This window comes from Grimontia marina, from assembly GCF_900060185.1.
GTDB lineage: Bacteria > Pseudomonadota > Gammaproteobacteria > Enterobacterales > Vibrionaceae > Enterovibrio > Enterovibrio marinus.
Genome location: NZ_FIZY01000003.1, coordinates 1 through 57,671, shown reverse-complemented (window position 1 = coordinate 57,671; position 57,671 = coordinate 1). Strand labels below are relative to the sequence as shown.

The 57,671-nt window shown below is 49.8% G+C and carries 49 protein-coding genes (1 of these 49 running past the window's edge); 27 read left to right on the top strand and 22 right to left on the bottom strand.

Features of this window, described 5'->3' with window-relative positions:
• From murC to lpxC, 5 genes are all read left to right on the top strand, one after another.
• A protein-coding gene (gene murC, locus GMA8713_RS02540; RefSeq protein WP_062705428.1) for a UDP-N-acetylmuramate--L-alanine ligase crosses the window boundary here: on the top strand, window positions 1-186 show its 3' end. It extends 1,278 nt beyond the left edge of the window; the window shows 186 of its 1,464 coding nt (coding positions 1,279-1,464); the start codon falls outside the window, past its left edge; it ends in the stop codon at window positions 184-186.
• A gap of 207 nt (window positions 187-393) precedes the next feature.
• Complete coding sequence (locus tag GMA8713_RS02535; protein ID WP_062705620.1) at window positions 394-1,170, top strand: cell division protein FtsQ/DivIB; 777 nt, start codon at window positions 394-396, stop codon at window positions 1,168-1,170.
• 11 nt (window positions 1,171-1,181) lie between these two features.
• Window positions 1,182-2,438, top strand: coding sequence for a cell division protein FtsA (ftsA, locus tag GMA8713_RS02530; protein ID WP_002537378.1), 1,257 nt, complete (start codon window positions 1,182-1,184; stop codon window positions 2,436-2,438).
• Window positions 2,439-2,471: 33 nt separating this feature from the next.
• Complete coding sequence (ftsZ, locus tag GMA8713_RS02525; protein WP_062705426.1) at window positions 2,472-3,653, top strand: cell division protein FtsZ; 1,182 nt, start codon at window positions 2,472-2,474, stop codon at window positions 3,651-3,653.
• 120 nt (window positions 3,654-3,773) lie between these two features.
• Window positions 3,774-4,691: a UDP-3-O-acyl-N-acetylglucosamine deacetylase gene (lpxC, locus tag GMA8713_RS02520; RefSeq protein ID WP_039849731.1), complete on the top strand. Its 918-nt coding sequence runs from the start codon at window positions 3,774-3,776 to the stop codon at window positions 4,689-4,691.
• 63 nt (window positions 4,692-4,754) lie between these two features.
• On the opposite strand, the gene GMA8713_RS02515 is transcribed toward lpxC, so the two are convergent.
• The gene (locus tag GMA8713_RS02515) at window positions 4,755-5,219 is read right to left on the bottom strand and encodes a DUF721 domain-containing protein (RefSeq protein WP_062705424.1); all 465 of its coding nucleotides are present in this window, start codon (window positions 5,217-5,219) and stop codon (window positions 4,755-4,757) included.
• 429 nt (window positions 5,220-5,648) lie between these two features.
• On the opposite strand from GMA8713_RS02515, the gene secA reads away from it, so the two are divergent.
• Together secA and mutT are read left to right on the top strand one after the other, a co-directional pair.
• Window positions 5,649-8,375 carry a preprotein translocase subunit SecA gene (gene secA / locus GMA8713_RS02510; protein ID WP_062705422.1) on the top strand — a complete coding sequence of 909 codons (2,727 nt, stop codon included), beginning with the start codon at window positions 5,649-5,651 and terminating at the stop codon, window positions 8,373-8,375.
• A 325-nt stretch (window positions 8,376-8,700) separates the two neighbouring features.
• Complete coding sequence (gene mutT / locus GMA8713_RS02505) at window positions 8,701-9,105, top strand: 8-oxo-dGTP diphosphatase MutT (RefSeq protein WP_062705421.1); 405 nt, start codon at window positions 8,701-8,703, stop codon at window positions 9,103-9,105.
• Between the two features lie 48 nt (window positions 9,106-9,153).
• On the opposite strand, the gene yacG is transcribed toward mutT, so the two are convergent.
• From yacG to nadC, 8 genes are all read right to left on the bottom strand, one after another.
• Window positions 9,154-9,351 carry a DNA gyrase inhibitor YacG gene (gene yacG / locus GMA8713_RS02500; RefSeq protein WP_002537389.1) on the bottom strand — a complete coding sequence of 66 codons (198 nt, stop codon included), beginning with the start codon at window positions 9,349-9,351 and terminating at the stop codon, window positions 9,154-9,156.
• A gap of 14 nt (window positions 9,352-9,365) precedes the next feature.
• The gene (gene zapD, locus GMA8713_RS02495; protein WP_062705419.1) at window positions 9,366-10,106 is read right to left on the bottom strand and encodes a cell division protein ZapD; all 741 of its coding nucleotides are present in this window, start codon (window positions 10,104-10,106) and stop codon (window positions 9,366-9,368) included.
• A gap of 12 nt (window positions 10,107-10,118) precedes the next feature.
• Window positions 10,119-10,718, bottom strand: a complete 600-nt coding sequence (gene coaE / locus GMA8713_RS02490) for a dephospho-CoA kinase (RefSeq protein ID WP_062705416.1) — start codon at window positions 10,716-10,718, stop codon at window positions 10,119-10,121.
• Window positions 10,719-10,721: 3 nt separating this feature from the next.
• Entirely contained in the window at window positions 10,722-11,591 is an 870-nt protein-coding gene (locus tag GMA8713_RS02485) for a prepilin peptidase (protein ID WP_062705414.1), read from the bottom strand.
• Between the two features lie 105 nt (window positions 11,592-11,696).
• Complete coding sequence (locus tag GMA8713_RS02480) at window positions 11,697-12,920, bottom strand: type II secretion system F family protein (protein WP_062705412.1); 1,224 nt, start codon at window positions 12,918-12,920, stop codon at window positions 11,697-11,699.
• An 11-nt stretch (window positions 12,921-12,931) separates the two neighbouring features.
• Entirely contained in the window at window positions 12,932-14,626 is a 1,695-nt protein-coding gene (pilB, locus tag GMA8713_RS02475) for a type IV-A pilus assembly ATPase PilB (RefSeq protein ID WP_062705409.1), read from the bottom strand.
• Between the two features lie 5 nt (window positions 14,627-14,631).
• Window positions 14,632-15,093, bottom strand: a complete 462-nt coding sequence (locus GMA8713_RS28400) for a type IV pilin protein (protein ID WP_062705611.1) — start codon at window positions 15,091-15,093, stop codon at window positions 14,632-14,634.
• 222 nt (window positions 15,094-15,315) lie between these two features.
• Window positions 15,316-16,221, bottom strand: a complete 906-nt coding sequence (gene nadC, locus GMA8713_RS02465) for a carboxylating nicotinate-nucleotide diphosphorylase (RefSeq protein WP_062705407.1) — start codon at window positions 16,219-16,221, stop codon at window positions 15,316-15,318.
• 204 nt (window positions 16,222-16,425) lie between these two features.
• Here nadC and ampD point away from each other — a divergent pair, with 204 nt between their 5' ends.
• The 5 genes from ampD to lpdA all read left to right on the top strand — a co-directional run bounded on the left by ampD (window position 16,426) and on the right by lpdA (window position 24,398).
• Window positions 16,426-16,968, top strand: coding sequence for a 1,6-anhydro-N-acetylmuramyl-L-alanine amidase AmpD (gene ampD / locus GMA8713_RS02460; RefSeq protein ID WP_062705609.1), 543 nt, complete (start codon window positions 16,426-16,428; stop codon window positions 16,966-16,968).
• A 335-nt stretch (window positions 16,969-17,303) separates the two neighbouring features.
• On the top strand, window positions 17,304-18,077 hold the full coding sequence (pdhR, locus tag GMA8713_RS02455; protein ID WP_062705405.1) for a pyruvate dehydrogenase complex transcriptional repressor PdhR: 774 nt from the start codon (window positions 17,304-17,306) through the stop codon (window positions 18,075-18,077).
• A 96-nt stretch (window positions 18,078-18,173) separates the two neighbouring features.
• On the top strand, window positions 18,174-20,846 hold the full coding sequence (gene aceE, locus GMA8713_RS02450; RefSeq protein WP_062705403.1) for a pyruvate dehydrogenase (acetyl-transferring), homodimeric type: 2,673 nt from the start codon (window positions 18,174-18,176) through the stop codon (window positions 20,844-20,846).
• Window positions 20,847-20,860: 14 nt separating this feature from the next.
• Window positions 20,861-22,756: a pyruvate dehydrogenase complex dihydrolipoyllysine-residue acetyltransferase gene (gene aceF, locus GMA8713_RS02445; protein ID WP_062705401.1), complete on the top strand. Its 1,896-nt coding sequence runs from the start codon at window positions 20,861-20,863 to the stop codon at window positions 22,754-22,756.
• 211 nt (window positions 22,757-22,967) lie between these two features.
• Window positions 22,968-24,398, top strand: a complete 1,431-nt coding sequence (gene lpdA / locus GMA8713_RS02440; RefSeq protein ID WP_062705399.1) for a dihydrolipoyl dehydrogenase — start codon at window positions 22,968-22,970, stop codon at window positions 24,396-24,398.
• 70 nt (window positions 24,399-24,468) lie between these two features.
• On the opposite strand, the gene GMA8713_RS02435 is transcribed toward lpdA, so the two are convergent.
• The gene (locus GMA8713_RS02435) at window positions 24,469-26,382 is read right to left on the bottom strand and encodes a methyl-accepting chemotaxis protein (RefSeq protein WP_062705397.1); all 1,914 of its coding nucleotides are present in this window, start codon (window positions 26,380-26,382) and stop codon (window positions 24,469-24,471) included.
• 80 nt (window positions 26,383-26,462) lie between these two features.
• Here GMA8713_RS02435 and GMA8713_RS02430 point away from each other — a divergent pair, with 80 nt between their 5' ends.
• The gene (locus tag GMA8713_RS02430) at window positions 26,463-28,739 is read left to right on the top strand and encodes a patatin-like phospholipase family protein (protein WP_062705607.1); all 2,277 of its coding nucleotides are present in this window, start codon (window positions 26,463-26,465) and stop codon (window positions 28,737-28,739) included.
• A 227-nt stretch (window positions 28,740-28,966) separates the two neighbouring features.
• Window positions 28,967-31,564 carry a bifunctional aconitate hydratase 2/2-methylisocitrate dehydratase gene (gene acnB, locus GMA8713_RS02425; RefSeq protein WP_062705395.1) on the top strand — a complete coding sequence of 866 codons (2,598 nt, stop codon included), beginning with the start codon at window positions 28,967-28,969 and terminating at the stop codon, window positions 31,562-31,564.
• A gap of 70 nt (window positions 31,565-31,634) precedes the next feature.
• Here acnB and GMA8713_RS02420 read toward each other — a convergent pair whose 3' ends face one another.
• Window positions 31,635-32,774 (bottom strand): glycerate kinase, encoded by a 1,140-nt coding sequence (locus GMA8713_RS02420; protein WP_062705393.1) that lies wholly within the window; start codon window positions 32,772-32,774, stop codon window positions 31,635-31,637.
• A 21-nt stretch (window positions 32,775-32,795) separates the two neighbouring features.
• Window positions 32,796-33,284: a GntT/GntP/DsdX family permease gene (locus GMA8713_RS02415; RefSeq protein WP_062705391.1), complete on the bottom strand. Its 489-nt coding sequence runs from the start codon at window positions 33,282-33,284 to the stop codon at window positions 32,796-32,798.
• Between the two features lie 160 nt (window positions 33,285-33,444).
• Between GMA8713_RS02415 and GMA8713_RS02410 the strand changes: the two genes are divergently transcribed.
• From GMA8713_RS02410 to GMA8713_RS02385, 6 genes are all read left to right on the top strand, one after another.
• A complete protein-coding gene (locus tag GMA8713_RS02410; protein WP_062705390.1) occupies window positions 33,445-33,822 on the top strand; it encodes a YacL family protein in 378 nt (125 codons plus the stop codon).
• A gap of 281 nt (window positions 33,823-34,103) precedes the next feature.
• The gene (gene glnK / locus GMA8713_RS02405) at window positions 34,104-34,442 is read left to right on the top strand and encodes a P-II family nitrogen regulator (protein ID WP_002537421.1); all 339 of its coding nucleotides are present in this window, start codon (window positions 34,104-34,106) and stop codon (window positions 34,440-34,442) included.
• Between the two features lie 20 nt (window positions 34,443-34,462).
• Entirely contained in the window at window positions 34,463-35,692 is a 1,230-nt protein-coding gene (locus GMA8713_RS02400; protein WP_062705384.1) for an ammonium transporter, read from the top strand.
• Between the two features lie 162 nt (window positions 35,693-35,854).
• Complete coding sequence (locus GMA8713_RS02395) at window positions 35,855-36,871, top strand: Fe(3+) ABC transporter substrate-binding protein (RefSeq protein ID WP_062705383.1); 1,017 nt, start codon at window positions 35,855-35,857, stop codon at window positions 36,869-36,871.
• Between the two features lie 75 nt (window positions 36,872-36,946).
• The gene (locus GMA8713_RS02390; protein WP_062705382.1) at window positions 36,947-38,578 is read left to right on the top strand and encodes an ABC transporter permease; all 1,632 of its coding nucleotides are present in this window, start codon (window positions 36,947-36,949) and stop codon (window positions 38,576-38,578) included.
• On the top strand, window positions 38,575-39,603 hold the full coding sequence (locus GMA8713_RS02385) for an ABC transporter ATP-binding protein (protein WP_062705381.1): 1,029 nt from the start codon (window positions 38,575-38,577) through the stop codon (window positions 39,601-39,603). The genes GMA8713_RS02390 and GMA8713_RS02385 overlap by 4 nt, the downstream gene beginning before the upstream one ends.
• A gap of 71 nt (window positions 39,604-39,674) precedes the next feature.
• Here the strand turns inward: GMA8713_RS02385 and GMA8713_RS02380 are convergent, their stop codons facing one another.
• On the bottom strand, window positions 39,675-40,280 hold the full coding sequence (locus GMA8713_RS02380; protein WP_062705379.1) for a TetR/AcrR family transcriptional regulator: 606 nt from the start codon (window positions 40,278-40,280) through the stop codon (window positions 39,675-39,677).
• A 246-nt stretch (window positions 40,281-40,526) separates the two neighbouring features.
• Between GMA8713_RS02380 and hpt the strand changes: the two genes are divergently transcribed.
• Window positions 40,527-41,060, top strand: a complete 534-nt coding sequence (hpt, locus tag GMA8713_RS02375) for a hypoxanthine phosphoribosyltransferase (RefSeq protein ID WP_062705378.1) — start codon at window positions 40,527-40,529, stop codon at window positions 41,058-41,060.
• A 71-nt stretch (window positions 41,061-41,131) separates the two neighbouring features.
• Here the strand turns inward: hpt and can are convergent, their stop codons facing one another.
• Entirely contained in the window at window positions 41,132-41,779 is a 648-nt protein-coding gene (gene can / locus GMA8713_RS02370; RefSeq protein WP_062705376.1) for a carbonate dehydratase, read from the bottom strand.
• 340 nt (window positions 41,780-42,119) lie between these two features.
• Between can and GMA8713_RS02365 the strand changes: the two genes are divergently transcribed.
• The 3 genes from GMA8713_RS02365 to GMA8713_RS02355 are packed head-to-tail and all read left to right on the top strand — an operon-like array spanning window position 42,120 to window position 45,480.
• Entirely contained in the window at window positions 42,120-43,772 is a 1,653-nt protein-coding gene (locus GMA8713_RS02365; RefSeq protein ID WP_062705375.1) for a SulP family inorganic anion transporter, read from the top strand.
• Between the two features lie 17 nt (window positions 43,773-43,789).
• Window positions 43,790-44,713: an ABC transporter ATP-binding protein gene (locus GMA8713_RS02360; RefSeq protein ID WP_062705374.1), complete on the top strand. Its 924-nt coding sequence runs from the start codon at window positions 43,790-43,792 to the stop codon at window positions 44,711-44,713.
• The gene (locus tag GMA8713_RS02355) at window positions 44,710-45,480 is read left to right on the top strand and encodes an ABC transporter permease (RefSeq protein WP_062705373.1); all 771 of its coding nucleotides are present in this window, start codon (window positions 44,710-44,712) and stop codon (window positions 45,478-45,480) included. The genes GMA8713_RS02360 and GMA8713_RS02355 overlap by 4 nt, the downstream gene beginning before the upstream one ends.
• Before the next feature lie 68 nt (window positions 45,481-45,548).
• On the opposite strand, the gene panC is transcribed toward GMA8713_RS02355, so the two are convergent.
• The 8 genes from panC to thpR all read right to left on the bottom strand — a co-directional run bounded on the left by panC (window position 45,549) and on the right by thpR (window position 52,093).
• Entirely contained in the window at window positions 45,549-46,427 is an 879-nt protein-coding gene (gene panC, locus GMA8713_RS02350; RefSeq protein ID WP_046304379.1) for a pantoate--beta-alanine ligase, read from the bottom strand.
• 13 nt (window positions 46,428-46,440) lie between these two features.
• Window positions 46,441-47,235 carry a 3-methyl-2-oxobutanoate hydroxymethyltransferase gene (panB, locus tag GMA8713_RS02345; RefSeq protein ID WP_002537440.1) on the bottom strand — a complete coding sequence of 265 codons (795 nt, stop codon included), beginning with the start codon at window positions 47,233-47,235 and terminating at the stop codon, window positions 46,441-46,443.
• Window positions 47,236-47,285: 50 nt separating this feature from the next.
• Window positions 47,286-47,768 carry a 2-amino-4-hydroxy-6-hydroxymethyldihydropteridine diphosphokinase gene (gene folK / locus GMA8713_RS02340; protein WP_002537441.1) on the bottom strand — a complete coding sequence of 161 codons (483 nt, stop codon included), beginning with the start codon at window positions 47,766-47,768 and terminating at the stop codon, window positions 47,286-47,288.
• Window positions 47,765-49,168 (bottom strand): polynucleotide adenylyltransferase PcnB, encoded by a 1,404-nt coding sequence (gene pcnB / locus GMA8713_RS02335; protein ID WP_083939849.1) that lies wholly within the window; start codon window positions 49,166-49,168, stop codon window positions 47,765-47,767. The genes folK and pcnB overlap by 4 nt, the downstream gene beginning before the upstream one ends.
• A gap of 68 nt (window positions 49,169-49,236) precedes the next feature.
• On the bottom strand, window positions 49,237-50,109 hold the full coding sequence (gene gluQRS / locus GMA8713_RS02330; RefSeq protein ID WP_062705372.1) for a tRNA glutamyl-Q(34) synthetase GluQRS: 873 nt from the start codon (window positions 50,107-50,109) through the stop codon (window positions 49,237-49,239).
• A 74-nt stretch (window positions 50,110-50,183) separates the two neighbouring features.
• Entirely contained in the window at window positions 50,184-50,633 is a 450-nt protein-coding gene (gene dksA, locus GMA8713_RS02325) for an RNA polymerase-binding protein DksA (protein WP_002537446.1), read from the bottom strand.
• A gap of 131 nt (window positions 50,634-50,764) precedes the next feature.
• Window positions 50,765-51,475: a DNA/RNA nuclease SfsA gene (gene sfsA / locus GMA8713_RS02320; RefSeq protein WP_062705371.1), complete on the bottom strand. Its 711-nt coding sequence runs from the start codon at window positions 51,473-51,475 to the stop codon at window positions 50,765-50,767.
• Window positions 51,476-51,505: 30 nt separating this feature from the next.
• On the bottom strand, window positions 51,506-52,093 hold the full coding sequence (gene thpR, locus GMA8713_RS02315) for an RNA 2',3'-cyclic phosphodiesterase (protein WP_062705369.1): 588 nt from the start codon (window positions 52,091-52,093) through the stop codon (window positions 51,506-51,508).
• A 13-nt stretch (window positions 52,094-52,106) separates the two neighbouring features.
• On the opposite strand from thpR, the gene hrpB reads away from it, so the two are divergent.
• The 3 genes from hrpB to GMA8713_RS02300 all read left to right on the top strand — a co-directional run.
• Window positions 52,107-54,563, top strand: coding sequence for an ATP-dependent helicase HrpB (gene hrpB, locus GMA8713_RS02310; RefSeq protein WP_062705367.1), 2,457 nt, complete (start codon window positions 52,107-52,109; stop codon window positions 54,561-54,563).
• Window positions 54,564-54,573: 10 nt separating this feature from the next.
• Window positions 54,574-56,919: a penicillin-binding protein 1B gene (gene mrcB, locus GMA8713_RS02305; protein WP_062705366.1), complete on the top strand. Its 2,346-nt coding sequence runs from the start codon at window positions 54,574-54,576 to the stop codon at window positions 56,917-56,919.
• 341 nt (window positions 56,920-57,260) lie between these two features.
• A partial coding sequence (locus GMA8713_RS02300) for a transposase domain-containing protein (RefSeq protein ID WP_198159441.1) occupies window positions 57,261-57,671 on the top strand: 411 nt, incomplete at its 3' end.

The window sequence follows — 57,671 nt, the reverse complement described above, 5'->3', positions numbered from 1 at the left end:
ATTCGTGGCCGTGGAAAAATTGATCCTATCTTTGTGCCGGATGTGGAAGCTTTACCTGCAGCGTTAGCTGCAGTGATTCAACCAGGCGACCTGGTGCTGACACAAGGGGCAGGTGATATTGGTAAGGTGGCTAGAAAATTGGCCGAATTGAAACTGGATAAAAAGGCGTTGAGCGAGCAGGTATAAACCTGATTACATGTAGAATGACTGAGGTTGGGCAGAGTGATGTCTAACTTTTAACCTGTTTTTGGTGGTTTTGCATGTATTTGATCTCAGCTTCATCACTTCAGCGCCAAGAAGGGTTGGTGACCTGTCAAACTGACCGTTATAATCGGTCAGCTTTGCTGAGGCAAAGCCGCAGGTTGCCTGAAGATAGAGAGGCAATTGCCTGATATGACAAATGTGACCGTAGAGGACATACCGGCTCAGCCTTCAATGTTGAAAGAACATTGGGGGGGGCTGGTGTTTTTAGTGTTTGTCATTCTGGCTATCCTCTGGTCATTGCTCCGTGTCATCACCTGGATGGGGGACGAAGAGCAATTGCCGTTGTCCCAGATTATTGTACAAGGTGAGCTGGAACACTTAACACCATTGGAAGTGCGCAATGCGGTTTTGCAACTCGGTGGTTTGAACAGCTTTATGATTCAGGATGTGGATGACATCCACAGTGCAATTTCTGCACTGCCCTGGGTCGCGAATGTCGCCGTGCGAAAGCAATGGCCGGATACGATCAAAGTCAATGTGACTGAATACCAGCCTCAGGCAGTCTGGAATGGATCGTTTCTTTTGGATGTTGGCGGGGACGTGTTTGGCGCGGATCCTGCTGAGGTAAAAAATTTGGGCTTAGTTTCACTACATGGCCCAGCTGGCAGCGAAAAAGAAGTGCTGGAATCGTGGCGCGAAATGCGTGGCATTCTGGCACCAACAAAATTAGAAATTGCTGCCTTGGCGCTCAATGAGCGCCGCTCGTGGCGAATTGTCACCCGTGATGGGGTGCGCATTGAATTAGGACGTGAGTCCCGCAACGAGCGATTAAAACGCTTTGTCGCACTGCTTGATGATTTCAAGTCGACCGACAGAGCGATTCAATATGTGGACTTGCGCTATGACACTGGTGCTGCGGTGGGCTGGAAAGCTCCGGAAGTAGAAGCCAGTGACGAGAATACCTGAGAGTAGGTGGAATGAAACAAACAACTGACAGACCGCTGATTGTTGGATTGGATATCGGAACCTCCAAGGTTTCTGTTCTGGTCAGTGAGATTTTGCCTGACGGTGCGATCAATGTGCTGGGTGTGGGCTCTACGCCTTCACAAGGCATGGATAAAGGCGGTGTCAACGATCTTGAGTCTGTTGTTAAATCAGTGGAGCGTGCGGTTAACGACGCAGAGCTGATGTCTGATTGCAAGATTCGTTCAGTCTATCTGTCGCTATCAGGAAAGCATATTCATTGCCAGACCGAACGTGGTATGGGAACGATTTCCGATGAGGAGGTCACGCAGGATGACGTCGACATGGTGATTCACACGGCGAAGTCGGTGAAGATCAGTGACGAGCAGCGCGTGCTGCACGTTATCCCGCAGGAATACAAAATCGACTATCAGGAAGGGATTAAGAATCCTGTTGGTCTTTCCGGTGTGCGTATGGAAGCCAGCGTGCACCTTATCACTTGTCACAACGATACTGCGCGAAATATCGAAAAAGCGGTGGAACGTTGTGGCCTGAAAGTGGACCAATTAATTTTCTCTGGTCTGGCGGCAAGCCATGCAGTCATCACTGCCGACGAGAGAGAGTTGGGGGTATGCGTCGTCGATATTGGCGGCGGAACCATGGACATTGCCGTTTGGACTGGCGGCGCTTTGCGTCATGCAGCCGTGATTCCTTACGCTGGAAATGTCATCACCAGCGACATTGCTTATGCCTTCGGTACACCTCTTAGCGACGCTGAGAAAATCAAAGTGAAGCATGGGTGTGCGTTAAGCGAGTTGGTGAACAAAGATGCCAAGGTCAATGTGCCAAGCGTTGGGGGGCGTCCTTCACGGAGCCTGCAGCGTCAAACACTGGCCGAAGTCATTGAACCGCGTTGCAGCGAATTGCTGGGGTTGGTGCAGCAAGAGTTGGAACGTGTTCAGGAGCGTCTGCGCGGACAAGGTGTAAAACACCAACTGGCCGCAGGTATCGTCCTTACGGGCGGTGCTGCGCAAATGCATGGGCTGGTTGAATGCGCTGAGCGCGTTTTCCAGAACCAGGTACGCGTGGGGCTTCCTGATGGTGTGACAGGGCTGACTGACTATGTCAACGCAACCTATCATGCCACTGCAGTTGGGTTACTGCATTACGGCAAAGAAAACCTATTGAACGAATCGAGCGAGCCGGAGCCTAAAAGAACTGTATCAGGCATGTTCAGTAAACTTAGTGGCTGGCTTAAGAAAGAATTTTAAACCTGATGCGAACAGGAAAGACGGAGAGAACACATGTTTGAACCGATGATGGAAATGTCCAACGATGCAGTAATTAAAGTCGTTGGTGTTGGCGGCGGCGGTGGTAATGCAGTCGAGCACATGGTGCGTGAGTCAATTGAAGGGGTGGAGTTCATCACTGTCAATACTGATGCACAGGCTCTGCGCAAGACAGCGGTGAGCACCGTTATCCAAATTGGTGGCGATATCACAAAAGGTCTGGGTGCGGGTGCAAATCCTCAGGTAGGTCGTGAATCAGCTATGGAAGATCGCGAAGCGATTAAAGCTGAGCTCGAAGGTGCCGATATGGTATTTATCGCAGCAGGCATGGGCGGTGGTACTGGTACCGGTGCGGCTCCTGTGATTGCTGAGGTAGCGAAAGAGCTGGGCATTCTGACCGTAGCGGTAGTGACCAAGCCATTCAGCTTCGAAGGTAAGAAGCGTATGGCGTTTGCAGAACAGGGTATCGAAGAGCTTTCCAAGCACGTCGATTCTCTGATCACTATCCCTAACGAGAAGTTGCTGAAAGTACTGGGTCGCGGCATCACCTTGCTGGATGCATTTGCGAAAGCAAATGATGTATTGCGTAACGCAGTACAGGGCATCGCGGAGCTGATCACCCGTCCTGGCCTTATCAACGTCGACTTTGCGGACGTCCGCACTGTGATGTCTGAAATGGGTCATGCCATGATGGGTAGCGGCGTTGCAACCGGTGAAGACCGTGCAGAAGAAGCGGCTGAAATGGCAATTTCAAGCCCACTGCTGGAAGATATTGATCTGGCAGGCGCACGTGGTGTTCTGGTGAACATTACGGCAGGTTTTGATATGCGACTGGATGAATTTGAAACTGTGGGCAACACCGTTAAAGCGTTCGCCTCAGATAACGCCACTGTGGTTATCGGTTCGTCCATGGATCCAGAAATGAGTGACGAACTTCGTGTGACTGTGGTCGCTACAGGTATTGGTAACGAGCGTAAGCCGGACATCACTTTGGTGCCAGGCACACAGCAAAAACCAGTACCGGTAGAAAATAAGGCACAACCTTTGCAAGAAACACCAAAGGCGGCAACGCCTGTGCAAGGTGGACGTCCTGCAGAACCGTCTGTTCAACCACAGACTTCTAACGTTGCACCGAAGCCGAAACAGGAACAAGACTACCTAGATATCCCTGCGTTTTTACGTAAACAAGCGGATTAACAATAGGCAGTGCTTGGTTTGTATACAGCAGCATGGTATCATGCTGCCCGTTTTGCCCTAGTGTGACACTGTAATGAGTGATTTGGGGCGCAAAAACAAGTATTCAGTTGGGAATGGCAGATGATTAGACAAAGAACATTAAAAACTATTGTTCAGACGACCGGAGTTGGTTTGCACTCTGGCCGTAAGGTCACCTTGATCCTGCGCCCGGCTGCAGCGAACACAGGCGTGATTTATCGCCGTACTGACCTGAACCCACCGGTGGATTTCCCGGCGGATCCAGCGTCTGTGCGCGACACCATGCTGTGTACTGCACTGGTTAATGATGATGGCGTACGTATCTCAACCGTTGAGCACCTTAATGCTGCTCTGGCTGGTATGGGTATCGATAACGTGATTATCGAAGTAGATGCACCAGAGATTCCAATCATGGACGGTAGCGCAAGCCCGTTCATTTATCTGCTGCAATCTGCGGGTATTGAAACACTTAATGCACCAAAACGTTTTGTACGCATTAAGAAACCTGTTCGCATCGAAGACGGCGACAAGTGGGCAGAGCTGCTGCCGTATGACGGCTTCCGCCTCGACTTCGCCATCGATTTCAATCACCCGGCAATTGAAGCAGAGCAACAAAATCTGGTGTTGGACTTCTCTTCTCAGTCTTTCATCAAAGACATCAGCCGCGCACGTACTTTTGGTTTCATGCGTGATATCGAGTACCTACAGTCGCGTAACCTGTGCCTGGGTGGTAGCTTTGATTGTGCCATTGTCCTTGATGATTACCGCATCCTGAACGAAGAAGGCCTACGTTTTGACAATGAGTTGGTGAAACACAAAGTATTGGATGCCATTGGTGACCTTTACATGTGCGGCCACAACATCATTGGTGAAATGCGTGCTTATAAGTCAGGCCATGCACTGAATAACCAGTTGCTGCGTGCAGTACTGGCTGATCAGGAAGCATGGGAGTGGGCGACATTTGAAGATGAGCAGACGCTCCCGGTGACATTCGCACAACCAGGTATGGTTCTGGCGTAAGCAAAAGAACAACGAAAAAACCGAAGCCTTGGCTTCGGTTTTTTTATGGCTGCGGGAAGGTGATTAGTCTTCTCGGTTCGACATCGCAGCGATAGCTTCAAGCCGCTTTTTGACCTTATCTGGCGCGCTTTCCGCAATAGCCTTGAGATATTCTGCGGCCATTGGACTCACTTTACGCCACTTTTTCTCCGCTTCTTTAGCCTCTTCCTTTCTAACAAGGTCAACAGCCAGCGCAGGGTTTACCTTAATCTCAATCGTCATTAGAGACGGGAGCGTATCTCTTCGAAGTGCGGACATCAGAGTATGTCTGTCATAGTTGAGCCTAGTAGCCCAAGCAGAAGAGCCGCATTCCAGAATCAAAATACCATCACGGTAATTCGCCACGCGGCATTGTTTTGCCGATTGGGCTGGAAGCAAAGCCTGAACCTGCTCATTGAGCTGGGAAAGTGCCATGGCTCGTTGACGCACCTGTCCGGTCAATGAGTTTTCCAGCAGCTCTTGGGCGGCTTGTGGTCGATGGTCTCGCATTGATGTCTGTTATCCCGAATTGGCTTAGTTAAAGAGTATCAATTCCCAGCTGTTCTCTCCATGTCATCCCTGCATAAACCTTGATATGGCGTAATAACTTTGCACCATAACTGAACATAAACTGCACTAAAAAGGTTCTAGTCAATGAACGGGTTCTAATTTTTGTCAACGAAAGTCGATGAACCCGCATTACAGGTGGGATGAGCGATAGATATGCCTTATTATAATCAGCCTTGAAGTACCTTAGCGTGATTAACTGATTCTCAGGCCTTGAAATCTGACTCCAAAGGCACCAGATCAACGCTATAACGCATCGTTAATTCTTCCGAAAGAATTTTGGCAGAGGGATATGCTGACTGTTCTCTGCCGCACTGGATCCAGGCTTTGGCCAATACGCTAAAGCGACAAAATGAGAGAAACGGCAAAGCCATGTTATCGAAACTAATTACCAAAGTAATCGGAAGCCGCAATGACCGCACACTGCGTCGCCTTCGCAAAATTGTAAATGAAATCAACAACCTTGAACCGCAATTTGAAGCGCTCAGCGATGAAGAGCTGAAAGCCAAAACTGCTGAATATCGCCAACGTATCGAGCAAGGAGAATCACTGGACGCTATTCTGCCGGAAGCCTTTGCTACCGTACGTGAAGCGTCTAAGCGTGTTTACGGCATGCGTCACTTCGACGTTCAGATGATTGGCGGCATGGTACTGAACAATGGCCAAATCGCAGAGATGCGTACCGGTGAAGGTAAAACCCTGACCGCAACCCTGCCAGCTTACCTGCATGCGCTCACAGGCAAAGGCGTTCACATCGTCACAGTGAATGACTATCTGGCGAAGCGTGATGCCGAAACCAACCGTCCGCTGTTTGAATTTCTGGATATGACGGTTGGCGTGAACGTGCCGAACATGCATCCGCAAGAGAAAAAACAAGCCTACCTTGCAGACATTCTTTACGGAACGAACAACGAGTTTGGTTTCGATTACCTTCGCGACAACATGGCATTCCGTGCCGAAGACCGCGTTCAGCGCTCCCGCTACTTTGCAGTAGTGGATGAAGTTGACTCCATCCTTATCGATGAAGCGCGTACTCCTCTTATTATTTCTGGCCCTGCAGAAGACAGCTCTGATATGTACACTCGTATCAACGCGCTGATCCCTCAACTGGTTCGCCAGGACAAAGAAGACAGCGAAGAGTACCGTGGTGACGGCCACTTTACTGTCGACGAAAAGGGCAAGCAAGCTCACCTGACAGAAACCGGTCAGGAGTTTGTTGAAGAGCTGCTGAAGAAAAATGGCCTGATGGAAGAGCACGACACGCTGTACTCTCCTGCCAATATCACTTTGCTTCACCACATCAATGCAGCATTGCGTGCACATGTACTGTTTGAGAAAGACGTTGATTACATCGTGAAAGACGATGAAGTCATCATCGTTGACGAACACACTGGCCGTACTATGCCTGGCCGTCGTTGGTCTGAAGGTCTACACCAGGCTGTTGAAGCTAAAGAAGGCGTGAAGATCCAGAACGAAAACCAGACGCTGGCATCGATCACTTTCCAGAACTTCTTCCGTCTGTATGACCGTCTGTCAGGTATGACAGGTACCGCAGATACCGAAGCGTTCGAATTCCAGTCAATTTATGGTTTGGATACCGTGGTTATTCCAACCAACAAACCAATGGTCCGTGATGATATGGCGGATCAGGTATACATGACTGAACGCGAGAAATTCAACGCGATCATCGAAGATATCAAAGAACGCAGCGAGAAAGGCCAGCCTTCTCTGGTGGGTACGGTTTCGATTGAAAAATCTGAGCTGCTTTCGAATGCACTGAAAAAAGCGGGCGTTAAGCACTCAGTACTGAACGCAAAATTCCACGCATCAGAAGCAGACATCGTTGCTGAAGCGGGTGCACCGGGTGCAGTGACCATCGCCACCAATATGGCGGGTCGTGGTACCGATATCGTGTTGGGTGGTAGCTGGCAAACTGAAGTTGCTAAGCTGGAAAACCCATCAGAGCAACAAATTGACGACATCAAAGCGAAATGGCGTGAGCGTCATGACGCAGTGAAAGCGGCGGGTGGCCTTCACATCATTGGTACCGAGCGTCATGAATCTCGCCGTATCGATAACCAGCTACGTGGTCGTTCTGGTCGTCAGGGTGACCCAGGTTCAAGCCGTTTCTACCTGTCGATGGAAGACTCACTGATGCGTATCTTTGCTTCTGAGCGTGTGTCGAACATGATGAAGAAGCTGGGTATGGAAGAAGGCGAAGCGATTGAGCACCCATGGGTGAACAAGGCGATTGAAAACGCGCAGCGCAAAGTAGAAGGCCGTAACTTCGATATTCGTAAGCAACTCCTGGAATTTGATGACGTCGCCAACGACCAGCGTAAGGTGGTTTACGAGCTACGTGATGAGCTGATGGAAAATACCGACATCAGCGAAATGATCGAGCAAAACCGTGAAGACATCGTCAATGCGGTGATTGATCAGTACATCCCGCCACAATCTCTGGAAGAGATGTGGGATATCGCAGGACTTGAAGGTCGCTTGAAAGCAGACTTCGACGTTGAACTTCCTCTGCAACAGTGGTTGGACAACGACGATAAGTTGTATGAAGAGCAACTGCGTGAGCAGATCCTGAATAATATCGTTGATGTCTACAAATCGAAAGAAGCCGCTGTGGGCGCTGAAACTCTGCGTAATTTCGAAAAAGCGGTCATGCTGCAAACGCTGGATACGCTTTGGAAAGAGCACTTGGCGGCAATGGACCACCTTCGTCAGGGCATCCATCTGCGTGGTTATGCACAGAAGAACCCGAAACAAGAGTACAAGCGCGAATCGTTTGAACTGTTCGAAGGCTTGCTTGAGTCGCTGAAATCAGACGTAATCATGACACTGAGTAAAGTGCGTGTTCAGCAGCCTGAAGAAGTGGATCGCATGGAAGAGCAGCGCCGCGCGCAGGCAGAAGCAGCAGCGCGCCGCCAGCAAATGAACCATGCCGAAGCGGAAAACCAATTGGCTGACGGCGAATCACAAAGCGCTTCGTCAGAAACTGTGGTTCGTGATGGCCGTAAAGTCGGTCGTAACGAGCCTTGCCCTTGTGGTTCCGGTAAGAAGTTCAAGCAGTGCCACGGTAAGATTGATTAAACTTAGGGGCTGTTGACCCTTGGTGATGATTTTTGCAGCAGTTTGTGGGGGTTTTATGCAAGGCAGAGGCTTCGATGTGTAGCTAGCCTACATGAGAAGCCAATAACGCAGCAGAAATTCCCCACAAACGCTGCCCGAAGGGTTCTGCTCTAAGCGTTTTATGCGCGGTGAGGTGTATTTGCTTAGAATGACTAGGCGGCACACACCTCACCGCGCCTAAAACGCTTATAGCGAGAACAAAATTTAACCACCAAAGGTCAACAGCTCCTAAGCACGCGAAAGAAAGGCCGCTTAGCGGCCTTTTTTATGGAAGTGAGATAATTAAATGGAAAAGAAACGGCTTCATATCGCTGCAGGGATCATTTTGAACCCTGAAGCCGATGCGATTTTCATCACCCAGCGTCCAGCTAAGGCTCACAAAGGCGGCTTTTGGGAATTTGCCGGTGGTAAAGTCGAAGACGGCGAATCTGCTCTGGAAGCGGTTAAGCGAGAGCTTGAAGAAGAAGTGGGGATTACCGCTAAGACTATTGAGCCATTTATTTCACTGGCGCATGACTACCCTGATAAAGCGTTGGCTTTCGATTTCTTTCTTGTCAGAGAATTCGAAGGTAAACCTTTTGGTAAAGAAGGGCAGCCAGGGGAGTGGGTGGCTATCAGCCAGCTAGCAAACTATACCTTCCCCGAAGCGAACGATCCGGTGCTAGACAAAATCCGCGAGATACTGGGTTGAATGTTTCAGTGTGGAAAATGGGGTCCTAGGACCTTAGAAACCTGATCTTTAGTTATCTTCTGACCAGCCGTCACTGTCAGACATATCCGGTGCACCGGCTATACGCTTTTCTTCATCGGCCCATTCACCAAGATCAATCAGTTGACATTTCTTGCTGCAAAACGGACGAAATGGGCTGACATCACCCCAAACCACAGGGATGCCACATTGTGGGCAATTGACGATGGTTGGCTTTTCTTGACTCACAAAAACCTCATTAATTAACAAACTGCCAGAGATAAAGCCATCATGTCTGGGACAGGCTGACTCTCATCAAATGGCATAAAACGGATGGCAAAGCGCGACTTATGGCCGGATACCAGCGGAAAAGCATTGTATTCGGTAGAGACTTGAATGCGAAGTAAATTCGCCCCTTCTACATCCTGCTGATAAAACCCATTCACCACCGTACATGGCTGAAGACCTGCACTGCCGCGGGTCAGACGCAGCCAAAAGCTTAGCGCGTCATCCAGCGGAGCCAGAGTCTGCTTCCATTGCTCCGCATTAGATTGCTTGTGTGCCACCGGCAGATTCAGCCAGTGGTGCAGAGACGGCAAATCAAAACTGCAGGTACCACCAGGAATGGAAAAGCGCTGGCGGATAGATGACAGAAACTTATCTTCACGAAGCTTCTGGCCAAGGCGTGAACCCTGCAGTAATGCTTGCTGGATCTGGCGGCTTTCAAGCAATAGCGCTTTTAACTGCTCTGTATCGACATTCGGGACGTCGAGCCAGGTTTCTAGCTTGGCGCGCTGTTTCTCTAAATCCTTGGCAAGGTCGCCCTTAACCTGTACCTGCTCAAGAATCTCAACCAAGTCGAACAGGCTGCGGAAAAATACTCGCCACTGACCGTCATCAGTCAGTGTGGAAGATTGGTTAATTTGATCGAGAAGGTACTCAAGACGCAGGTATACGCGAACCTGCTCAGTCAGGGGATGCTCGTAAAGGGTGTCACTGCTCATCTTGCTTCCCGTTTATTGCGCCGCCAGAGCGAGATACTGGTGGTGCAGTGTTTCAATCTGTTCTGACAACGGTTTGCTGTCATTTTCATTAAAGATGACATCGTCAGCAGCTTCGAGTCGCTGTTGACGAGTAGCCTGCGCGGCGAGAATATTTTTGACCTGCTCTTCTGGCACTAGGTCCCGTTGGGTGGTCCGGGTCACCTGCGTGGCTTCACTGACATCGACAACCAGTACACGCTGGCAAAGTGATTGAAGACCGTTTTCCACTAAAAGGGGAATGACCAGCAGGCAATATGGTGACTTGGCCTGAGCGGTTTGGGTAATCATCTCTTGTCTGATTTTGGGATGCAACAGACCATTGAGCCATTCCTTGTCTTCTGGATGAGAGAAAACATGCCCGCGCAGTGCACCTCGGTTCAGCGTGCCGTCGTCATTGAGCATGGAAGCGCCAAACTTCTCTGAAATGGCTTTCAAGCCTTCAGAGCCAGGTTCAACCACTTGTCTGGCAATCACATCGGCATCAATCACTTCAATGCCTTTTTCCGCGAACAGGTTGGCAACCGTGGTTTTTCCACTACCAATGCCGCCTGTAACGCCTACCACGTATGCCATGAATCAGTAACCCAGATAAGAAGTTAAGTACCAGTCGATGATCTTATTGCCCCAGAGCAAACTGATCCACCCCGCAATCGCGAGATACGGGCCAAATGAGAACGGTGTTTCTTTTCCGGTGCCTTTGACACGCATCATAATGATGCCGCCAATCGCACCGACAAACGAGGCCATCAGCACCACCATCGGCAGCGCTTGCCAGCCAAGCCAAGCGCCAAGAGCCGCTAAGAGCTTAAAGTCACCATATCCCATTCCTTCTTTGCCTGTCAGGATCTTAAACAGTTGGAATACAGTCCAAAGGGAGAGATAACCTGCCATTGCACCGATAACTGAATCTTGCAGCGACACCGGAGAAACGCCAACAAGCGCGAGCAAAAGACCTGCCCACATCAGAGGAAGTGTCATTTGATCTGGCAGCAGCATGGTGTCGAGGTCGATAAAGCAAAGGGCGACAAGTGTGAAAGTCGCGCCAATTACTGCTAATGACCAATACCCAGTCAAGGTGAACGCCACAAAACCTGAGAGGACTGCTGCCAGGATTTCGATGAGAGGATAGCGAACGCTGATTTTAGTTTTGCACGAGCGGCATTTACCGCCAAGAATCAGCCAGCTCAACACAGGAATATTGTCGATGGCACGAACCGGCGCGCGGCAAGATGGGCAATGAGATCGTGGCAAGCTCAGGTTGAAGATGTCGCTTTCCTTTGGAGCTGGCATGTCATCAGGAAAGCACTCATGGCATTCCTGACGCCACTGGCTTTCCATCATTTTGGGAAAGCGGTAAATCACAACATTAAGAAAACTGCCCACGATAAGGCCAAACAGCGAGGCGAGAAAAACATATAGACCCGGGGAGTCAAAAAGCCAGTCCATCAATCAATCCTGTGTAAACTTTGTTGGGTATGATAACGACTTGTGCCGCTTCGCTCCATGTGAAATGAAGTAGTTAGCGGCACAAAACAGAGAAGGGTCGGAAGCCTAGCCCATTACACTCATCAGGTTGAACATCGGAAGATACATCGCTACCACCAGTGAGCCGATAAGCAGGCCCAAAGTGACAATGATCATCGGCTCCAGAATCTTACCGAGATTGTCGACCGTGTTATCCACGTCGGCTTCATAGATACCAGCTACTTTATTCAGCATGTCATCCAGCGCACCAGACTCTTCTCCGATCATCACCATCTGGATCATCATGTCCGGGAACTCGCCGGTTTCCTTGATGGAGCGGTGAAGAGGGCGGCCGCCAGACGTTTGCTTATGCACTTCTTCGATAACCATTTTAAAGTGGCTGTTGTTGGCTGTTTTACCTGCAGCGGATAGCCCGTTAAGCAAGGGAATCCCCGCACTAAACGTTGTCGCCAACGTACGGGTGAAACGAGAAATGGTGGCTTTGGTCAGCACGTCCCCAATCACGGGAATATGCAGGGATAACTTGCTGACTTTAAGACGGAAGCTGTAGCTTTTATTCACGCAGCCTTTAAAGGCTGCAACAGCCAGAATGAGCGCAACCAGTATATAAAGTCCGTAGTCCCGAATCGCATCTGATACGTTTAATACCTTTTGGGTAAACCAAGGGAGTTCTGCCCCGAAAGAAGAAAACACATCTTTGAAAGTTGGGATCACGAAGATCAGCATGCCGATGGTCACTGCTATGGCGATAACGCATACTATCGAAGGATAGATCATCGCCTTAACCACTTTCGAGCGGGTTTCCTCGCTCTTCTCGCGATAGACACAAATGCGCGCAAAGATTTGTTCCAACCGGCCCGTTTGTTCACCGGTGGCAACCAAGTCACAGTAAAACTGATCAAAAAGAGGTGAGCTCGCTTTCATCGATTGCGCCAGTGAGGAGCCCGCTTCAATGTGGCTGTAAATCTGGCTGATGATCAGCTTCATTTCTGCTTTCTTTGCGCTGGCTTTTAGCAGTCTCAGCGTTTCTCCCAGCGGCACGCCCGCTTCCAGCATGGTTGCCATTTGGCGGGAAAACAGGGTGATATCTTTCGCTGTTGCCGAGTTTCTGCGCCGAACCCAGGAAGAAGGTGAGCGCTTTTTAATTTTCTCCAATCGGATGTGTTGCTCCTGGAGGGCCTGCCTGGCTTCTTGCTCTGAGAATGCCAGCGTTTGACCTTTTACTTTGGCGCCTTTGGAGGTGACGCCGCGCCACTGATAAGAGAAAAGTTTATTGGGACTGGTGGCCATGATATTTCCTTTTACAGACTGATCACGCGTTGCAGTTCTGCAAGGCTGGTGATGCCTTCATTGAGTTTTTCGATGCCGGATAACTGCAGCGTTAACATGCCATTGCTCATGGCAAGGGTTTCTATGCGGGAAGCTGATGCGCCGTTACCAATCGCTTCTGCCAAATCCCTGCTAACTGGCATGACCTCATAAATACCGACACGTCCCAGATAGCCATGGTTGCAGTGATCGCACCCTTCCGCTGAGGCCTGATAAACCAGCTCTGGTTTAAGCGACGGATAGTGTTGGGTCAGTGCCGTTAAATTGTGGTCATCGGTATCATGTGGCACCTTGCAATTTGGACAAAGACGACGGCCCAAGCGCTGGGCGATAATCAAGGTGAGTGAAGCGGCAAGGTTGTAGGCGGCAACGCCCATGTTTGCCAACCGGGTGACACTTTCCGCCGCTGAATTAGTGTGCAAAGTCGATAGCACCAGGTGACCAGTTTGTGCCGCCTTGATACCGATTTCTGCAGTTTCTAAATCACGGATCTCGCCGACCATCACCACATCTGGATCCTGACGGAGAAAAGCACGTAATGCTTTGGCAAAATCCAACCCGATATCGTTGTTGATGTTGACCTGATTAATGCCGGGAAGGTTGATTTCAACCGGGTCTTCTGCGGTGGAGATATTGCGATCAGCGGTATTGAGATACTTCAGGCCGGTATACAAAGAAACGGTTTTCCCGCTACCTGTAGGGCCTGTCATCAAGATCATCCCTTGCGGGCGATTCAGCGCATTCAGATAATCTAGTTTTTGTTGCGGGTTATAACCGAGAGAGTCAATATCCAGCGCGACACTGCCACCATCCAAAATCCGCAGTACCACTTTTTCGCCCCAGAGCGTAGGCAGGGTAGAAACGCGCATATCGATGGACTTATCTTCGGAAAGATTCAGCTTAATCCGCCCATCTTGTGGAAGACGGCGCTCAGCAATGTTCAGCTTGGCGATGATTTTTAACCGGGTCGAAAGACGGCGCGAGATACCCGCAGGTGGCGTGCTGTGGGTTTGCAAAATACCGTCTAAACGGAAGCGGATTTGGTAGCTTTGCTCGAAAGGTTCGAAGTGGATATCGGAAGCTTGTTTACGGACAGCGTCCATCAGGACTTGTTGGATGTAGCGGCTGACGGGGGCATCGTCAGAAAACAGATCTTCATTTTCGGCAATGTCATCGATGCTGTTACTTAACGCTTCCAACTCAGAGTCTGTCACACTGTTGGTGCGAATTCTCTCCGTGACATTCTTACCATAAAGCCGTCGAATCGCCCCTTCAATCTGGGCATGTTCCAACAGAACAGGATTAACGGAATAGCCTGTAGCGAACTGGAAATCATCCTGAATATCAATGCGGGTGGGGTCACTAACCCCTAACAGCAGTCGCTGGTTGCGAATTTCTAAAGGGATGCATTGTGAAGAGAGCACTAATTCTTTTTGGTTCAGTGTCGCGTTAGTGGCTTCCCAAGGATAGTGCTTGATGTCCTGTAAAGGCTCGCCAAAAATGTCGAAAACGGCTTTAGCCAGCTCTTCGCTTGATAGGATTTTTAAAGCGAGCAAAGCCGAAGGTGTGCTCACACCTTCGGCTTTGATTTTTGCTGTGACTTCTTGTTCTTGCGCCGAAGAAAGGTATTCAGCTCGGCGCAGTGCTACAGCAAGGTTGAATGTCATTGTTCTTATGGCGTAGCAGCTGTGTTACAACCGTCGATAGCACCAGCTGCAGTCGTAATTGCGGATTCAGCGGCACAGTGCCAAACTTCGTCGTTCCTTGTGAAGGTTATTTTTTTGTTGCCAAATGAAGAATGATCATTTGCGAAAGTAAATACTAACGTTCCCGCTGTTGCGTTATCACCTGAAGTGGCTGCTGTCCCTGTGATTTTTCCAAGAGCGCCAACTTTAAACTCTCCGTTGGCATTAGGGTCGAGGGCATCAGCGAAAGTAGCCAGGGTATTTCCATTCTTTTCAGCTAGGTGAAGCTCAGCTTTTGTAAGAAGATTCTTGACTGATGCAACGCCTGCCTTAGCATCTGACTCAAGTTTATATTTGCTATACGCAGGAACAGCAATCGCCGTCAGTGCACCAATAATCCCAACCACAATCAGAAGCTCAATTAAGCTAAAACCCTTTTGCTTTTTCATATCCATTACTCTCCGATTAATTTATATACGCAACTGTGCGCTTAAAGTGGATCCAAGATACGGCGGATAGAGAGGGGAAAACAGCAGATAAAATTCGGGTTTCGAGTGGTGAATTGTCTTTTCTGTAATTGACCTGTCAATCAATTACTTTAATGTGAAGCGCGAAATAAAAAAGCAGGCGTTATGCCTGCTTTTATCAATTAGTCGATTGATATTAATGAGTTACTTGAGTCTCATCGACAAGTCCATGGCGCGAATATGTTTGGTCAGTGCTCCGACTGAGATGTAATCCACGCCGGTTTCTGCAAATTCGCGGATGGTATCAAGGGTGACATTGCCGGAAACCTCCAGCGCGACTTTCCCTTTGTTGAGCTCCACAGCTTGGCGCATCATTTCGGTGGTGAAGTTATCAAGCATCACAATGTCTGCGCCTGCATCGATTGCTTGTTGCAGTTCATCCAGAGATTCCGTTTCCACTTCAACCGGTTTTCCGGGATTCAGCTTTTTGGCTGTTTCAACGGCGCCTTGAATGCCGCCGCAGGCAATGATGTGGTTTTCTTTAATCAGGTAGGCATCATAAACGCCAATGCGGTGATTAAAGCCGCCGCCGCAGGAAACAGCATATTTCAGCGCATTACGAAGCCCAGGGATGGTTTTGCGCGTATCCAGCAGGCGGGTTTGGGTGCCAGCAATTTTCTCAACATAGCGGGCAGTTTCTGTGGCGCAGCCAGAGAGTGTCTGGATAAAGTTCATCGCGTTGCGCTCGCCCGTCAGTAGGGTGCGGGCTGGGCCTTTCAGTTCACAAAGCACCTGATTCGGCTCGACCTTATCACCGTCTTCCACTTTCCAGTTTATGGCCACTGTGTTACCCAGTTGGCGGAATACCTCATCAGCAAATGCACGGCCGCAAAACACGCCAGCTTCACGGGTGATGATGGTTGCTTTACCTTGAGTGTCTGTAGCAATCAAGCTGGCTGTGATGTCACTGTCCGCATTAATCTCACCGCCCAAGTCTTCTTTTAATGTATCAGTAACGCAGCGAACCACATCTTCTTCGAGATGTGCTTTCAGGTAGGCGATACGGCTTTGGCTATCGTGGACGCGTGAAGTATTTGAAAGATCGGACATGGTGGTTCCATCACAGTGAGTTCGGTTTAATTCAGGTTGGCCCTGAGTGATGGATGCAAGTTTACCGTCGGCAGGGGAAATTTGCGAGGTAAGAGGTGAGCTCTCTGTATGTCGATTCGTTAGAAAGTTGTGCCTGTTTTGGCGGATGGCGAGTTAAAATAGTCAAAGACCTGTTTCTTGTTTGCTGTTTTTGGCGAGTTTTCAATGTTAACCATCACCAATCATTTGTTGGACAGTGCCACTTATGTTCCTTCACCTCACTTTAACGAGCGCCCGGTCGAGGAAGACATTTCGCTGCTGGTGGTACATAACATTAGCTTGCCGCCGGGTGAGTTTGGTGGGAGCTATATCGAAGACTTCTTTCAGGGAAAGCTCACCTCTACAGCGCATCCCTTCTTTGATGAAATCCGCGATGTTCAGGTCTCAGCCCATTGTCTGATAAAACGTGATGGCACGGTGGTGCAATTTGTGCCTTTCAATCAACGGGCTTGGCATGCCGGTGTGTCTTCATTCGAAGGTCGTGAGCAGTGCAATGATTTCTCGATAGGTATTGAGCTGGAAGGTACTGATGACCTGCCATACACGGAAGCGCAATACGCTGTATTAGCTGATGTGTCCCTAGCTATCATGAAGCATTATCCTGCTATTACTTCTGAGCATATTACCGGCCATGAAAATATTGCTCCGGGGAGAAAAACCGACCCCGGTCAGGCATTTCATTGGGATAAGTTTAAATCACGCCTTTAGGTCACACGCAGGGCACAGCGTCAGGCCAAGAAAATAGTGTGAATATGCGTAAAGGTGTGTTGACGGTTTGCCACACCACCTGAAACGACTTTGAGACTTACTGCACAGAATCCCAACCGCTGCCAAAATAATTGGTCTGACCATTATCTCTTCGTTGATTAATAAATGCGCGACATCTAATTGTAACGTCTATGACTTAAATCAAGTTTACGGTGGACACTAAAGCCACATTCTGGTAACTTTTTACCGGTTTAATAATTGGTCTTACCAATTTACAAGACTAGAAAATGGGATAGGACGCGCAGGACTTCCGGCGCCAGATAAACAATAAAACGATGGCTATACAACGGATTCGTCAACCCAAACTGTCTGACGTTATAGAGAAAGAGCTTGAAAGTCTGATTCTGGAAGGAACTCTTTCGCCTGGGCAAAAGTTGCCCCCGGAGCGTGAGTTAGCGAAGCAATTTGATGTTTCCCGCCCCTCCGTCCGAGAAGCGATTCAGCGATTAGAAGCTAAGAAACTCCTTAATAGGAAGCAAGGTGGCGGCACATTTGTGAGTGAGCGTTTGTGGCAGCGTTTCTCTGAGCCTTTGATCGGCCTTTTGGCTGACCACCCTGAAAGCCAGCTTGATTTGCTGGAATCCCGTCATGCGCTGGAAGGTATCTCTTCCTATTTCGCTGCATTACGCGGAACCAACGAAGATTTACAGCGAGTGTGTGATTGCCACGATAGCATTCGCGAAGCCCAGCAGCTTGGCGATTTAAAAGCCGAAGCCGCCGCCGTTATGAAATACCTGATTGCCGTTACCGAGGCATCACATAACGTGGTCCTACTGCATATCATGCGCAGCCTGGCGCCTTTGCTGGAGCAAAACATTTTACAGAACTTTGAGTTACTGAACCGACGTGAAGATGTCGTCGCGAAGGTAACCAAGCACAGGGCCAATATTGTTCAGGCGATTACCGCTGGTGAGCCGGAAAAAGCCCGCCAGGCATCGCATGCGCATTTGGCCTTCATTGAGGAAACCCTGCTGGATTTGGGTCGTGAGGAGAGCAGACGTGAACGCTCCTTGCGCCGAATACAGCAACGCAAGGACGAGTTGGAATAGTGGATCCCGACAGCTTTGAGGAGTTGTCAGGAACCGTTTTTTCAGCTGCGACAACATTAGTTTTGTACGAGTCAATCAACGAAAGGATAGATCGCCATGTCTGAAGTCATGAAAAATGACGTGGACGCACTAGAGACCCAAGAGTGGCTAGCCGCTCTTGAATCAGTCGTTCGTGAAGAAGGTGTAGAACGTGCCCAGTTCCTGCTTGAGCAAGTTATGGAAAAGGCGCGCCTTGACGGTGTTGATATGCCAACTGGCATCACCACCAACTATGTGAATACCATCCCTGCAGACAAAGAGCCTGCATACCCGGGTGATGTGAACCTGGAACGTCGTATTCGTTCTATCATTCGTTGGAACGCGATCATGATCGTGTTGCGCGCATCGAAGAAAGATCTGGAACTGGGCGGCCACATGGCGTCTTTCCAATCTTCAGCTGCATTCTACGAGACCTGTTTCAACCATTTCTTCCGCGCACCTAACGAGGTGGACGGTGGCGATCTGGTTTACTACCAAGGTCACATTTCACCGGGTATCTACTCGCGTGCATTCGTTGAAGGTCGTCTGACTGAAGAGCAACTGGACAACTTCCGTCAGGAAGTAGACGGTAAAGGTATCTCTTCTTACCCACACCCTAAACTGATGCCTGAGTTCTGGCAGTTCCCAACCGTATCTATGGGTCTGGGTCCAATCTCTGCTATCTACCAAGCACGTTTCCTGAAGTACCTGAATGGTCGTGGTCTGAAAGACACTACCAACCAGCGCGTATACGCATTCCTGGGTGATGGTGAGATGGATGAGCCAGAATCACGCGGCGCGATCTCTTTCGCAGCTCGTGAGAAGCTGGATAACCTGTGCTTCCTGATCAACTGTAACCTGCAACGTCTGGACGGCCCAGTAATGGGTAACGGCAAGATCATCCAAGAGCTGGAAGGTCTGTTCAAAGGTGCTGGTTGGAACGTTGTTAAGGTTGTTTGGGGTAGCGGTTGGGACAAACTGCTGGCGAAAGACACCACTGGTAAACTGCTTCAACTGATGAATGAAACCGTTGATGGTGACTACCAGACGTTCAAAGCAAAAGACGGTGCTTACGTTCGTGAGCACTTCTTCGGTAAATACCCTGAGACGGCTGCATTGGTTGCAGACATGACGGATGACGAGATCTGGGCACTGAAACGCGGTGGTCACGAGCCGTCGAAGCTATACGCAGCATTCAAGAACGCACAAGAAACCTCTGATCGTCCAACTGTGATCCTGGCGAAAACCGTTAAAGGTTACGGCATGGGTGAAGCGGCAGAAGGTAAGAACATTGCGCACCAGGTGAAGAAGATGGATATGAGCCATGTTCAGCACCTGCGTGACCGTCTCGGCCTGCAAGATCTGGTTTCAGACGAAGACATGGTTAATCTGCCATATCTGAAACTGGAAGACGGCTCAGCTGAGCATAAATACCTGCATGCCCGTCGTGAAGCGCTGCATGGTTACACACCACAACGTTTGCCTAAGTTCACTGAAGAACTGACGCTGCCACAACTTGACGCATTCCAGCCACTGCTGGAAGAGCAGAAGCGTGACATCTCTACCACCATGGCTTTCGTGCGTGCACTGAACGTGCTGCTGAAAGACAAAGGTGTTGGTAAGAACATCGTTCCAATCATTGCGGACGAAGCACGTACCTTTGGTATGGAAGGTCTGTTCCGTCAAATCGGTATCTACTGTCCTCATGGTCAGAACTACACGCCAGAAGACCGTGGCGTTGTTTCTTACTACAAAGAAGCAACTTCAGGTCAGGTGCTGCAAGAAGGTATCAATGAGCTGGGTGCAATGTCTTCATGGGTTGCTGCGGCAACTTCATACAGCACCAACGATCTGCCAATGATCCCGTTCTACATCTACTACTCGATGTTCGGCTTCCAACGTGTTGGTGACATGGCGTGGATGGCTGGCGACCAACAAGCACGTGGCTTCCTGCTGGGTGCAACTGCCGGTCGTACAACGCTGAACGGTGAAGGTCTTCAGCACGAAGACGGTCACTCACACATCATGGCGGGTACGGTTCCTAACTGTATCTCTTACGATCCAACCTTCGCATTCGAAGTTGCAGTGATCATGCAAGAAGGTATCCGTCGCATGTACGGCCCTGATCAAGAGAACGTGTTCTACTACCTGACACTGATGAACGAAAACTACGCACAGCCAGCAATGCCTGAAGGCGCTGAAGAAGGCATCCGTAAGGGTATCTACAAGCTGGAAACAGTTGGTTCTGCACGTCGTAAGAAGAAAGTTCAGCTGATGGGCTCTGGTACCATCCTGAATGAAGTTCGCAAAGCAGCAGAAATTCTGGATGCGGATTTCGGTATCACTTCAGACGTATACAGCGTGACCTCATTCAATGAGCTGACTCGCGATGGTCAGGATTGTGACCGTCACAACATGCTGAACCCAATGGATGAAGCGAAAGTTCCATACATTGCACAAGTGATGGGTACTGAGCCTGCTATCGTAGCGACTGACTACATGAAGAACTACGCGGACCAAGTTCGTGCGTTCATTCCTGCTGAGTCTTATCGCGTGCTGGGTACGGATGGCTTCGGTCGTTCAGACAGCCGTGAGAACCTGCGTCGTCACTTCGAAGTTAACGCTGGCTACGTAGTCGTTGCTGCGCTGACAGAACTGGCGAAGCGTGGCGATATCGAGAAATCAGTGGTTGTTGAAGCCATTGAGAAGTTCGGTATCGACACTCAGAAAGTGAACCCACTGTACGCGTAAGAGGCATATATCAAATGGCAATCGAAATTAACGTACCAGACATCGGTGCCGATGAGGTTGAAGTTACTGAGATCCTCGTTAGCGTTGGTGACAAAGTTGAAGAAGATCAGTCGCTGATCACCGTTGAAGGTGACAAGGCGTCGATGGAAGTACCTGCATCACAGGCCGGTGTGGTTAAAGAAATCAAAATCGCGGAAGGCGACAAGGTTTCTACCGGCTCTCTGATCATGATTTTCGAAGAGGCAGGCTCCCCTGCCGAGGGTGTAGCGCAAGCTGCACCTGCTCCTGCAGCAGCGGCACCTTCTTCAGCTACAGAGCTGAAAGAAGTTCACGTACCGGATATCGGTGGCGACGAAGTAGAAGTCACTGAAATCATGGTAGCGGTTGGCGACAGCATTGAAGAAGAGCAATCTCTGATCACTGTTGAAGGCGACAAAGCGTCAATGGAAGTACCTGCACCTTTCGCGGGTGTTCTGAAAGAAATCAAAGTAGCAGCGGGTGACAAAGTGTCTACCGGCTCTCTGATAATGATTTTCGAAACTGCAGGTTCAGGCGCTGCAGCACCAGTTGCAGCGGCTCCAGAAGCAGAAGCTCCTGCGGCAGCACCAATCGCTGGTGGCGTGAAAGAAGTTCACGTTCCAGATATCGGTGGTGACGAAGTTGAAGTGACTGAAATCATGGTTGCAATCGGCGACAGCATCGAAGAAGAGCAGTCACTGATCACTGTTGAAGGTGACAAGGCTTCTATGGAAGTTCCTGCACCATTCGCAGGCGTGCTGAAAGAAATCAAAGTAGCAGCAGGCGACAAAGTGTCGACTGGCTCGCTGATCATGGTATTTGAAGTGGCGGGCGCAGCACCTGCACCAGCGGCGGCAGCGCCAGCAGCATCTGCTCCTGCAGCGGCTCCAGCTCCTGCGGCGGCACCTGCAGCAGCTTCTGCGCCAGCAGCAACTGGTGATTTCCAGGAAAACAACGAGTACGCACACGCATCTCCAGTTGTTCGTCGTCTGGCTCGTGAGTTTGGCGTTAACCTGGCGAAAGTGAAAGGTACTGGCCGTAAGAGCCGTATCCTGAAAGAAGACGTTCAGAACTACGTGAAAGACGCCCTGAAGCGTCTGGAATCTGGTGTGGCGGCTTCTGCTTCTGGTAAAGGTGACGGCGCAGCATTGGGTCTTCTGCCTTGGCCGAAAGTTGATTTCAGCAAGTTCGGTGAAACTGAGGTTAAACCTCTGTCTCGCATCAAGAAGATTTCTGGCGCGAACCTGCACCGTAACTGGGTAATGATCCCTCACGTGACTCAGTGGGACAATGCTGACATCACTGAGCTAGAAGCATTCCGTAAAGAACAAAATGCTATCGAAGCGAAGAAAGACACTGGCATGAAGATCACCCCACTGGTGTTCATCATGAAAGCTGTTGCGAAAGCGCTGGAAGCATTCCCAACGTTCAACTCTTCGCTGTCTGAAGACGGTGAGAGCCTGATCCTGAAGAAATTCGTTAACGTTGGTATCGCAGTAGACACGCCAAACGGCCTGGTTGTTCCAGTCTTCAAAGATGTGAACAAGAAAGGTATCTACGAGCTGTCTTCTGAGCTGATGGAAGTATCGAAGAAAGCACGTGCTGGCAAGCTGACTGCAGCTGACATGCAAGGTGGCTGTTTCACTATTTCCAGCCTGGGTGGCATCGGTGGTACTGCGTTCACGCCTATCGTGAATGCACCAGAAGTTGCAATCCTGGGTGTGTCTAAGTCAGAAATGAAACCTGTATGGAACGGCAAAGAATTTGCGCCTCGCCTGCAACTGCCATTGTCTTTATCGTATGATCACCGCGTGATCGACGGTGCAGACGGTGCACGTTTCATTACTTACCTGAACGAGTGTCTGTCAGACATTCGCCGTCTGGTACTGTAAGGCAACACTCCCTCGATAAGCGTTCGTCTGCATATGGCGAACGCTGATTTGATGTACAGCTCACAGGCTATGGGTTTTTATTTTTCAGCTTGTTAACACGGCTGTAAAATGTCTGGCCAAATGCGAGGCTGCAGACGTACCGCGCAGTGAAACAAATGGTTCAAAATAATAAAACTCTTAGTCAGGGATATAAGACTACAACGAGGTCAGAATGAGTAAAGAAATCAAAGCCCAAGTCGTCGTACTGGGTTCGGGTCCTGCAGGTTATTCAGCGGCGTTTCGCTGTGCAGATCTGGGTCTGGACACCGTTCTGGTAGAAAAATACAACACGCTGGGTGGTGTGTGTCTGAATGTGGGTTGTATCCCATCGAAAGCACTGCTGCATGTGGCGAAAGTTATCGAAGAAGCAAAAGCGATGGCTGACCACGGTGTTGTGTTTGGCGAACCAACTACAGACATCAGCAAAATCCGCGTATGGAAAGAGAAAGTTGTTAACCAACTGACTGGCGGTCTTGGCGGCATGGCTAAGATGCGTAAAGTAAATGTGGTTAACGGCTACGGTAAATTTACCGGCCCTAACACCATCGTGGTTGAAGGTGCAGATGGCGCGACCACTGTTAACTTTGACAACGCAATCATTGCAGCAGGTTCTCGCCCAATCGAACTGCCATTTATCCCGCATGAAGATCCACGCATCTGGGACTCTACCGATGCACTGGAACTGAAAGAAGTTCCTGAGAAAATGCTGGTTATGGGTGGCGGTATCATCGGCCTGGAAATGGGTACGGTTTATCACGCACTGGGTTCTCAAATCGACGTAGTTGAAATGTTCGACCAAGTTATCCCGGCAGCTGACAAAGACATAGTTAAAGTCTTCACTAAGCGTATCAGCAAGAAGTTCAACCTGATGCTAGAAACCAAAGTGACTGCGGTTGAAGCGAAGGAAGACGGTATCTATGTAACGATGGAAGGCAAAAAAGCACCTGCAGAGCCAACCCGTTACGATGCAGTACTGGTTGCTATCGGTCGTGTACCTAACGGTAAATTGATGGACGCTGAGAAAGCGGGTGTTGAAGTAGATGAGCGTGGTTTTATCAATGTAGATAAGCAACTGCGTACAAATATTCCACACATTCACGCGGTAGGCGATATCGTTGGTCAGCCAATGCTGGCACACAAAGGTGTGCATGAAGCGCATGTGGCGGCAGAGGTTATTGCTGGCAAGAAGCACTACTTCGATCCGAAAGTCATCCCGTCCATCGCTTACACTGAGCCAGAAGTGGCTTGGGTTGGCCTGACTGAAAAAGAAGCAAAAGAACAGGGTGTTAGCTACGAAGTTGCGACTTTCCCGTGGGCAGCTTCTGGCCGTGCAATCGCGTCTGACTGTTCCGACGGTATGACGAAAATTATCTTCGACAAAGACACTCACCGTGTTATCGGTGGCGCGATTGTCGGTACCAACGGCGGTGAGTTGCTGGGCGAGATTGGTCTGGCTATCGAGATGGGCTGTGATGCTGAAGACATCGCCCTAACGATCCATGCTCATCCGACTCTGCATGAGTCTGTTGGTCTGGCTGCAGAAGTGTTTGAAGGCTCGATTACTGACCTGCCAAACGCGAAAGCGGTGAAGAAGAAAAAATAATTTCTGTCTTCATATTTAAAAAACGCCGCAATTGCGGCGTTTTTTTGTTTTCTCACTTAAGTGGATTCACTTAAAGCTTGAAGCGTTTTACCAACTCGCCCAGCCTGTGTGAAAGCTCACGTAACTCATCACTGGCACGGGCCATATTCTCGGCTGTATCAGCGGTTTGCTGGGTAGTCTCGTTAATGTCTTCGATGTTGCGGTTGATGTCAGCCACCACGGTCGCTTGCTCTTCCGTCGCTGTTGCGACTTGAGTGTTGATATCTGAAATCAGTACGATTTGTTCGTTGATTTGCATCAGTGCTGAAGAGGCATTCTGTGAAGCATCCGCGCCCTGGAAAGTCAGCTTTTGGCTGTTCTCCATCGCCTCTACTGCTGACTGCGCTTCTTTCTGCAGATCATCAATCATCGTCTGAATTTCGTTAGTGGACTCCGCCGTGCGGCTTGCAAGGCTTCTTACTTCATCCGCAACCACCGCAAAACCACGACCTTGCTCTCCAGCGCGTGCCGCTTCGATCGCCGCATTCAAGGCAAGTAGATTGGTCTGCTCCGATACACCACGGATTACATCCAAAATACCGCCGATTTGCTGGGTATTACCTGCAAGCTTGCGGATCACTTCTGCCATGTTATTCATGTCCGTCGCAAGCTGTTGGATGTTGTCTTGCGCCGACATGACAACGCTCTGACCAGTCGCCGTTTCATTGGCTGCGTTGTTGGCGGAATCGGCGGCATGAGCAGCATTCGCTGCGATTTCATTTACCGTCGCACCCATTTCATTGATGGCGGTGACTACCAGCATAGTACGGTCACGCTGGCTTTGACTCTGGTTTTGCGTCATTTGTGCTTGAGCGGCAACGATAGAAGCCGAGTTGTTAAGTGATTGACTTGTGGCCGCTACATCCCCCACCACCTGGTGAATTTTGCAGACAAAGCTATTGAACCCTTGCGCTAGTTGAGCAATTTCGTCATTGCCCTTCACCTCAAGGCGTTGACGGAGATCGCCTTCACCTTCTCCGATATCTCGAAAGACTTTAGCCAGATCTGAAATCGGGCGTGTGATGGTGGATGCAAGGAAAACCGCAGCAATTGCAATCAAGGCACACACTAATATCGACAGCATAATGATTTGCTGCGCAGTACTGGTGAGCTCGTCGTATACCTCGCCAGTTGGCACTTCGGTTACTACAAACCAATCCAAAGAAGGAATGTAGCTTGATGCCAAAAGGACATCACGTTCATTGGTTGATGTCCTGATCAGGTTAAAGTCACGCTGAATTAACAAGTCGCGAACATTTCCCTGATACATCTGAGCGATATTACTGGTGCCCATGTAGTTACTGTTGCGGTGCAACTGCACCCGACCATCGCGGGAAACCATAAACACAAAGCCGCTTTGCTCGATGGCGAATTGGTTCATGAAGTCGATCATGTTATCCATCGAACGGGACAGACCTACCAATAAGGGGCCGTTAAGCTGTTGATAGTTTACAAACAGCTTCAGGTCTCCATTTTCTTCGCGGAATACACTGTTAGTGCGTGCTTCTCCACTCTTTACCAATTTGAAGAACCAGGGACTGTCTTGAGGTCTTAGCTGACGCAGAAAACCATCTTGGTTCCAATAGTCACCGTTTGCACGGTTGGCGACAGAAGCATCGGTTAACTGGTATTGTTGTTTGAGTGATTGAAGGGTGTCGATGATATCCGATTTTTCGCGAGGGTCTCCCGCCGCCTGAACGGCGGTTGCCATCATTGGCATGCCAGCGAGTTGTTCGGCGGCTGAGGTGAGTTGGATAACGCTTTGTTCTACTTCCTCACGAATATTGGTCAGCAGTAACGGTAGCTCGTTTTTGAGCAACCGCGTCTCTACCATGTCATGGGCTTTTGTCAGGCTTAGGAAGCTGACAAGGGCAGTAGACGCGATAACCGCTGAGATCATCGCGAAAATGAGTTTCTGTTTTATAGTTAACCGCGTGAAATTCATGCTTTTCTCCGTGGTGCCGATATGCGTTCGGCGTTATGTGTCGCTTTCAAGGAACATCAAAATTGCAAGGCAGCAAAAAAATGTTGATTAGGCTTCTAAAGGGCAGGTTGGTTACTGCAGTGATTCTGTTGTCGGCCACGCTGTCTGCATCTTTAGCGTTTGCGGAAAATAAATCTCAAAGACCAACCGTTGGATTGGTGCTTGGTGGGGGAGGCGCGAAAGGCGCGGCACACGTGGGTGTGCTTAAGGCATTGGAAGAAATGCATATCCCTGTCGACTACATTGCTGGTACCAGTATGGGGGCCTATGTAGGTGGACTTTATGCCACAGGCATGAGCGCTGATGAAATCGGTGCCATGATGGAATCTCTGGATTGGAATGAAGGCTATCAAGACAGGGTTTACCGGGGTGATCGCCGTATTCGCGACAAAGAACATGAAGATCGCTACAACCTCTCCACCAATCTCGGCTTCGACTTTAAAAGTCTAAAAACCCCCCAAGGGTTTGTACAGGGTCAGAATATGATCCGTATTCTTCGAGACTCGACGGGTAATTTGCCTTCCTTTGAATCGTTTGACCAAATGGTGGTGCCATACCGAGCCGTTGCAACAGACATTGAGCGACTGATTCCCGTTGTCATCGGTGATGGGCAGCTGACCGAAGCCATGCTGGCAAGTATGGCAGTACCTGGAGCACTGCCACCTGTTGAGCTTCAAGGGCATTATCTTGTTGATGGCGGTCCGGTTAATAATCTGCCGGTGGATGTCGCGAAAGCATTGGGTGCTGACATTATTATTGCCGTTGATATCAGTACCGACTATTACCCCGCGGAAGAGCTTGGCTCTTACCTTCAGGTGATGAATCAATTGGTGAACTTTATGGTTCGCCAGAGCACTGAAAAGCAAATATCGAACATGGATAAAGGCGATTTCCTGCTGACGCCTGATGTCGGGGATATGGAAACCACGGAGTTTGACCGTGTGCCGGAAGCGCTGCAGAAAGGCTACGAGATTGCCATGGTCAATCGTGATGCTCTGGAAAGGATCAGCATGACTTCTGGCGAGTATCAGGAGTATGTGGAAGAGAAACAAAAGCGCCGCAGAATGATGCTTTACGGTGATACGCTGGATGTTGACCGCATTGTGATTAACAACGACACCAGTTTTTCTGACGAAGTGCTTAAAGCTCGCCTAAACCTACAAACTGGCAAAATGGATTCCGAAAATCTCGAGAAGTCGGTGCAGAACCTTTACGCCCTAGACCGTTTTGAAACCGTGCGTTACCACCTTGAACAGGAAGGTGAGGAAAACGTGCTGGTGGTCGATGTGGCAGAAAAAAGCTGGGGGCCGAACTTTGTCGACTTCCGCTTTGCACTGGAAGATAACTTTGAGTCAGACACCAATTTCTCTGCAGGTGTCAGTATCAATACCACAGGTCTGTCTGATTACGGCGCAGAGCTGCGATCCACTTTTGAGTTGGGTTCCGACAAGAAAGCCCAAGCCGAGCTGTATTTGCCATTCTCTGCTGAGCAGACTTTCTTCGCTGAAATACTCGGTGGATTGGAGGTAAGAGAGCGCAATGCCTACTACCGTGGTGACCAAGAGCCAGTATTAGGTAGTGATAGCTTTGCTATCGGTACCCGCTACAGTGAAGTGATTGGGGATGCCAGCATAGGTTGGCAGCCAAAGCTTTGGGGAGAATTCAAGCTTGGTTACCGTCACGTCTATGGTGAAGAGAAGTTGGCGAACAGTCTATCCCTGACGAGCGATTATGAACGTTCGATGCCGTATCTCTCTTTTACGCTCGATACCTTGGACAACAGGGTGTTTCCAAATGTTGGTGGGTATATCGACGCCTCTCTGGGATATGCAAAGGATAAGGTCGACAATCAAGGTGAGCATGCAGAAAGCGAAGCGGCAGTGCTAGATGTGGAAGGGATTTACGCCCAAACCTGGCGAAAACATACCCTTTATGGCAAAGCAAAATATGGCACCATCAACTCGCGTGTCGGGAATGTGCTCATTGAACCTCACGAGCTGGGGGGCTTTCTGAACCTATCAGGTATACCAAAGGACTCGCTCTGGGCAAACAATATCGCTTACAGTGCGTTGGTTTACCGCTATCGTTTGCTGGATAACGACTTTGGTTTGTTTAAATCTCCTGTGTATTTAGGGACTTCCCTTGAGTACGGTGGAGTGTGGAACAACCCAGATTTTTCACTAAAAGATATACCGTTTTACACGGCAGGCAGTATATTTGCTGGGGTCGATTCACCGTTGGGGCCCATCATTGTCGCCTATGGTCGTACAGAAAATGATCTCGATTCGTTCTATTTTATAGTCGGGTCCCACTTCTAAAGGACGCAGAGGGCGAAGTGACTGCTTCGTTCTCACTGATAAATCAAATGTTTCATTCCATGCCTGGAATTTAAAATTTGGTTAAAAAGTGATAACATGCCAGCTTCGTTATGCAGGGCACCACAGAAAGATAGTTACCTCCTACATTTCATTCGGTGCCTGCTAGCCGAGCTTAATTCCAAGGATGTCTGGCCGCGACGGCCGGACCGCAATATGAGGAAAACGTCGTGCTTGAAGCCTATCGTAAACACGTCGAAGAACGTGCTGCTCAGGGCATCGTCCCTAAACCACTTGATGCGGAGCAAACCGCAGCCCTAATTGAACTGCTCAAGAACCCACCTGCCGGTGAAGAAAGCACCATCGTTGATTTGCTGGAAAACCGAATCCCACCAGGCGTAGACGAAGCGGCATATGTCAAAGCTTGCTTCTTGTCTGCTGTCGCGAAGGGCGAAGATAGCTCTCCGTTGATTAGCAAAGAGCGCGCTGTTGAACTGCTTGGTACCATGCAAGGCGGCTACAACATCGAATCCCTGGTTGCTCTGCTGGATGATGATGCACTGGCACCAATTTCGGCTAAAGCGCTCTCTCACACTCTGCTGATGTTCGATGCTTTCTACGATGTAGAAGAAAAAGCGAAAGCGGGTAACGCATTTGCGAAGCAGGTGATGGAGTCTTGGGCGGAAGCTGAGTGGTTCCTTTCCAAGCCGAATGTTCCTGAAAAAGTCACCCTGACCGTATTTAAAGTGACGGGTGAAACCAACACTGATGATCTGTCACCAGCGCCCGATGCATGGTCTCGTCCAGATATCCCACTGCACGCACTGGCGATGCTGAAAAACGAGCGCGACGGTATCAATCCAGACCAAGCGGGTGTAGTTGGTCCAATCAAGCAAATTGAAGCGCTGAAAGAAAAAGGTCACCAACTGGTTTACGTGGGTGATGTTGTCGGTACGGGTTCATCGCGTAAGTCTGCGACCAACTCTGTGCTTTGGTTCATGGGCGATGACATTCCAAACGTTCCAAACAAGCGCGCAGGCGGTTTCTGTCTGGGTGGCAAAATTGCCCCTATCTTCTTTAACACCATGGAAGATGCTGGCGCACTGCCAATCGAGCTGGATGTTTCCAAGCTGAACATGGGCGATGTGATTGACATCTACCCGTTCAAAGGTGAAGTTCGTAGCCACGGCTCTGACGACGTCCTGTCTACTTTCTCCCTGAAAACTGACGTACTTTACGATGAAGTACGCGCAGGTGGCCGTATCCCTCTGATCATTGGTCGTGGTCTGACAGACCGTGCACGTGAAGCGCTGGGTCTGGAGCCATCTGACGTCTTCCGCCGTCCACAACCAGTGGCTGACTCTGGTAAGGGCTTTACCCTTGGTCAGAAGATGGTAGGTAAGGCATGTGGCGTTGAAGGTATCCGCCCTGGCACTTACTGTGAGCCTAAGATGACCACGGTAGGTTCTCAGGACACCACCGGTCCTATGACCCGTGATGAGCTGAAAGACCTGGCGTGTCTGGGCTTCTCAGCTGACCTGACCATGCAGTCTTTCTGTCACACTTCGGCGTATCCTAAGCCAGTTGATGTGAATACTCATCACACGCTGCCAGATTTCATCATGAACCGTGGCGGTGTTTCCCTGCGTCCGGGTGATGGTGTTATCCACTCATGGCTGAACCGTATGTTGCTGCCAGACACTGTAGGTACTGGCGGTGACTCTCACACCCGTTTCCCACTGGGCATTTCGTTCCCAGCAGGTTCTGGTCTGGTTGCATTCGCAGCCGCGACCGGTGTGATGCCATTGGATATGCCTGAATCAATCCTTGTTCGTTTTAAAGGTGAAATGCAACCGGGTATCACTCTGCGTGATCTGGTTCATGCGATCCCTTACTACGCCATCAAACAAGGTCTGCTGACCGTAGAGAAAGCCGGTAAGATTAACGCATTCTCTGGCCGTATTCTGGAAATCGAAGGTGTTGAGCACCTGACGGTTGAGCAGGCATTCGAACTGTCTGATGCATCAGCAGAGCGTTCTGCTGCGGGTTGTACTGTGAAGCTGTCTCAAGAGTCAGTGTCAGAATACCTGTCTTCTAACATCGTGATGCTGAAGTGGATGATCAGCGAAGGCTACGGCGATCGTCGTACCATCGAGCGTCGTATCTCTGCGATGGAAGCATGGCTGGCTAACCCAGAGCTGATGGAAGCTGACGCAGATGCTGAATATGCAGAAGTGATCGAAATCGATCTGGCTGACATCAAAGAGCCAATCCTGTGTGCGCCAAACGACCCAGATGATGCACGTCTGCTGTCTGATGTTGCTGGCGACAAGGTAGATGAAGTATTCATCGGTTCTTGTATGACCAACATCGGCCACTTCCGTGCAGCAGGTAAACTGCTGGATAAGTTTGGTGGTACGCTGGAAACCCGTCTTTGGGTAGCTCCACCGACTAAGATGGACCGTGACCAGCTGACCGAAGAAGGCTACTACGGTATCTATGGCCGTGCAGGTGTACGTATCGAAACCCCTGGCTGTTCTCTGTGTATGGGTAACCAAGCGCGTGTTGCTGACAAGTCAACCGTACTTTCCACCTCTACCCGTAACTTCCCGAACCGTCTGGGTACCGGTGCGAATGTTTACCTGGCTTCTGCTGAGTTGGCATCTGTCGGTGCTATCCTGGGTCGCATCCCAACGGTTGAAGAGTATCTGGAATACGCGAAGCAAATCGATGCGACAGCGGCAGATACCTACCGTTACCTGAACTTCCACCGCATGGATCAATACACCAAGAAAGCGGACGAAGTGATTATCCAAGCAGCGGTTTAATGCTTGAATAACAGAGAAAAGAAAGCCTCCCAATTGGGAGGCTTTGTTCGTTATAGGGGATATTTATTTCCTAGAGCTTAGGACTTAGTTTCAACGTTCTCGCTACGTTTTGGGCGGTCAGTTCAACATTCTCTTTCGCATTTATCAGTGCATCTTCCAGCGTGCATGCACCTGATACAACGCTAAACAGCGCATCTATGCCGTGGTCATATACTACGACGCTATCTTGAGTGATGCTGCCTGCGATGCCGATGACTGGAAGGCTGAATGTCTTGGCACAGCGCGCTACACCAATCGGGGTTTTACCGTGAATGGTTTGGCTGTCGATACGGCCTTCGCCTGTGATGACCAGATCCGCATCTTTCAACTGCTCGGGAAGGTTAACCGCATCCATGACGATTTCGATGCCAGGACGCAAAATGGCATTGAAAATACCCATTAATGCAGCGCCCATACCACCTGCAGCACCGGCTCCCGCGCTGTTTTTTACGTCACTACCAAGCTCTGATTTCATTATGTCAGCATAGAGAGCAAGGTTGGCATCCAACGTTTTGACCATCTCCGGTGTCGCACCTTTCTGCGGACCGAAAACCGCCGAAGAGCTTTTTTCACCGCACAGTGGGTTGTCGACATCACAAGCGACTTCAAGTTTCACGCTCTTGAGGCGTGAGTCGACATCGCTGCAATCAATGGTGTGAAGACTTGCCAATGCACCGCCACCAAAGCCAATCGCTTGTCCGTCTTTGTCCAACAGTTTAACGCCAAGTGCCTGAGCCATGCCTGCACCACCATCGTTGGTTGAGCTGCCGCCGATACCGACAATCAGGTGCTTAGCGCCATGATCCAGTGCTGCTTTAATCAGTTCACCCGTACCGAAGCTGGTGGTTACCAGAGGGTTGCGCTCTTTGGATGGAACCAAATGAAGGCCGGATGCCGCCGCCATTTCGATGACGGCGGTTTCGCCATCACCCAGCAGACCAAAGAATCCTTCAACCGGAGTGCCAAGAGGCCCCGTTACTTCTACCGGAATAATACTGCCACCAGTGGCGTCAACCAGTGATTGCACTGTGCCTTCGCCACCGTCTGCCATGGGCAGTTTGGTGAAACGCCAAGCAGGAAGAACGGTCTTGAAGCCGTTTTCTATGGCCTGAGCGACTTCTGCGGCACTCAGGCTTTCTTTATAAGAGTCAGGGGCAATGACGACATGCATTCTTGGGCTCCAAAAAACAAATTACAGAAGTATTAAACTAAGAATATAGACGGTGACAATACCCGTCATACCTTGGATAAGGGTGGCTATGGTTTGCGCGCGGTATGCAGTGCTCACCGACATTTTGCTGAACTGGGTGACGACCCAGAAGAAGCTGTCATTGGCGTGTGAGACTGTCATTTCTGCGGCCATCCTAACCAGCTCTCCATACTGTCTAATATCCTCCAGCCTTCCAGATATCCCAATCACGCCGATGGCCTGATCTTTAAAAAATATGGGCAGATTAACACTGGGTTTTACGCCCCACATGTTGTGCTGCATTTCGTCAGTGATTTCGATAGTTCGCTTCTCGGATAGCGCCAGAATGGCGTATTCATGGCGTTGATGAAGCCTAGAATGATCGGTAGAGGCAATGATGTAACCATGCTCATCCATGACATTCAGGGCATTATTTATGATCTTTATCGCGCGTTGGACAATAGCGTTGGCTAAGTCTGGCGTAATCTTCATGGATAGCTATGAAAGGACATTGATGTTTCTCATAGATTACTTTTTGCAATGAATCGCGTGCTTCATTGTTGACGAAATATGTGAACTTCATAAGTAAAAAAACGCATTGCATCTTATTAGAGAATATAAACAATGGCCTCTCAATGATCGGAGGATACACGTGGACTACGAATTTCGACGCAATACTTTAGATGACAGCTTTCATGCTGAGTTATCAATGGGACATGAAGCACTCGGACGCTGGCTCGTTGATGAGCTGGGAACAGATCATGATGCCATTGATGAAGTTTTGGAAAATTTGAAGCTCGTGATGGAGCAAGGTGGTGAATGGACGCGCTCAGGCAAAGTCTTCCACTTGCAACTGACACAGGAAGAAGCCCTGGTGCAGGCCAATATCGTGCTCGAAGACAGCGAAGAAGAGATGCCTGACGTGGATCTTCATGCCTATGAAGAGGAAAGTGTGTCACTTTGTGGGCCAGAAGACCTCCTTTTGGTGCTTGAAGCCTGGCAAGACTTCATACGTCGCTATGGTCGCTAATTAGCTGATATTTATAGATAACGGTAATGGATGACCGTTAGTCCAATCTTTTGTTCTTCCTTTGTCTAACTTTCCTGACGCAACTTTTTGGTGCGTTTCTATCCCCGATTCTTTTCGCTGCCTGATTAGGGTGAATTTAATGCACCAAAATTGTGCGTATAATTTCATCAATTCTTGGATTTTATTGTAAATTATTGAATTTAAATTAAATAAAAAACTGGCACACCATTTGTTTATTACCTAAACAGAACTCAATTATTTTCTGGTTCAAGGAGACGGTAATGAAATTGATCAACGCAATTATCAAGCCCTTCAAGCTCGACGATGTGCGCGAAGCACTGGCTGAAGTCGGTGTGGATGGTATGACAGTGTCAGAGGTTAAAGGTTTTGGTCGTCAGAAAGGCCACACTGAATTGTATCGCGGTGCTGAGTACCAGGTGGATTTTCTGCCTAAAGTGAAGCTGGAAATTGCAGCACACAGCGAGAACGTCGACGAAATTATTGAAGCTATCAGCAAGGCGGCGCAGACCGGCAAAATTGGCGACGGAAAGATTTTTGTTTATGACCTCCAGCAAGCTGTACGTATTCGTACCGGCGAGATGGATGCAGAAGCGATTTAAGGTTTAGGGGAGTAAGAAAGATGGAACTGACTACAACTGTGACAGAGTTGCGATACGCACTCGATACCTTTTTCTTTTTGATTTCAGGCGCACTGGTGATGTGGATGGCGGCAGGTTTTGCCATGCTGGAAGCTGGTCTGGTGCGTTCTAAAAACACCACAGAAATTCTCACCAAGAACGTCTGTCTGTATGCAATCGCATGTACGACTTACCTACTTGTGGGTTACAACATCATGTATGTCGACAACACGGAAGGCGGCTGGCTGCCATCGTTCGGTGCCTTGATTGGTACTCAAAGCGAAGGCGCGGACCACTCTCTTGAATCTGACTTTTTCTTCCAGGTTGTCTTCGTAGCGACTGCAATGTCTGTGGTTTCCGGTGCGGTAGCTGAGCGTATGAAGCTTTGGGCTTTCCTGGTGTTCTCCGTTGTGCTGACAGCGTTTATTTACCCAATGGAAGGTTACTGGACGTGGGGCGGTGGCTTCCTGTCAGAAGCAGGCTTCAGCGACTTCGCAGGTTCAGGTATTGTTCACATGGCGGGTGCAGCAGCGGCATTGGCAGGTGTTCTTCTGCTGGGTGCGCGTAAAGGCAAATACGGCAAGAACGGTCAAATCTACCCAATTCCAGGTTCAAACCTGCCATTGGCAACCCTGGGTACTTTCATTCTGTGGTTTGGTTGGTTCGGCTTCAACGGCGGTTCACAGCTGATGGTGTCAGACTTTGAAAACGCAACTGCAGTTGGCCAAATCTTCCTGAACACTAATGCGGCAGCGGCGGCAGGTGCAATCGTTGCACTGGCAGTGTGTAAAGCCACTTGGGGTAAAGCTGACCTGACAATGGTACTGAACGGCGCGTTGGCTGGTCTGGTAGCGATTACTGCTGACCCATTGTCACCATCTCCAGTCGCGGCACTGACTATCGGTGGTCTGTCTGGTGCTCTGGTTGTTATCAGCATCGTTGGTCTGGATAAACTGAAGATTGACGATCCAGTAGGTGCTATCTCTGTACATGGTACTTGTGGTCTGTTTGGCCTGCTGGCTGTGCCTTTCAGCAACGCTGACGCGACTTTCGGCGCACAAATCTTCGGTGCAGCGGTTATCTTTGCTTGGGTATTCGGTGCAAGCCTGGCGGTTTGGGCAGTGCTGAAAGCCACAATGGGTATCCGTGTAGGTGAAGAGGAAGAACTTGAAGGTATGGACTTCCACGATTGTGGTGTAGATGCCTACCCTGAATTTGTTAGCGTGAAATAATATGTAACACTTCTAGGCGCTTACCAAGCCCCGCATCCTTTGGATGCGGGGCTTTTTGCTATTTATCGGTTACATAACGCATTGCATACGCATATTAGGCGTGTATACTAATCGCATTGATAAACGTTCTCATTTTAATTTGCACTTTAGGAAATCACGGATATGAAAAAGCTGTTGACTGCATCAGCACTGATGTTTGGAGTTATGGGCACAGGCGTAGCGCAAGCCGCAGAAGAAGTGAACGTATACTCTTACCGTCAGCCGTTTCTGATTGAACCAATGCTGGACGCATTTACTAAAGAAACCGGCATCAAAGTGAATGTGAAGTTCGCGAAAGAAGGTTTGGCAGAGAAACTGCATCAGGAAGGCGAATACAGCCCGGCAGATGTGTTGTTAACTGTGGACATCGCCCGCCTGAAAGAACTGGATAGCAAAGATCTGGTTCAGGCACTGGACAGCGAAGTGATTGAAGCGAACGTTCCGGCTCAGTTCCGTGACAACGATGACCGTTGGTTTTCCCTGACACTGCGTTCACGTGGTGTTTACTCATCACGTGACCGTGTAGGTAAACTCGGCGACGACTTCGACTACCTTGATCTGGCAAAACCTGAATTTAAAGGAAAAATCTGTACTCGCTCTGGTAAACACCCATACAATGTGTCCCTTATTTCAGCCATCATCGCTAACCATGGTGAAGCAGCAGCAAAAGCGTGGCTGGAAGGTGTGAAAGCGAACCTGGCACGTAAGCCACAAGGCAACGACCGTGCGCAAGTTAAAGCAATATCAGAAGGCCTGTGTGACGTGTCTCTGGGTAACAGCTATTACCTGGGTAAAATGCTGGCCGACGAGAAGCAAATCCCATGGGCTGAAAGTGTTTACCTGAACTACCCTGGTCAGGATGCGAATGGCACCCACGTTAACGTGAGTGGCATGGCGTTGGCGAAATACGCACCGAACAAAGAAAACGCACAAAAACTGATGGAGTTTTTGACGTCAGACGTGGCACAGAAGATGTACGCGGAACTGAACTATGAAGACCCAGTGAAGCCGGGCGTAGCAAGCTCTGAGCTGGTAGCTTCTTGGGGTGAGTACCGTGCAGACGACTTGTCTCTGGAAAGCGTTGCTGAGAACCACGAAAAAGCAATGAAGCTTCTGGATGAAGTGAAGTTCGATCTGTAAGTCATCGAATCTGTTTGGATAAGGGGAAGAGCGCTTCCCCTTTTCGCCAATTCTGACGCCATAATGTTGTAGGCAATGTTAGAACAGAACCGATTTTTGAAAACCAGTAGCTGGGTCTTTTCCCTACTGCTGGTTTTGCCGATTTTAGCGATTTTTTACACTGCCCTAGGTGAGTCCGACGAAGTGTTCGGTCATCTCATGTCGACGGTGATGGGCACTTACGCCCTTAACACGGCGCTTTTGGTGGTGGGAACGGTATCGCTCTCCCTCCTGATGGGCATCCCTTCTGCCTGGCTTCTGGCTAACTATTCCATACCCGGTGATCGCTGGCTGCAGTGGGCGTTAGTTCTGCCACTTGCGTTGCCTGGCTATATCGTCGGTTATATCTACACCGACTGGTTTGATTTTGCTGGCCCTATCCAACTCCTTTTACGGGATGTAACAGGCTGGACGTCAGCCGCGCAATACTGGTTCCCTGATCTGCGTACCTTGCCGGGAGCCTGCTTTGTACTGGCTTTAGTGCTGTATCCCTATATCTATCTTCTTGCCAGAGCGGCTTTTATGGAACAAAGCCTGACGCTGACTCAATCGGCACGTTTGTTGGGCTGTACTCCAACTCAAAGCTTTTTTCGTGTCTCACTGCCGCTTGCCCGTCCTGCTATTGCTGTGGGTGCCTCGCTGGTTGCCATGGAAGCGCTCGGTGATTTTGGTACCGTTTCCTATTTCGCCGTGAGTACGCTTACAACGGCGGTATACGACACTTGGTTGGGTTATTCCAACCTCAATGCCGCGGCGAAAATCTCTGCCATCATGCTGGTGGTGATTTTTGTGCTGATCAGCAGTGAGCGCTATAGCCGCCGCAAGCAAAAGCTTTTCAGTCAGAATGTCACGCCGGACACCATTGCCAAATATCCACTTCGTGGTAAGTACAAAATGCTAGCTACTGTTTGGTGCTGGGGGTTGTTTACCATCGCGTTTATTGCGCCGCTGGGACAACTTCTTATCTATGCGTGGGATTACCATTCAAGTAGTTCGGTGGAAGATTTTGCGCAATACAGTGTTAACAGCCTTTATGTGTCGGCAATTGCTGCAGTGGTGGCATTGATGATTGCGCTATTGGTGAATTTCTATAAACGTTTGTCCGGCCGCGCGGCGAGCAATGTGCCTATTCGCATCGCTTCGATGGGGTATGCGGTGCCGGGTACTGTGCTGGCGATAGGTGTACTGATTTTTCTGACCAGCGCAGACCACATCATCAATGACATTGCAAAAGCTTTGGATTGGGGAAGGCCGGGGTTGATTCTTTCCGGCACCATGTTCGCTATGTTGGCGGCATTTGTGGTACGTTTCAGTGCGGTTGCAATTGGTAGTGTTGAATCCAGCCTTGCCAAAGTGTCGCCTTCACTGGATATGGCTGCCCGTACAATGGGTTGTAACGTGCGCAGCATGATTCAGCGAGTGCAGTTGCCTTTGATTCGCCGTGGCTGTTTGATTGCCATGCTGCTGGTGTTTATTGAATCGATGAAGGAACTTAATGCAGCTCTGCTACTGCGTCCTTTTAACTTCGAAACGCTGGCTACATACGTATTTAACTATGCCTCTGATGAGCATCTCGAGTATGCTGCTTTGCCTGCGGTATTACTGGTGTTGGTAGGACTTATACCCCTGATCATGATTAACCGTTCTTTGGAGCAAAGCCACTCATGAGTTGTGCACTGACTGTAAGCAATCTGATTTGTCGTTACAACGGCCAGGCAGTGCTGGATGATCTCACCTTCCGTGTCGAAAAAGGCGAAATCGTCTGCTTGTTGGGGGCGAGTGGCTGCGGGAAAACGACTTTGTTGAAAGCCATTGCGGGCTTATTGCCACTCGACAGCGGTGACATGATGATCAACTGTCGCCAGATTGTTGGACCTTCTTTGAATGTGCCGCCTGAACAGCGAAACATCGGCATGATTTTCCAAGACTATGCCTTGTTCCCGCACCTGACGGTTGCCGAGAATGTTTCGTTTGGCCTGAAAGGTTGGGATAAAGTTGCAGCAAAAGCACGCGTCAAAGAGATGCTGGCGCTGGTTAAACTAGACGGCTTGGATGCACGCTATCCACACCAACTTTCAGGTGGTCAACAGCAGCGTGTAGCGATTGCCCGTGCGTTGGCAGGCAAGCCAGATCTACTGCTATTGGATGAACCTTTTTCCAATATTGATACCCAAGTACGGCACAGCCTGATTAAGGAAATCCGCAAGATTTTTAAAGAGCAGGGTGTGACAGCGATTTTTGTGACCCACAGTCGTGAAGAAGCCTTCGCGTTCGCTGACAAACTGGCGGTAATGAACAAAGGCGTGATTGAGCAATATGGTGGAGCGACCGAGCTTTACTATAGTCCGAGTAGCCGCTTTGTCGCCGACTTCATGGGGCATGGCTCATACGTGCCTGTTTCTGTTAATGGTGACAGCAAGATGCATACGCCGCTGGGTGAATGGCCGGTCGAACAGGCGTCTAACGGCAGTGAGCTTGAATGGTTGATTCGTCCACAAAACCTCACTATTACCCCTGATGATGCAGGTAATGGGGTGGTGAGTGATGTACAGTTTATGGGTGACAGTTGCCGCTACCTAGTAGATGTCAACGGTCAAAGCCTGATGGTGTACTCCAACCAGTTACTTGATATTGGTGACAAAGTCAGGCTCGATATCAGGCCGCACCCACCAGTGCTTTTCGAAGCCTCTTAAAGCCTACAGGGCGAGCCTAAACGGAATAGGAAAAAACCGGCTGATGCCGGTTTTTTTGTTGCTTTTAGGGCTTAATGACCGCAGAGCAAATCAATATAGCCATCAGCCTGACGAATTAACGCCTCTTTGTCAGGTTGCTGGTTAGACTGGAGGTAAAGAATGTAGCAAACACCGTCGAAGAGTCGAGCTAGTTCGATCGCTGAGCGACGTTCTGGTATCAAACCCTCTTGAAGGCCATGGTTGAAAAGAGCGGTATATTGCTCCAGCACCACGTTTTTGCCTTCAACAAAGTTTGGCCAGATATCTTCGCGAATAGACGTGCTCCACTCATACCAAACTTTGAGCCATTCCTTATCTGCAAGCGCCGCATCGATAACAGCTGAAGTTACGAATGAGAGTGAATTACGGACGTGGTTTTTGCCCAAATGAAGGTGGCGCGAAATAATTTGTTGAAACTCTTTTTCTGCTTCTTTAAGTACTGCTTCGACGAGATCTTCCCGAGTAGGGAAATAATTAAATACTGTCGCTACCGAGACTTGTGCCATATCTGCGATATCAGCATGTCCTGCGCGGCCAATGCCACGTTTGGAAAAGACTTCCAGCGCATAGCCGAGCAGTTGTTCTTTTCTCTGCTCAGGCGACAAACGGGTTCTTGTACGTCCACTAGATGTAGTCATCCTGGTTCCTGCCAACTTTAAACGAGTTTTGGTTGCCTATAACTGGCAAACTTAAAATTTATGTAACATTTTATTTAACAACTGCTTGCGGAGTGTACAACAGCAACAAGTTGCTTAACAATGGCTTGGCGCTATTGAGCGTCGAAATTTTGACATGCATCGAGAGTAGGCTTGAGCAAGGAGCAATGGTAGAATGACCGACCTCATTTACACAGGTAGTCTGGCGGATAACCGTCGAGGATTAGAATGAAACATACCGTAGAAGTGATGATTTCAGAGCAGGAAGTCCAACAGCGAGTAAAAGCTTTGGGTGCTGAAATCACTGAACACTATAAAGATTCTCAGGATCTGGTCATGGTTGGTCTATTGCGTGGCTCTTTTGTCTTCATGGCGGATCTAGCGCGCGCGATTGATCTGCCTCATTCAGTCGACTTCATGACAGCATCAAGCTACGGCAACGCGATGGAAAGTACTCGTGATGTGCGCATCCTGAAAGATTTTGATGACGACATTAAAGACAAAGACGTGCTGCTGGTGGAAGACATTATCGACACCGGTAACACTCTGAGCAAAGTATGCGAAATCCTGTCTATTCGTGAGCCTAAGTCTATTCGCATCTGTACGTTACTGGATAAACCAGAACGTCGTGAAGTAGATGTGCACGTAGATTGGTACGGCTTCAAAATCCCTGACGAATTCGTTGTGGGTGTGGGTATCGACTATGCTCAGAAATATCGCCATCTGCCTTATATTGGCAAAGTGGTTCCACTGGAAGGTTAATACCTACAGTCATGAAAAAAGCGACCTTCGGGTCGCTTTTTTGTTTCACTGTGTCCAGAACTTGCCTTGTGTCATTCCGGAACAAGCTCAGACATTGCAGATTCATATCCGGCTTCCAGCGTTTTAATGCTGTTAGCCATCATTCCCAAATCTTTCAGCACACCATCGCTGATGTCATAGAACCAGCCATGTATTTTGACGTCTTGTCCACGCTCCCAAGCAGCTCGCAATATGGTGGAGTTACCGAGATTGTAAACTTGTTCTGCTACATTGATTTCACAGAGCTTATTACTCTGTTCTTCTATTGTGAGGCCGCTTAGATAGCGTTTGTGTTTGCGATAAAGGTCTCGGATGTGTAGAAGCCAATTGTTGATGAGACCCAATTCAGGGTTTTCGATAGCAGCATGAACACCGCCACAGCGGTAATGACCACAAACAATGATGTGTTTTACTTGAAGGACGTCGACAGCGTATTGGACGACAGAAAGACAGTTTAGGTCGGTGTGAACCACCTGATTGGCCACGTTTCGGTGCACGAACAGCTCTCCAGAGTCTAGTCCAGTTAGGCGCTCCGCCGGAACACGGCTGTCAGCACAACCTATCCATAGGTATTCAGGGTGCTGGGATTTTGCTAATTCAGTAAAGTAAGCCGGATTGTCTTCCTTGATGGTTTTAGACCATTTTAGGTTATTGGAAAGAAGCTGCTTTATTTGCGCCATGGCACCCCCCTAGGAATTGTTGCGAGCAACTATACACCACAAAAGTTCATATTTAGATACAATTTACCACTTTCTACTCAACATTTTAGCTCCTCCTACCAGCATTATGGTTGATATAACAGATCCCTGTTACCGTAATTGAACGGTATACTAGGGCGCGCTTTATCTCCTCCCCGCTAACCATTTGGGAACAAAATGTTTACACCAACTGCAAAGCATCGCGGATGGTCTGGGAAAAGTTGTGTCTTTGGTTTTGGAGAGCACAGTAAAGGAGATCCAATTGTCCATTTGGGTAATTGGGTAGCTTGCCGAAAAAGGAAGTATTAAAAGGAAGCAAGTTGTGAATTTTGACCGGTTCAAACACTGGAGCCTGAAAGGCGACATTTTCGGCGGTGTTACTACTGCCATCATTTCTCTTCCCCTTGCGCTTGCATTTGGTGTCGCCTCCGGCGCGGGTGCTGAAGCAGGACTTTGGGGCGCTATTCTCGTTGGTTTGTTTGCTGCATTGTTTGGTGGATCTTCCACACTGATTTCTGAGCCAACGGGCCCGATGACAGTCATTATGACTGCTGTCCTTACGTCCATGATGGCGAGGTATCCGGAAACAGGAATGGCAATGGCCTTTACCGTTGTCATGATGGCCGGTGCCTTTCAGGTTTTGTTGGGCACACTGAAACTTGGGAAATATGTCACCCTGATGCCGTATAGCGTCATATCCGGCTTTATGTCAGGTATCGGTGTGATATTGATATTGCTACAAATCAGCCCTTTGATGGGGCAGGCAGCGCCCCCTGGTGGTGTGCTGGGAACCATTCAGGCATTGCCTGAAACGGTCTCTAACCTCAGCTTTAAAGAGCTTTTTCTGGGGCTTTTGACATTAGGTATTCTGTTCTACTTCCCGAAGAAATACCGTAAATACGTGCCAGCACAGCTTGTTGCGCTGGTGCTGGTAACCTTACTATCCGTCATTTTCTTTGATATCGAGAGCATCCGACGCATTGGTGAAATTCCGACAGGTTTGCCATCGATCGTTTTCCCTACTTTTACCCCTGAACTTCTGACCACCATGGTTATCGATGCTTTAGTATTGGGTACCTTGGGCTGTATTGATACCTTACTCACGGCCGTGATTGCAGACTCGCTCACCCGTGAGGAGCATAACTCTGACAAAGAGCTTCGTGGTCAGGGCATTGCAAACATCATTTCTGGTATATTCGGTGCGCTACCGGGGGCAGGGGCTACCATGGGTACCGTGGTGAACGTTCAGGTTGGCGCTCGCTCACCGTTGGCAGGTATTGTTCGTGCCCTTATTCTGGCGGCAGTGGTATTGGTTGCAGGCTTCCTGACAGAGCCGATTCCAATGGCCGTGTTGGCCGGTATCGCACTCTATGTGGGTATTAACATTCTTGACTGGAGTTTCCTGCAGCGCGCGCACAAGGTCAGTAAGCACCAGACGGCTATTATGTACGGCGTGATGGCGCTGACCGTTTTTGTCGACTTGATTGTTGCAGTGGGTTTGGGTGTTTTCATTTCCAATGTCATTGTAATCGAGAGACTTAGCCGAGAGCAGGCAAAGCAAGTCAAAGCTATCAGTGATGCCGATGACGATGATGTACCGCTTTCTGAAGAAGAAAGAGGTTTATTAGATAATTCTGATGGAAAGGTGTTGTTTTTCTATCTCTCCGGCCCAATGATCTTCAGCGTGTCAAAAGCCATCTCTCGACAACACACCAGCATTGGCGATTACCGCGTGATGATCCTGGATTTGAGTGATGTGCCTCTGATTGACATGACAGTGGGTCTCGCGCTGGAAAACGCTATTGCCGATGCCCGCGAAGCGAATTGTACCGTGTTCTTGCTCAGTCCTCATGAGCAGACCACAGAACAGCTAAAACGCCTTCATGTTGGCGACTGGGTCGCTGACACGCACATGTTCGACTCCCGTTACGATGCGCTCAATGCTGCCAAGCGGCTAACGGAAGTCATGCCATAAAAGAATCAATAACACTTATGAAAGCAATTGAAATCGACAATCTGGTCAAGGTATATGGCACAGATGTCAAAGCGCTTAAAGGGGTGTCTTTATCGGTTGAGGAGGGCGATTTTTACGCCCTTCTTGGTCCTAACGGTGCCGGAAAATCAACGACGATTGGGATCGTCAGCTCACTGGTAAACAAAACGTCTGGTAAGGTGAAGATTTTCGGTTTCGACATCGACACCCAACTGGTTGAAGCAAAAAAACAAATTGGACTGGTACCACAGGAGTTTAACTTCAACCAGTTCGAGAAAGTGGAACAAATCGTTGTCAATCAGGCGGGGTACTACGGTGTAGAGCGTGAAGAAGCCAAGCGCCGCGCTAGAAAATACCTCACCCAGCTCGACCTTTGGGAGAAGCGCAACGAATCAGCCCGTAATCTGTCTGGTGGTATGAAGCGCCGTCTGATGATTGCGCGCGCCCTGATGCACGAGCCAAAACTGCTTATTCTGGATGAACCTACAGCGGGCGTAGATATTGAACTGCGCCGCTCGATGTGGACTTTCCTGCAGGAAATCAACAAGCAGGGCATCACTATCATCCTGACCACTCACTATCTCGAAGAAGCGGAAATGCTGTGTCGTAATATCGGCATCATTAACCGTGGTGAGCTGATTGAAGACACCTCGATGAAAGCACTTTTAAAGAAACTGGATGTGGAAACCTTTGTTCTGGATTTGGCGCCGGACAGCTCAGTAAAAAGCTTGGAAGGCGTGCAGTGGGTGCAAGTCGATGACCACACACTGGAAGTTGATGTGCATAAACACACTGGCCTGAACACGGTCTTTGAACAGTTGACCGCGCAAGGTATCCAGGTGCTCTCGATGAGAAATAAAGCTAACCGATTGGAAGAGTTGTTCGTGACGCTGGTGCGCGAAAATGCGGAGGCCAAAGCATGAATAAGCTTTACTGGGTGGCTTTTAAAAGCCTCATCATCAAGGAAGTGACCCGCTTTACCCGTATCTGGGTACAAACGCTGGTTCCTCCTGCCATTACCATGACCTTGTATTTCATCATCTTCGGTAACCTGATTGGCAGCCGAATTGGTGAAATGGGCGGCTTTAGCTACATGGCTTACATCGTACCGGGTCTTATCATGATGTCGGTGATTACCAACTCTTACTCCAACGTGGCCTCCTCTTTTTTCAGTGCCAAAATGCACCGGAACATTGAAGAACTAATGGTTGCGCCTGTACCGAACTACATCATGATCGCCGGTTATGTCGGCGGCGGTGTGGCAAGAGGCTTGGCGGTTGGGGTGATGGTCTCCATGGTGTCGCTGTTTTTTGTCGACCTTAAAATTGCCCATCTCGGCGTGATTGTGGCCACGGTGTTCCTGACATCGGTCGTCTTTTCACTGGGTGGATTGATCAATGCAGTATTTGCAAAAAGCTTTGATGACATCAGTATCATCCCTACCTTTGTACTGACACCGCTAACCTATCTCGGTGGCGTGTTTTATTCGCTCTCCCTGCTTCCCGAATTCTGGCAGGGCGTGTCGAAGCTGAACCCTATCGTCTACATGGTGAATGCTTTCCGTTACGGCTTTCTTGGTATGTCTGATGTGAATATCGTGACGTCATTTGCGGTATTAAGTCTGTTTGTCGTCGGACTGTATACACTGGCATGGTATCTCATCAGTCGTGGTATTGGCCTTCGAAGCTAAGCGTTATATGAGTAGAAAAAAACCGCCTTCCGGCGGTTTTTTTCTATCTGAGTGCGAGTGCGACTGTATTACTCTTCGCTGTCGTCAGTGACCTGCGGGGTCAAATCAACAGTAAGGTTATCGATAAGTCTAACCTGGCTCAGGAAGGCAGCTGCCAGAATCACGGCTTTAGAAGTGTGCTCGCTGATAGGTTGCAAGGTGTTGGCATCACGAATGAAAATCTCGTCAGGCTCCAGACCTGCTGCGCGCAGCTGGTCGTTACCGTCAAGCACCAGTTCGCTGTAGTCGCTACGGCCACCACGCATTTGGCTACTGATCCAACGCAGGGTTTTTGCCAACACTGGCGCACGTTGACGCTCATCGACGGTCAAACGGGTATTACGGCTGCTCATGGCAAGCCCATCCATTTCACGCACTGTGGCAACAGGAATGATTTCGATAGGCAGGCAAAGATCGTCCACCATCTTTTTAATCACGGCAAGTTGCTGGAAGTCTTTCTCACCAAAGCAAGCCACATCCGGCTGAACCATATTGAACAGCTTGGAAACAACGGTTGCTACGCCTTTAAAGTGGCCTGGACGGGATGCCCCTTCAAGCACACCGGAAAGGCCCGGAACATCCACAAATGCGTGATTGTCCATGCCATTGGGGTACATGATGTCTGCGGTCGGGGTGAATACCACCTCAACCCCTTCAGTGTTCAGTTTGGCAATGTCTTCATCCAGCGTGCGAGGATACGCCGCCAAATCATCCGCTTTATCAAACTGCATTGGGTTAACGAAGATGCTAACAACCACTACATCGGCATTCTCACGGGCTCTGCGAACCAGAGTGAGGTGACCGTCATGCAGGTGACCCATGGTAGGGACAAACGCAATGCGCTGGCCTTCACGGCGCCATTGCTGAACCTGTTCACGGAGTGGGGCAATCTCAGCGATTACTTGCATTTATCGGCATTCCTCAGTTAAACGTCTGCTCTGGGCCAGGGAACTCGCCGCTTGCCACTTCTTCAATGTAACGGGACACAGCCAGACGCATGTCGCCCGTTTCTTTCAGGTAGTTTTTGGAAAAACGTGGGATGTAGTTAGCAGAGATGCCGAACATGTCGTGCATCACCAGAATCTGGCCGTCCGTCGCATTACCTGCACCGATACCAATGACAGGTACACGGACAGCATCAGTGATGCGCGCAGCCAGCGCTTTTGGCACACATTCCAGCAAGATAACCTGAGCACCGGCTTTTTCGAGTGCGAGTGCATCCTGAACCATTTGCTCTGCTTTTTCCTCTTCGCGGCCCTGAATTTTAAAGCCACCGAAGATATTAATGGATTGAGGGGTCAGGCCAAGGTGCGCACAAACAGGCACAGCGCGTTGAGTCAGCATGGTGATGGTATCAGCCAGCCAAGCGCCGCCTTCCACTTTCACCATGTTGGCGCCTGCTTGCATTAGAACCGCTGCGTTCTTGCAGGCTTCTTCTGGCGTGGCAAATGACATAAATGGCATGTCGGCCATCAGAAGGCTATTTGGGCTCCCTGCACGCACACTGCGCGTGTGATAAGCGATTTCGTCAATCGTGACTGAAAGGGTGTCACTCTTTCCTTGCAAAACCATGCCTAGTGAGTCGCCAACCAGCAACACAGGCATTTCCTGCTCTTCAAACAATTGGGCAAAACTGGCGTCATAAGCAGTTGCCGAAGCAAATTTACGTCCTTCCTGCTTCCATGCCATTAAGGTACTAATCGTAATTTTTTTCATCTTGTCTCCCAAACCCTGCTTGTTTTGTTTCGGTGCCTAGGCGGGTGTGCTTACGCGAGGGCAGTCAGGCCGTTTTTATCCGTGACGGCGACCAGCTCTGCGACAGCACTGCCATCAGGCAGCTGCAAGTCAGGGGCTATTTCGGCGAGAGGGTAAAGCACGAATTCACGTACTTTCATCCCGTAGTGTGGAACGGTTAACCGTTCACTTTCCAGCTGGAGATCCCCATACAGCAGGATATCCAAGTCCAGAGTTCGTGGTCCCCAGCGTTCTTCTTTACGCTCGCGGCCAAACTCCAGCTCAATGCGCTGTGTATGATCAAGAAGATCTAACGGTTGAAGCTCGGTGTCAATGGCTGCAACCGCATTCACATAATCGGGCTGGTCGGCGGGACCCATCGGCTTACTGCTATAGAGCGAAGATGTACAGACAAAGCGGGTACCCGGCAGATGTTTCAGTGCCTCAATCGCATGTTGGGCTTTCTCTACCGGATTACCTAAGTTACTGCCTATAGCAATGTAAGCGCGGATCATGATTCTGTATTCGACTTCGGTTTAGGCTTTCGGCTGCGAGGCTTGGTTTTGCGGCGACGTCGGGTCTTTTTCGCTGCACTGGCCTTGTTCAGCACCTGTACCATGTCATGGCGATCGTCACGATTCGCTCTTTGGAAGTCATCCCACCAAGTGGCGAGCTCTTCCAGTTGTCCGCCTTCAATCTTGCCACGCATTTCAAGGAAATCGAACGCAGCGCGGAACTTGTTTTGTTCCAGCAGTTTGTAAGCGCGGTTACCTGAACGACGACTCAAGCGAAGCTGTAATTGCCAGATATCGCGAATCATTGCAGTGAAGCGGCGCGGGATCGCGATGCTCTTCACCTGCTCATCCAGAATGTCATTGGCCGCGACCATAAAGGCGTCGTAGTAGCTCAGGCCACTTTCGAAGGCGATTTCTTCTGCGCGGGTTTCCAGTGGATACCACAGCATAGCGGCATACATAAAGGCTGGATTGATGCGCTGGTCATTGGCGACGCGATCGTCGGTAGATTTTAGTACCAGCTCTAACATCTTCTCGCATTTACTGCTGCGATCTTCGGTGAAATGCTCATCAAGGATTGGGAACAGTGGCGAAAAGAGGTTGTAGTCGCGCAGCAGGCGATAGGTATCCAAACCGTTGCCGGATTGCAAAAGCTTGAGACTTTCTTCAAACAGACGGGCGGCAGGAATATCACGAAGCAAGTGAGCCAGCGCAGGAATTGGCGCCGCAGTTGCTTCGTTGATTTGCATGTCGAGCTTTGCGGCAAAGCGCACCGCACGCAGCATACGAACCGGGTCTTCACGGTAACGGGTTTCCGGATCGCCAATCAGGCGGATCACGCGGTTTTTCAGGTCTTCAACGCCACCTGCATAATCGCGTACCGAGAAGTCATCAATGTTGTAGTAAAGGGCATTGACGGTAAAGTCACGGCGTTCAGCATCTTCATCGATGGTGCCATAAACGTTGTCACGCAGCAGCATGCCGTCATTCGACTGGCTGGCAGACTTATCACCTTTATCAGCGCCGTGGTGACCACGGAAGGTCGCCACTTCAATCACGTCACGACCGAAGAGAATATGTGCCAGACGGAAACGGCGGCCAACCAGGCGGCAGTTTCTGAAAAGCTTACGCACTTCTTCCGGCGTCGCGTTTGTCGCGATATCGAAATCTTTTGGCTGTTTATTCAGCAGCAAATCACGCACACCACCACCAACGAGGTATGCTTCAAAGCCTGCTTTATTCAGGCGATAGAGCACCTTCAGCGCATTTTCGCTGATATCTTTTCTTGATATACCGTGCTCTTGGCGTGGAATAACTTCTAGCTTCAGGTCATCAATCGCGCGTGTTTTATTATCGCGATTCAATACCTTACGGCAAAAGCTGGTAACTCGATTAAAGATAACTCACCTCGTATCTGACAGGTCGGGCCATAAAAACGACGGCATATGATATATCACCGCTCCGTATTTTAGAAAGCTGTAATCACTTCCGTCTCATTTGGCAGCTTGCTTATCTGCCAGTTTTTCTCTCCCCAAAGGAGCAGTTCTTCCACCGGCGCCCCCTTTAATTCAGCAGGAACAGGGTGCCCTAAAAATGCCAATGCAGCTTCAAGGGCGGGACCTGGATGGGTGTTGTCGATGGCCGGAGCATGGTTTTGTTTAGAAAGCTTATTACCGTCGGCGTTGAGCGCAAGTGGCAAGTGCAAATAACTTACCTGAGGTGCGCCCAGTTTTTGATAAAGAGAAACCTGTCTTCCCGTCGGCTCAATGAGATCCGCGCCACGAACGACCTCTGTAATGCCCTGATGAATATCGTCCATTACCACTGCAAGGTTATAGGCATAAAGCCCATCACGGCGCTTGATAATGAAGTCTTCCGCCGCCATCGCTGGGTCAAGCTGCATCACGCCATGTTTGACATCGACAAACTCTGTCACCGGATTATCAAGGCAGACACGAACGGCAGAGCCTTCAGCATCCAGGGTGCGGTGGCGGCAAGTACCGGGATAAATGCCACCCGCATCTTTTATCTGACGTCGCGTACATTGACAAAAATAGGCGTCACCATTCGTCAGCCAGCGCTCGATCTGCGCCTGATACGCATCATAGCGGTCATGCTGGTAGAGAATGCCGTCATCCCAGTGAAGGCCGTAAGCATCCAGTGTTTTTAGAATGGCATCAACTGCCCCGCCGACTTCCCGTGGCGGGTCAATATCTTCAATGCGAACCAACCATTTACCCTGATGGGCTTTGGCTTGAAGGTAGCTTCCTAGCGCAGCCACCAAGGACCCAAAGTGCAGAGGGCCAGATGGTGAAGGGGCGAATCGCCCGATGTATTGCATTTTCTGTTTCTCTGAAAAAGGAAAAAGGGAGCATTAGCTCCCTTTTTGCCATGAATCTCGGTAAAGCGGTAGGCTTAGCCTGCCATTTGCTTTTCTTTGATTTCCGCAAGGGTTTTGCAGTCAATGCATAGATCCGCAGTAGGACGGGCTTCAAGGCGACGTACACCGATTTCAACACCACAAGAATCACAGAAACCGAAATCATCGTCTTCCAGACGCTGAAGGGTTTTGTCGATCTTCTTGATCAGCTTGCGTTCGCGGTCGCGGTTACGCAATTCCAGGCTGAATTCTTCTTCCTGTGCCGCACGGTCAACAGGATCAGGGAAATTAGCCGCTTCGTCTTGCATGTGATGTACAGTACGGTCAACTTCTTCCCTAAGCTGATTACGCCACGCTTGGAGGATTTTACGGAAATGATCAACTTGTTGATCATTCATGTACTCCTCGCCAGCCTTCTCTTGGTAAGGTTCTAACCCGGCCGTAGCCAGGATGCCCAGCGATTTTTTAACTTTGCTCTCTGGCATTAAGCGTTCTCCTAAATACACCCTGACCTGCTCGGTCAAAAGAGGGCGGTATCTATATCAGAAACCCTATAATGAGGCAATCTTTGTTTTTGCCTCTTGTCATCCCAGTGTGAAGATGTCTACATTTTTTCTCAATTCTGGGAGAACGGGACCCGTTTATTTATGCTCATATGGACTGATGAAAGTGTCGTTTGGTAACACAGAATTTCCACACCAAGTGCTTGAGCGTCTATAAGTAGCTGATTATAGACCGCATCTATGTGTTTTGCCGCTGACACCTTCTCAATTCCAGAATGAAGCACGGCAAAAAACAGCACCGCGCGTTTTCCTTGTTGGGCGAGCACGCCCAATTCCCGTAAGTGTTTCTGACCCCGAGTGGTGACAGTATCCGGGAAGAAGCCTTGTCCATCTTCTTCCAATAACGTGACACTTTTTACCTCTATATAGCAGTCTTGTTTGTCGGGTGACTGAAGCAGGATGTCGATACGGCTCTTCTCTTCACCATACGGTACTTCGGTACGAAGGGTTTCATAACCCTGCAATTCCGCCACCACATCCTCTTTGATCGCTTCCACCACCAGACGATTAGCCTGTGCAGTATTGATGCAAATAAGGTGCCCGTGTTGAGTTTCTGTCAGCTCCCAGCTGTTGGCATATTTACGCTTGGGATTGTCAGAAGTGGAATACCACACGGTATCACCCGGTGTGGCGCATCCCGTCATGGCACCTGTGTTCGCACAGTGCATGGTGACTTCAGAACCATCCGCTAATGTCACGTCGGCAAGAAAACGTTTATAGCGACGGATTAAGGTGGCTGGTTGCAGTGGAGGGTCAAATTTCATGATTGTCCTTGATAAATATACCGAGGAACATCAACGGGTTAATGTCCAACGATTCAGGCATTGATAATGTACGCCGTGCCCATTTTCAGCCGGTACCGAAGCATAAATGCCGAAGTGATAAAAAGTGAGCGGCTTTCGGAGAGAACGTCGGTTTTCTGTCGGTCTGGCTCGGCGCGCTAAGGTGATGTGCGGCACGAAGTTATGTTCTGCAGAGCGACCCAAGATCTTGGCGGCAGCCTCATGCAGCTGGCAAGCCAATGTGCTTAACGTGGCATTCTCCTCAATCCCCAGCCAGAGGATGCCCTGTTTGGGGAATTCGCCGGTTTCTGTGGTTTGGGTGGAGATGGCTGGAAGCGATATTTTATCTGCAACCTCACACAGCGAGCGGTAGGCAGGACTGTCGACTTCGCCGAGAAACGCCAGGGTAATATGGAGGTTCTCATCGGGAACGGGCCGACCGCGCTCGGCCAGCGTTTGCTTGAGCGCAACAATGGCGCTGCGGCTTTTGGCGTTGTGCGTGTCGCTCAAATCCAAAGCGAAGAAGAGTCTTCGCGTTTCCTTGCTCAACGTCCTGCATCCTTGCGTGATTTGGGTATACTGTTCGCGTAATTCTGACATAAAGGCCTTTCCATTGTCACAGCTCCCTATCGACAGCGTCTTAGAAGACGTGATCTCCGCACTGACCGAATGTTCGCAAGTGATTCTTAAAGCGCCGCCGGGGGCAGGTAAATCGACAAGATTGCCGCAGGCGCTGCTGGAGCAAAATGTCTTCGAAGGAAAAATCATCCTGCTGGAACCCCGTCGTCTGGCGGCAAGAAACATTGCCCGTTTTCTGGCCTCCCAGCGCGGCGAAAAAGTAGGTGAGACGATAGGTTTACGTGTGCGTGGAGAGACCCGTGTCAGTGACAAAACCCGCCTTGAGATCGTCACTGAAGGCGTACTGACAAGAATGATCCAATCTGACCCAGAACTCGACGGTGTGAGTTTGGTGATCTTCGATGAATTCCATGAGCGCAACCTTCATGCGGATCTTGCGCTGGCGCTCTCTTTGGATGTACAGGGCGCGCTTCGTGATGATTTAACCTTATTGGTGATGTCAGCGACACTGGACGATGCAGCGCTAACGACCCTGCTACCTGAAGCCAGGGTACTGATGTCCGAAGGGCGAAGCTTTCCGGTTGAAGTGCGTTATCAGCCGATTGCGAAACAATACGGCTATGAGGGTTTAGTGGCGTCTGCCGTTGCGAAATTGATGCAGGAAGAAGAGGGCTCAGCGCTGGTGTTCTTGCCAGGCGCAGGAGAAATCACCCGCGTCGCAGAAACTTTGGAAATGAAAGTACCGGATGGTGTGATGGTTTGTCCGCTGTTTGGTCAGATGAATGCTAAAGAACAACAAGCGGCGATCGCACCAGCATCGAAAGGCCAACGTAAGGTGGTACTTGCAACCAACATTGCTGAAACCAGTTTGACGATTGAAGGCATTCGCTTGGTGGTGGATTCAGGGCTTGAACGCGTGGGGTGCTTTAACCGCAAAACTGGCATCACCAAGCTCGAAACGGTGCAGATTGCGCGCTCGTCTGCGATTCAACGGATGGGGCGGGCAGGTCGCTTATCAGCGGGCCTTTGTCTTCGTCTTTACAGTGAAGACTCGTTCCAGCGGATGCGGGCGGTTCCAGATCCAGAAATCGTTACCAGTGACTTGATGCAACTGGTGCTGGAAGTCGTGCAGTGGGGCTGTGCGCCGGAAGATTTGCAATGGCTTGACTTTCCGCCGACCCAACATTGGCAGCAAGCCGTTACCCTATTGCGACAGCTGGATATTCTCGATGAGCACAATGCACTGACGCACAAAGGCAAGCAGGTGACTCAGTTGGGAACAGATGCCCGTCTTGGTGCAATGCTTATAGCGGCAAAAGCGTTTGATGAGGAGGCCACTTCCACAGCCTGCTGGTTGGCGGCCTGGGCAGAAGAACCACCGCGAGGCAAAGCCGACCCTGATTTACGCCTTCAATTGATGATGGCAATGAAAAAGCCGACCTGCCGCCAGCGTGCCGGACAATTGGCTGCAAGAATGAAGTGCTCCCTGTCGGAGGATTTATCCGGTGACTGGTTGCCCATCCTTGCTGCCGCGGCTTGGCCGGATCGGATTGCTAAATCCCGCGGCAACAATGGTCGCTTCTTATTAAGTAATGGCCATGGGGCGCAAATCGATGCCGATCATCCACTCTCAGGGGAAGAAGCGTTAATTGCGGTGGACTTGATGAGTGTTTCGCAAGGCGATAGTCGTATTTTTACCGCTGTGCGTACGGATTTTTCAACGTTGCAAACCCGTCTGCCTTCACTGTTTTCTGAACGCGAATGGGTAGACTGGGACGAAAAGAAAGGCGCGTTGGTTGCCGAGGAACACCTTTGCTGCGGTGACATTGTTGTCGCTAAAAAAGCGATAGCACGATTAAGTGATGACATGCTGACCCGTGCGCTGATTCAGGCGATTAAGCGAAAAGGCGAAACATCATTACCGATGTCAGACAAAGCGGTAAGCCTTTTGAACCGGGCGCGATGTGCGCAAAGCTGGGAGTTAGCCATCTCGCTGCCTCCGCTTGATGAATCTGCGCTGTTGGGATCGCTCGACGATTGGCTGGCACCGTTTATGAACGGGGTTCGTAGCTTGAAGGATTTGAAGAAAATCGACTTCTTCAGTGCACTGGAAGCCTGGTTTGGCTGGGATATCACCAAACAGCTTAACCAATTGCTGCCGGAGACTTACGAAGTACCAACAGGCTCACGCTACGCTATTCGCTACCAACAGGGACAAAAGCCGGTCTTGGCGGTCAGAATGCAAGAGATGTATGGACAAGCCACGTCGCCAACCATCGCTGATGGCAAAGTCACCTTGGTGGTTGAGCTATTGAGCCCGGCACAAAGGCCGCTGCAAATTACGCAAGACTTGGCAGGGTTCTGGCAAGGCGCTTACCGCGAAGTGCAGAAAGAAATGAAAGGGCGCTACCCGAATCATGTGTGGCCGGATGACCCTGCAAATCACCAGCCGACGCGATTAACTAAAAAACACTTTAAACCGGAAGCCTGAACCAGACTTCATGACAAAAGAAACTAAGAACACCAAACCCCGCACGCGACGCAAAGCAGCGAGTCCATGTGGTGGCAAGAAGAAAACGGTCCCAGCGAAAAAAGGCTGGGGCAAAAAACTTCTCTCCTTTAGCTTTAAGTGCACGCTGGTTTTTGTGGCGGTCATGGCGATTTGGGGTATTTATCTGGATAGCAAAATCCAGGAGCGCTTTGACGGGCAAATCTGGCAGCTGCCTGCCGTGGTATATGGCCGCATTCTGCATCTTGCACCGGGAGAAGCTGTCACCATTGATACTCTAAAGCGCGAGCTCGATATCCTGAATTACAAGCGTGTGCGCAATCCAAGCCGACCGGGTGAGTATTCCGCGTCGAAAACCCGTGTCGAGATTATCCGTCGTCCTTTTGAATTTGAAGATGGTCCTGAGCAGGCGCAACATGTGATGATCTCCTTCTCCGGGGAAGGCGTGCAAAGCCTTAAGCAGCTCGACAGTGGCAAGCAAATGGGTTATCTACGAATCGAACCCAAGCTTCTGGGCACCATGGAGTCCAATACCGATGAGCAGCGAATTTTCCTGCCCCGTGAGCGATTCCCTGAGTTTCTGGTCGATGCACTTTTGACCACAGAAGACAGAGATTTCTACCACCATGACGGTGTTGCACCACTCGCCATTGTCCGAGCGCTAGTGGTCAACCTCAAAGCGGGTCGCACCGTGCAAGGGGGCTCAACCCTCACACAGCAGTTGGCAAAAAACCTGTTTCTCACCCGCGACCGTACCTTGTGGCGTAAAGCACAGGAAGCTTATATCGCCGTACTGCTGGACTATCGCTACAGCAAAGACCGACTTCTCGAAGCCTACCTGAACGAAGTGTATCTGGGTCAAGCGCGTGGCAAGGGCGTCCATGGTTTCCCTTTAGGAGCGCGCCTTTACTTCGGTCGCCCGATTGAAGAGCTCAGCATTGACCAGTTGGCGTTGCTGGTGGGTATCGTTAAAGGTCCTTCTTACTACAACCCTTGGCGTTATCCAGAGCGCGTGCAGGAAAGGCGTGATCTTATTCTTCGCATGATGATGGAAAGTGGCGTTATTTCTTCCGGCCAATATGCAGAAGCGGCGGCACGTAAGCTTGGCATTCAGAAATCACCAAGCATTAACAGTCGGCAGCCTGCTTACTTTGAACAGCTGACCCGCGAAATCCGCGAGCGCGTTGGCAGCCAATTCAATCCGGAGAGTGGTCTTCGTGTGTTCAGTACGCTGGATCCTTTGTCTCAGTCGATTATCGATAAAACCGTGGTTAAGAAGGTTGATCAACTGAAGAAAGTTGCCGGAAAAAATCTGGAAGCGGCAGTGGTGATTGCAGACCGCCAAAGTGGAGAGATCCGCGCCATGGTCGGAGGTAGCCGCCCTGGTTATGCCGGCTTTAACCGGGCACTCAATGGTAGTCGACAGATTGGCTCGCTTTCCAAACCGGCTGTGTATCTTGCAGCATTGTCTGATCCTGACAAATACAATCTGGCGTCACCATTAGATGATAAACCGATCGTCCTGAAAGGCAATCAGGGTAGTGAATGGAAGCCGCGCAACTATGATCGAAAATTTCGTGATCAAGTACCTTTGCTCAAAGCGCTGGCGAATTCTTACAACATTCCGACGGTCAATCTCGGTTTGGCCATAGGTTTGGGAACAGTGATTGATACCTATGAAGAACTTGGTGTCGACCCGGACCAAATCACCCGTGTGCCATCATTGCTTCTCGGGGCATTTACCTTGACGCCGATGGAAGTCACGCAAATGTTCCAGACCATCGCTAGTGGCGGACGGAAAGCTAATTTAACAGCGTTGCGTGCAGTCGTTGCCCGTGACGGTCAGGTGCTTTACCGAAATTGGCCGAAGTCGAGCCAGACAGTTTCTGAGCAGGCAAGCTGGCTGACCATGTACGCGATGAAAGAAGTGGTGCGAAGCGGTACAGGCCGTTACCTCAACTCTTCTTTCGGTTGGGCGGGACTTGCCGGTAAAACAGGCACCACAGACAACAACCGTGATAGCTGGTATGTCGGCATTGATGGTCGGGAAGTGGTCACGGTCTGGCTAGGCCGCGACGATAACACGTCGACCAAACTGACTGGCTCATCCGGTGCTTTACGTTTGTATGCGGATTACATCAAAGCAAGGCAACCTGAGCCTTTGACGCTGAATTGGCCTTCTGAACTTGCCAGTGTGCCGTATCAGGTCAGGGAAGGGCAGTTTGTGACGGACTGCTTCAGCGAGAGTAAGTTGCCGATGTGGGACCCGAAAGGCCATTGGCGCAAACGGTGTGACAAGCCAGACCCGGTAAGCTGGCTGCAATCGATATTTAATTAATACCAATCGTAGTAAATATCTGCTCATCCTAGCTTGTTAAAATGCTCGATAACTGCGTTGGAAAATTTGATTGTAGAATGACTACTTATCGGAATTTTTCGCCTTGTTCTCGAGCATTTTTCCTGCGCTATTTCTGATCACCTACCTACTGTGATTGGTATAATTCCAGAAGGGGTTGGTCGAGCGTTCAACCCTTTTTTCTTTTGGCTGGTGATACATTGCAGATACAAAAAAGCCTCGTCAATGACGATAACACCGATCAGTTAAGGCATTGATCAGTTGAACGATCCTACAGATGGTTAACAATACCCTCAGTACACTAATTGCTGAGGGTATTTTTTATGTTGGCTCACTGGCTGATTGATGTCGATACGTTTGCTGCACCCGAATCAATGGCCCTCTTCCAAAAAGAACTCCCGCTCGAATGGATAGAGCAAGCCCTTGATTCGACCAACAAAGCCAGTATGAGACGGCGTAAGTTACCCGCCGAACTTGTCGTTTGGTTGATTGTCGGTATTGGCTTGTATCGGGATAAACCCATCACGGAAGTTTTAGATAAATTAGACCTCAAGCTTTCCAACCACTTAGGGGATTCTGTTGCACCAAGTGCTATCCCTCAAGCGAGAAAGCGCCTCACCGCCCAACCTTTGGAAGCGCTTTTTAAACTGACAGCAGCCCATTGGACCCAGCAGGAAGATAGCGATGACAAATGGTTTGGCCTAAGTTTACTTTCAGTCGACGGCACTCAGTTC

Excerpts from the sequence above, each read along its gene's own strand:
- GMA8713_RS02535 (WP_062705620.1), top strand. The coding sequence starts at position 394 with ATGACAAATGTGACCGTAGAGGACATACCGGCTCAGCCTTCAATGTTG.
- ftsA (WP_002537378.1), top strand. The coding sequence starts at position 1,182 with ATGAAACAAACAACTGACAGACCGCTGATTGTTGGATTGGATATCGGA.
- ftsZ (WP_062705426.1), top strand. The coding sequence starts at position 2,472 with ATGTTTGAACCGATGATGGAAATGTCCAACGATGCAGTAATTAAAGTC.
- lpxC (WP_039849731.1), top strand. The coding sequence starts at position 3,774 with ATGATTAGACAAAGAACATTAAAAACTATTGTTCAGACGACCGGAGTT.
- GMA8713_RS02515 (WP_062705424.1), bottom strand. The coding sequence starts at position 5,219 with ATGCGAGACCATCGACCACAAGCCGCCCAAGAGCTGCTGGAAAACTCA.
- secA (WP_062705422.1), top strand. The coding sequence starts at position 5,649 with ATGTTATCGAAACTAATTACCAAAGTAATCGGAAGCCGCAATGACCGC.
- mutT (WP_062705421.1), top strand. The coding sequence starts at position 8,701 with ATGGAAAAGAAACGGCTTCATATCGCTGCAGGGATCATTTTGAACCCT.
- zapD (WP_062705419.1), bottom strand. The coding sequence starts at position 10,106 with ATGAGCAGTGACACCCTTTACGAGCATCCCCTGACTGAGCAGGTTCGC.
- coaE (WP_062705416.1), bottom strand. The coding sequence starts at position 10,718 with ATGGCATACGTGGTAGGCGTTACAGGCGGCATTGGTAGTGGAAAAACC.
- GMA8713_RS02485 (WP_062705414.1), bottom strand. The coding sequence starts at position 11,591 with ATGGACTGGCTTTTTGACTCCCCGGGTCTATATGTTTTTCTCGCCTCG.
- GMA8713_RS02480 (WP_062705412.1), bottom strand. The coding sequence starts at position 12,920 with ATGGCCACCAGTCCCAATAAACTTTTCTCTTATCAGTGGCGCGGCGTC.
- pilB (WP_062705409.1), bottom strand. The coding sequence starts at position 14,626 with ATGACATTCAACCTTGCTGTAGCACTGCGCCGAGCTGAATACCTTTCT.
- GMA8713_RS28400 (WP_062705611.1), bottom strand. The coding sequence starts at position 15,093 with ATGAAAAAGCAAAAGGGTTTTAGCTTAATTGAGCTTCTGATTGTGGTT.
- nadC (WP_062705407.1), bottom strand. The coding sequence starts at position 16,221 with ATGTCCGATCTTTCAAATACTTCACGCGTCCACGATAGCCAAAGCCGT.
- ampD (WP_062705609.1), top strand. The coding sequence starts at position 16,426 with ATGTTAACCATCACCAATCATTTGTTGGACAGTGCCACTTATGTTCCT.
- pdhR (WP_062705405.1), top strand. The coding sequence starts at position 17,304 with ATGGCTATACAACGGATTCGTCAACCCAAACTGTCTGACGTTATAGAG.
- aceE (WP_062705403.1), top strand. The coding sequence starts at position 18,174 with ATGTCTGAAGTCATGAAAAATGACGTGGACGCACTAGAGACCCAAGAG.
- aceF (WP_062705401.1), top strand. The coding sequence starts at position 20,861 with ATGGCAATCGAAATTAACGTACCAGACATCGGTGCCGATGAGGTTGAA.
- lpdA (WP_062705399.1), top strand. The coding sequence starts at position 22,968 with ATGAGTAAAGAAATCAAAGCCCAAGTCGTCGTACTGGGTTCGGGTCCT.
- GMA8713_RS02435 (WP_062705397.1), bottom strand. The coding sequence starts at position 26,382 with ATGAATTTCACGCGGTTAACTATAAAACAGAAACTCATTTTCGCGATG.
- GMA8713_RS02430 (WP_062705607.1), top strand. The coding sequence starts at position 26,463 with ATGTTGATTAGGCTTCTAAAGGGCAGGTTGGTTACTGCAGTGATTCTG.
- GMA8713_RS02420 (WP_062705393.1), bottom strand. The coding sequence starts at position 32,774 with ATGCATGTCGTCATTGCCCCTGACTCTTATAAAGAAAGCCTGAGTGCC.
- GMA8713_RS02415 (WP_062705391.1), bottom strand. The coding sequence starts at position 33,284 with ATGAAGATTACGCCAGACTTAGCCAACGCTATTGTCCAACGCGCGATA.
- glnK (WP_002537421.1), top strand. The coding sequence starts at position 34,104 with ATGAAATTGATCAACGCAATTATCAAGCCCTTCAAGCTCGACGATGTG.
- GMA8713_RS02400 (WP_062705384.1), top strand. The coding sequence starts at position 34,463 with ATGGAACTGACTACAACTGTGACAGAGTTGCGATACGCACTCGATACC.
- GMA8713_RS02395 (WP_062705383.1), top strand. The coding sequence starts at position 35,855 with ATGAAAAAGCTGTTGACTGCATCAGCACTGATGTTTGGAGTTATGGGC.
- GMA8713_RS02390 (WP_062705382.1), top strand. The coding sequence starts at position 36,947 with ATGTTAGAACAGAACCGATTTTTGAAAACCAGTAGCTGGGTCTTTTCC.
- GMA8713_RS02385 (WP_062705381.1), top strand. The coding sequence starts at position 38,575 with ATGAGTTGTGCACTGACTGTAAGCAATCTGATTTGTCGTTACAACGGC.
- GMA8713_RS02380 (WP_062705379.1), bottom strand. The coding sequence starts at position 40,280 with ATGACTACATCTAGTGGACGTACAAGAACCCGTTTGTCGCCTGAGCAG.
- hpt (WP_062705378.1), top strand. The coding sequence starts at position 40,527 with ATGAAACATACCGTAGAAGTGATGATTTCAGAGCAGGAAGTCCAACAG.
- can (WP_062705376.1), bottom strand. The coding sequence starts at position 41,779 with ATGGCGCAAATAAAGCAGCTTCTTTCCAATAACCTAAAATGGTCTAAA.
- GMA8713_RS02360 (WP_062705374.1), top strand. The coding sequence starts at position 43,790 with ATGAAAGCAATTGAAATCGACAATCTGGTCAAGGTATATGGCACAGAT.
- GMA8713_RS02355 (WP_062705373.1), top strand. The coding sequence starts at position 44,710 with ATGAATAAGCTTTACTGGGTGGCTTTTAAAAGCCTCATCATCAAGGAA.
- panC (WP_046304379.1), bottom strand. The coding sequence starts at position 46,427 with ATGCAAGTAATCGCTGAGATTGCCCCACTCCGTGAACAGGTTCAGCAA.
- panB (WP_002537440.1), bottom strand. The coding sequence starts at position 47,235 with ATGAAAAAAATTACGATTAGTACCTTAATGGCATGGAAGCAGGAAGGA.
- folK (WP_002537441.1), bottom strand. The coding sequence starts at position 47,768 with ATGATCCGCGCTTACATTGCTATAGGCAGTAACTTAGGTAATCCGGTA.
- gluQRS (WP_062705372.1), bottom strand. The coding sequence starts at position 50,109 with ATGCAATACATCGGGCGATTCGCCCCTTCACCATCTGGCCCTCTGCAC.
- dksA (WP_002537446.1), bottom strand. The coding sequence starts at position 50,633 with ATGCCAGAGAGCAAAGTTAAAAAATCGCTGGGCATCCTGGCTACGGCC.
- sfsA (WP_062705371.1), bottom strand. The coding sequence starts at position 51,475 with ATGAAATTTGACCCTCCACTGCAACCAGCCACCTTAATCCGTCGCTAT.
- thpR (WP_062705369.1), bottom strand. The coding sequence starts at position 52,093 with ATGTCAGAATTACGCGAACAGTATACCCAAATCACGCAAGGATGCAGG.
- mrcB (WP_062705366.1), top strand. The coding sequence starts at position 54,574 with ATGACAAAAGAAACTAAGAACACCAAACCCCGCACGCGACGCAAAGCA.